This is a genomic window from Pseudomonas sp. SP16.1 (assembly GCF_052682975.1).
On record NZ_JBQYFZ010000001.1, the window covers coordinates 1,336,113 to 1,393,110 of the forward strand.

The 56,998-nt window shown below is 67.9% G+C and carries 46 protein-coding genes and 2 pseudogenes (2 of these 48 only partly in view); 28 read left to right on the top strand and 20 right to left on the bottom strand.

Annotated features, from left to right (window positions below):
* From ACUTAF_RS06530 to ACUTAF_RS06575, 10 genes are all read right to left on the bottom strand, one after another.
* Positions 1-655: the start of a BatD family protein gene (locus ACUTAF_RS06530; RefSeq protein ID WP_445579209.1), read on the bottom strand. The gene continues 986 nt to the left of window position 1, outside the view; only the first 655 of its 1,641 coding nucleotides appear in the window; the start codon lies at positions 653-655; the stop codon falls past the left edge of the window.
* On the bottom strand, positions 652-2,403 hold the full coding sequence (locus ACUTAF_RS06535; RefSeq protein ID WP_445579210.1) for a VWA domain-containing protein: 1,752 nt from the start codon (positions 2,401-2,403) through the stop codon (positions 652-654). The genes ACUTAF_RS06530 and ACUTAF_RS06535 overlap by 4 nt, the downstream gene beginning before the upstream one ends.
* On the bottom strand, positions 2,400-3,407 hold the full coding sequence (locus ACUTAF_RS06540; protein WP_445579211.1) for a vWA domain-containing protein: 1,008 nt from the start codon (positions 3,405-3,407) through the stop codon (positions 2,400-2,402). The genes ACUTAF_RS06535 and ACUTAF_RS06540 overlap by 4 nt, the downstream gene beginning before the upstream one ends.
* Positions 3,400-3,894 (bottom strand): DUF4381 domain-containing protein, encoded by a 495-nt coding sequence (locus tag ACUTAF_RS06545; RefSeq protein WP_445579212.1) that lies wholly within the window; start codon positions 3,892-3,894, stop codon positions 3,400-3,402. The genes ACUTAF_RS06540 and ACUTAF_RS06545 overlap by 8 nt, the downstream gene beginning before the upstream one ends.
* Positions 3,891-4,838 carry a DUF58 domain-containing protein gene (locus ACUTAF_RS06550; protein WP_445579213.1) on the bottom strand — a complete coding sequence of 316 codons (948 nt, stop codon included), beginning with the start codon at positions 4,836-4,838 and terminating at the stop codon, positions 3,891-3,893. The genes ACUTAF_RS06545 and ACUTAF_RS06550 overlap by 4 nt, the downstream gene beginning before the upstream one ends.
* A 60-nt stretch (positions 4,839-4,898) precedes the next feature.
* Positions 4,899-5,858, bottom strand: a complete 960-nt coding sequence (locus tag ACUTAF_RS06555) for an AAA family ATPase (protein WP_445579214.1) — start codon at positions 5,856-5,858, stop codon at positions 4,899-4,901.
* A 205-nt stretch (positions 5,859-6,063) separates the two neighbouring features.
* Positions 6,064-7,401 (bottom strand): MFS transporter, encoded by a 1,338-nt coding sequence (locus ACUTAF_RS06560; RefSeq protein ID WP_445579215.1) that lies wholly within the window; start codon positions 7,399-7,401, stop codon positions 6,064-6,066.
* Positions 7,402-7,566: 165 nt separating this feature from the next.
* Positions 7,567-8,502 carry a 5-oxoprolinase subunit C family protein gene (locus ACUTAF_RS06565; RefSeq protein WP_445579216.1) on the bottom strand — a complete coding sequence of 312 codons (936 nt, stop codon included), beginning with the start codon at positions 8,500-8,502 and terminating at the stop codon, positions 7,567-7,569.
* Positions 8,499-9,212, bottom strand: coding sequence for a 5-oxoprolinase subunit PxpB (pxpB, locus tag ACUTAF_RS06570; protein ID WP_445579217.1), 714 nt, complete (start codon positions 9,210-9,212; stop codon positions 8,499-8,501). The genes ACUTAF_RS06565 and pxpB overlap by 4 nt, the downstream gene beginning before the upstream one ends.
* A complete protein-coding gene (locus tag ACUTAF_RS06575) occupies positions 9,209-9,961 on the bottom strand; it encodes a 5-oxoprolinase subunit PxpA (RefSeq protein WP_445579218.1) in 753 nt (250 codons plus the stop codon). Before ACUTAF_RS06575 ends, pxpB begins: the two co-directional genes overlap by 4 nt.
* Positions 9,962-10,288: 327 nt before the next feature.
* On the opposite strand from ACUTAF_RS06575, the gene ACUTAF_RS06580 reads away from it, so the two are divergent.
* Positions 10,289-11,284 (top strand): TRAP transporter substrate-binding protein, encoded by a 996-nt coding sequence (locus ACUTAF_RS06580; protein WP_445579219.1) that lies wholly within the window; start codon positions 10,289-10,291, stop codon positions 11,282-11,284.
* Positions 11,285-11,330: 46 nt separating this feature from the next.
* Here the strand turns inward: ACUTAF_RS06580 and ACUTAF_RS06585 are convergent, their stop codons facing one another.
* Both ACUTAF_RS06585 and ACUTAF_RS06590 read right to left on the bottom strand, forming a co-directional pair.
* The gene (locus ACUTAF_RS06585) at positions 11,331-13,214 is read right to left on the bottom strand and encodes a methyl-accepting chemotaxis protein (protein WP_445579220.1); all 1,884 of its coding nucleotides are present in this window, start codon (positions 13,212-13,214) and stop codon (positions 11,331-11,333) included.
* Between the two features lie 137 nt (positions 13,215-13,351).
* On the bottom strand, positions 13,352-14,575 hold the full coding sequence (locus ACUTAF_RS06590) for an OprD family porin (protein ID WP_445579221.1): 1,224 nt from the start codon (positions 14,573-14,575) through the stop codon (positions 13,352-13,354).
* 271 nt (positions 14,576-14,846) lie between these two features.
* On the opposite strand from ACUTAF_RS06590, the gene ACUTAF_RS06595 reads away from it, so the two are divergent.
* The 6 genes from ACUTAF_RS06595 (at position 14,847) to ACUTAF_RS06620 (ending at position 24,674) form a co-directional block, all read left to right on the top strand.
* Entirely contained in the window at positions 14,847-15,791 is a 945-nt protein-coding gene (locus tag ACUTAF_RS06595; RefSeq protein ID WP_445579222.1) for a LysR family transcriptional regulator, read from the top strand.
* A 208-nt stretch (positions 15,792-15,999) separates the two neighbouring features.
* Positions 16,000-16,977 (top strand): TRAP transporter substrate-binding protein, encoded by a 978-nt coding sequence (locus tag ACUTAF_RS06600; RefSeq protein WP_445579223.1) that lies wholly within the window; start codon positions 16,000-16,002, stop codon positions 16,975-16,977.
* 67 nt (positions 16,978-17,044) lie between these two features.
* On the top strand, positions 17,045-17,551 hold the full coding sequence (locus ACUTAF_RS06605) for a TRAP transporter small permease (RefSeq protein ID WP_445579224.1): 507 nt from the start codon (positions 17,045-17,047) through the stop codon (positions 17,549-17,551).
* Between the two features lie 58 nt (positions 17,552-17,609).
* Entirely contained in the window at positions 17,610-18,914 is a 1,305-nt protein-coding gene (locus ACUTAF_RS06610) for a TRAP transporter large permease (RefSeq protein WP_445582411.1), read from the top strand.
* A 271-nt stretch (positions 18,915-19,185) separates the two neighbouring features.
* Positions 19,186-24,027 (top strand): NAD-glutamate dehydrogenase, encoded by a 4,842-nt coding sequence (locus ACUTAF_RS06615; protein ID WP_445579225.1) that lies wholly within the window; start codon positions 19,186-19,188, stop codon positions 24,025-24,027.
* A 323-nt stretch (positions 24,028-24,350) separates the two neighbouring features.
* Positions 24,351-24,674, top strand: a complete 324-nt coding sequence (locus tag ACUTAF_RS06620) for a ComEA family DNA-binding protein (protein ID WP_445579226.1) — start codon at positions 24,351-24,353, stop codon at positions 24,672-24,674.
* A gap of 382 nt (positions 24,675-25,056) precedes the next feature.
* Here the strand turns inward: ACUTAF_RS06620 and ACUTAF_RS06625 are convergent, their stop codons facing one another.
* The gene (locus ACUTAF_RS06625) at positions 25,057-26,190 is read right to left on the bottom strand and encodes an aminotransferase class V-fold PLP-dependent enzyme (protein ID WP_445579227.1); all 1,134 of its coding nucleotides are present in this window, start codon (positions 26,188-26,190) and stop codon (positions 25,057-25,059) included.
* A 75-nt stretch (positions 26,191-26,265) separates the two neighbouring features.
* On the opposite strand from ACUTAF_RS06625, the gene ACUTAF_RS06630 reads away from it, so the two are divergent.
* The 6 genes from ACUTAF_RS06630 to ACUTAF_RS06655 all read left to right on the top strand — a co-directional run bounded on the left by ACUTAF_RS06630 (position 26,266) and on the right by ACUTAF_RS06655 (position 31,138).
* The gene (locus ACUTAF_RS06630) at positions 26,266-26,886 is read left to right on the top strand and encodes a TetR/AcrR family transcriptional regulator (RefSeq protein WP_445579228.1); all 621 of its coding nucleotides are present in this window, start codon (positions 26,266-26,268) and stop codon (positions 26,884-26,886) included.
* 131 nt (positions 26,887-27,017) lie between these two features.
* A complete protein-coding gene (locus ACUTAF_RS06635) occupies positions 27,018-27,986 on the top strand; it encodes a GTP 3',8-cyclase MoaA (RefSeq protein WP_445579229.1) in 969 nt (322 codons plus the stop codon).
* Positions 27,987-28,190: 204 nt separating this feature from the next.
* The gene (locus ACUTAF_RS06640) at positions 28,191-29,084 is read left to right on the top strand and encodes a radical SAM protein (RefSeq protein ID WP_445579230.1); all 894 of its coding nucleotides are present in this window, start codon (positions 28,191-28,193) and stop codon (positions 29,082-29,084) included.
* A 124-nt stretch (positions 29,085-29,208) separates the two neighbouring features.
* Positions 29,209-29,811, top strand: a complete 603-nt coding sequence (locus tag ACUTAF_RS06645; protein ID WP_445579231.1) for a DUF4823 domain-containing protein — start codon at positions 29,209-29,211, stop codon at positions 29,809-29,811.
* Between the two features lie 207 nt (positions 29,812-30,018).
* Positions 30,019-30,588 carry a DUF1285 domain-containing protein gene (locus ACUTAF_RS06650; RefSeq protein ID WP_445579232.1) on the top strand — a complete coding sequence of 190 codons (570 nt, stop codon included), beginning with the start codon at positions 30,019-30,021 and terminating at the stop codon, positions 30,586-30,588.
* Between the two features lie 19 nt (positions 30,589-30,607).
* The gene (locus ACUTAF_RS06655) at positions 30,608-31,138 is read left to right on the top strand and encodes a GNAT family N-acetyltransferase (RefSeq protein ID WP_445579233.1); all 531 of its coding nucleotides are present in this window, start codon (positions 30,608-30,610) and stop codon (positions 31,136-31,138) included.
* A gap of 43 nt (positions 31,139-31,181) precedes the next feature.
* On the opposite strand, the pseudogene ACUTAF_RS06660 reads toward ACUTAF_RS06655, so the two are convergent.
* Positions 31,182-31,442, bottom strand: a pseudogene (locus ACUTAF_RS06660) (peptidase S8 and S53 subtilisin kexin sedolisin); the annotation flags it as partial.
* A gap of 286 nt (positions 31,443-31,728) precedes the next feature.
* Between ACUTAF_RS06660 and ACUTAF_RS06665 the strand changes: the two are divergent.
* Entirely contained in the window at positions 31,729-32,436 is a 708-nt protein-coding gene (locus ACUTAF_RS06665) for a type 1 glutamine amidotransferase (protein WP_445579234.1), read from the top strand.
* A gap of 202 nt (positions 32,437-32,638) precedes the next feature.
* On the opposite strand, the gene ACUTAF_RS06670 is transcribed toward ACUTAF_RS06665, so the two are convergent.
* Both ACUTAF_RS06670 and ACUTAF_RS06675 read right to left on the bottom strand, forming a co-directional pair.
* The gene (locus ACUTAF_RS06670; RefSeq protein WP_445579235.1) at positions 32,639-33,178 is read right to left on the bottom strand and encodes a DinB family protein; all 540 of its coding nucleotides are present in this window, start codon (positions 33,176-33,178) and stop codon (positions 32,639-32,641) included.
* 171 nt (positions 33,179-33,349) lie between these two features.
* Positions 33,350-33,664, bottom strand: a complete 315-nt coding sequence (locus ACUTAF_RS06675) for a chorismate mutase (protein WP_445579236.1) — start codon at positions 33,662-33,664, stop codon at positions 33,350-33,352.
* Between the two features lie 426 nt (positions 33,665-34,090).
* Here ACUTAF_RS06675 and ACUTAF_RS06680 point away from each other — a divergent pair, with 426 nt between their 5' ends.
* Positions 34,091-34,642, top strand: coding sequence for a VOC family protein (locus tag ACUTAF_RS06680; RefSeq protein WP_445579237.1), 552 nt, complete (start codon positions 34,091-34,093; stop codon positions 34,640-34,642).
* Between the two features lie 45 nt (positions 34,643-34,687).
* On the opposite strand, the gene ACUTAF_RS06685 is transcribed toward ACUTAF_RS06680, so the two are convergent.
* Entirely contained in the window at positions 34,688-36,637 is a 1,950-nt protein-coding gene (locus tag ACUTAF_RS06685) for a sigma-54-dependent Fis family transcriptional regulator (protein ID WP_445579238.1), read from the bottom strand.
* Positions 36,638-36,969: 332 nt separating this feature from the next.
* Here ACUTAF_RS06685 and ACUTAF_RS06690 point away from each other — a divergent pair, with 332 nt between their 5' ends.
* From ACUTAF_RS06690 to ACUTAF_RS06730, 9 genes are all read left to right on the top strand, one after another.
* Positions 36,970-37,893 (top strand): transporter, encoded by a 924-nt coding sequence (locus ACUTAF_RS06690; protein ID WP_445579239.1) that lies wholly within the window; start codon positions 36,970-36,972, stop codon positions 37,891-37,893.
* Between the two features lie 303 nt (positions 37,894-38,196).
* Positions 38,197-38,715 (top strand): gluconate 2-dehydrogenase subunit 3 family protein, encoded by a 519-nt coding sequence (locus ACUTAF_RS06695; protein WP_445579240.1) that lies wholly within the window; start codon positions 38,197-38,199, stop codon positions 38,713-38,715.
* A 40-nt stretch (positions 38,716-38,755) separates the two neighbouring features.
* Complete coding sequence (locus ACUTAF_RS06700; RefSeq protein ID WP_445579241.1) at positions 38,756-40,336, top strand: GMC family oxidoreductase; 1,581 nt, start codon at positions 38,756-38,758, stop codon at positions 40,334-40,336.
* 12 nt (positions 40,337-40,348) lie between these two features.
* Positions 40,349-41,338 (top strand): thiamine pyrophosphate-dependent dehydrogenase E1 component subunit alpha, encoded by a 990-nt coding sequence (locus tag ACUTAF_RS06705; protein ID WP_445579242.1) that lies wholly within the window; start codon positions 40,349-40,351, stop codon positions 41,336-41,338.
* A gap of 41 nt (positions 41,339-41,379) precedes the next feature.
* Positions 41,380-42,459, top strand: a complete 1,080-nt coding sequence (locus tag ACUTAF_RS06710; protein ID WP_445582412.1) for a 2,3-butanediol dehydrogenase — start codon at positions 41,380-41,382, stop codon at positions 42,457-42,459.
* A 22-nt stretch (positions 42,460-42,481) separates the two neighbouring features.
* Positions 42,482-43,507, top strand: coding sequence for an alpha-ketoacid dehydrogenase subunit beta (locus ACUTAF_RS06715; protein WP_445579243.1), 1,026 nt, complete (start codon positions 42,482-42,484; stop codon positions 43,505-43,507).
* 4 nt (positions 43,508-43,511) lie between these two features.
* Complete coding sequence (locus ACUTAF_RS06720) at positions 43,512-43,745, top strand: biotin/lipoyl-containing protein (RefSeq protein ID WP_445579244.1); 234 nt, start codon at positions 43,512-43,514, stop codon at positions 43,743-43,745.
* Positions 43,746-43,749: 4 nt separating this feature from the next.
* The gene (locus ACUTAF_RS06725) at positions 43,750-44,454 is read left to right on the top strand and encodes a 2-oxo acid dehydrogenase subunit E2 (protein WP_445579245.1); all 705 of its coding nucleotides are present in this window, start codon (positions 43,750-43,752) and stop codon (positions 44,452-44,454) included.
* On the top strand, positions 44,451-45,191 hold the full coding sequence (locus ACUTAF_RS06730) for a lipoate--protein ligase family protein (RefSeq protein ID WP_445579246.1): 741 nt from the start codon (positions 44,451-44,453) through the stop codon (positions 45,189-45,191). The genes ACUTAF_RS06725 and ACUTAF_RS06730 overlap by 4 nt, the downstream gene beginning before the upstream one ends.
* Here ACUTAF_RS06730 and ACUTAF_RS06735 read toward each other — a convergent pair.
* Genes ACUTAF_RS06735 through imuA form a run of 3 tightly spaced genes read right to left on the bottom strand, consistent with a single transcriptional unit; the run spans position 45,185 to position 50,305 of the window.
* Positions 45,185-48,268 (bottom strand): error-prone DNA polymerase, encoded by a 3,084-nt coding sequence (locus ACUTAF_RS06735; RefSeq protein ID WP_445579247.1) that lies wholly within the window; start codon positions 48,266-48,268, stop codon positions 45,185-45,187. The two genes, ACUTAF_RS06730 and ACUTAF_RS06735, sit on opposite strands and share 7 nt — an antisense overlap.
* On the bottom strand, positions 48,265-49,680 hold the full coding sequence (locus tag ACUTAF_RS06740) for a Y-family DNA polymerase (RefSeq protein WP_445582413.1): 1,416 nt from the start codon (positions 49,678-49,680) through the stop codon (positions 48,265-48,267). Before ACUTAF_RS06740 ends, ACUTAF_RS06735 begins: the two co-directional genes overlap by 4 nt.
* A gap of 7 nt (positions 49,681-49,687) precedes the next feature.
* On the bottom strand, positions 49,688-50,305 hold the full coding sequence (gene imuA, locus ACUTAF_RS06745) for a translesion DNA synthesis-associated protein ImuA (protein WP_445579248.1): 618 nt from the start codon (positions 50,303-50,305) through the stop codon (positions 49,688-49,690).
* Between the two features lie 184 nt (positions 50,306-50,489).
* On the opposite strand from imuA, the gene pqqF reads away from it, so the two are divergent.
* From pqqF to nosP, 4 genes and pseudogenes are all read left to right on the top strand, one after another.
* Positions 50,490-52,880, top strand: a complete 2,391-nt coding sequence (pqqF, locus tag ACUTAF_RS06750) for a pyrroloquinoline quinone biosynthesis protein PqqF (RefSeq protein ID WP_445579249.1) — start codon at positions 50,490-50,492, stop codon at positions 52,878-52,880.
* 511 nt (positions 52,881-53,391) lie between these two features.
* Positions 53,392-54,576: a porin gene (locus ACUTAF_RS06755; protein WP_445579250.1), complete on the top strand. Its 1,185-nt coding sequence runs from the start codon at positions 53,392-53,394 to the stop codon at positions 54,574-54,576.
* Positions 54,577-54,847: 271 nt separating this feature from the next.
* Positions 54,848-56,045 (top strand): annotated as a pseudogene (locus tag ACUTAF_RS06760) (IS481 family transposase).
* A gap of 148 nt (positions 56,046-56,193) precedes the next feature.
* Positions 56,194-56,998: the 5' portion of a nitric oxide-sensing protein NosP gene (gene nosP / locus ACUTAF_RS06765; protein WP_445579251.1), read on the top strand. Its footprint extends 350 nt past the window's final position; the window shows 805 of its 1,155 coding nt (coding positions 1-805); its start codon is at positions 56,194-56,196; its stop codon lies beyond the right edge, outside the window.

Consider the following 56,998-nt stretch of genomic DNA (forward strand, 5'->3'; position numbering starts at 1 on the left):
CGCTGAACACCTGGCCGGGAATGCGCAGCTCGCCGCTGCGCTGCGGGTAGATCGCATATTGCAGCTCGATCACGCCGTGGCGCACGCCGCCGATGTTTCTCTCGTAGGTGCGTGGCTCGCCCAGTTGTTCGACGCGCGCGTCGTCCATCTGCAGCGGGGTCAGACTGCTGTCGTCGTACATCGACACCGAATGGTAGATGCGCAGGGTCAGCACGACCTGAGCCTGCACGTAGACGCTGTCCTGATCCAGGCTGGCATCGATGAACACCGGCGCCAGCCTCTCGCCGTTGCCGCGGTCGCCGGCCGCTTCCACCTGCAGGGTGATCGGCAGGGTCTCGGCGTCTTCCAGGCGGATCGGCGGGATCACCACCTCGCCGCTGCGCCTGGGCTGCAGGGTGAGTATCCAGCGCGTGGTGGCGCGTGGCGTGTCGCCGAGGCTGGTCAGGCGGTTGACCTGGCGACTGCCGAGAACCTCGAACTGCGCGTCCAACGGGCTGAAATCCGGCCGGCCGAAGCGGGTCGGATCGGTAGACTCGAGCGTCAGCACCACGGTTTCGCCTTCGTTCAGGCGAGTGCGGTCGACGCTGGCAAAGAAGGCGTCGGCGCTGGCCTGTCCGGCCAGCAGGAGAAATAGCAGCGCGACTAGACGCTTCATCGGGACGGTTCCTGACGCTGTTGCTGTTCGTACCAGAATTTGCGCCGCAGCAGCTCGGCCGGGTCGTCCGGGATCTGCCGCAGCCACTGTTCCAGGGCCTGGCGACGCTCGCCGGCCTCGCCCAGTTCTTCCTCGGTCAGCGGGCCCTGACCGGCGCCGGTCTGCTGACTCGGCTCGCCGACCTCGGCCTGTGCGCCACCGTCCTGCTCGTCTTTGGCGGGCTGCGCTTGGCCGTCGTCGCCGGTTTCGCTCGGTCGCGTCGCTTGTTCGCCAGGCTTCGGCGACGTTTCGGCGGCCTGGCCGGCTGGGGCTTCGTTAGGTTCGCCGGCGCCGGCTTCCTGGCTCGGTTGCTGCTGGTCCTGTTCGCCCGACTCTTGCTGCTCCTGACGCTGGCGCAGCGCCTGCTCGACCAGTGCCTTGTTGTGCTGCGCCGCAGCCAGTTCGGGTTGTCGTTCCAGCGCCTGCTCGTAGGCATCCAGCGCCGCCTCCAGCTCGCCACCCTTGGCCAGGGCGTTGCCACGATTGTAATGATCGGCGGCGCTGTCGCCCTGGGCGAAGCGATCGGCGGCTGCGGCATAGTCGCCGGCTTCATACAGCGCCATGCCCTGCCACTGGCGATCGGCGAAGCGCTGCGCCGCCTCAGCCGGGCGCTGCGCCTCGAGCAGGCGCTGGCCCTGCTGGTCGGCGCGCAGCCAGAGATCGTCGAATTCGAGGGCGAAGCCCTGCTGCGGCGCCAGGCTCAACAGCAGCGGCAGGCTCAGCAGCCAGCCGCGTCGTCCGGCGCAGGCGGCCAAGAGCAGCAGCGGCAGCAGCAGCCAGTAGCCCTGGTCCACGCGTGCATCGAGGTGGGTCGGCTCGCCCGCCGAGCGCAGGGCCTGTGGGCTGTCGAACAGGCCGAGGCGGCGCAGGTCGTCATCGTCGAGGCGGGCCTGGGCGTAGCGCCCGTCGTGCGCCGCGGCGGCCTCGCGCAGGCCGCGCGCATCCAGACGGGGGATAAGGATGGCGCCGCGCTCGTCCTTGAGGAAGCTGCCGTCTTCCTGCACCACCGGTGCGCCATCGCGGCTGCCGATGCCGAGAATCAGCAGCGGTGTGGCACGGCGTTCCAGCGCCTGGTCGATGCCGCTACGCTCCTGCTCGTCCAGTGCGCTGGTGATCAGCAGCAGGCGCCCCTGGCCCAGTTGCGCCTGTTCCAGCAGCTGCAGGGCGCGGGCCACGGCCAGGTCGGCGCGCCGGCCTGGTTCGGGCATCAGCGAGGGCTTGAGCGCTTCGAGCAGGTTGCGGCTGGTGGCCAGGTCGTCGGACAGTGGCACCAGGCTGTGCGCGCTGCCGGCGTAGACGATGATCGCGGTCTGCGCGTCGCGGCGCGCCTCGAGTAGGTCGAGCAGCTTGCGTCGGGCCTGTTCCAGGCGATTCGGCGCGGCGTCGGTGGCGAGCATCTGCGGCGTCAGCTCGAGCAGTACCACCAGCGTATCGGCGGGCTTCTGGCTGCTTTGCTCCACGCGCTGCCAACTCGGTCCGAGCAACGCCAGCATGGCCAGCAGCCAGGCCAGGCCGAGGGCCAGCCAGGGCAGCTTGCTGGTGCGGCCACTACCGCCTTCGAGCAGCGCCTGATGGAAGGCGGCCGGCAGCAGCAACTGCCAGCGGCCGCTCTGCCGCTCGCGATGCCACAGGCGCCACAGCAGCCAGGCCAGCAGCGGCGCCAGGAGCAACCACAGCGGCCGCAGCCACTCCGGCCAGAGCGGGGTCATGGGCGCCTCCGCAGGACTTGCGGCAGATCCGGCCAGAGCGTGCGGCCGACCAGCAGCAGGCTGCCGAGCAGGGCCAGGGCCAGTGGCCAGGCGTACAGCGCCTGGGCCGGGCGGGCCAGGGTGGGCTGCTGGGCGACCGGCTCGAGTCGGTCCAGGCTGTGCTCGATCTGCTCCAGCTCGGCCTGGCTGCGCGCGCGGAAATACTCGCCGCCGGTGGCCTCGGCGATGGCGCGCAGGGTCGGCTCGTCCAGATCGAGGCTGGCGCTGAAACCCAGGGCGCCGAGCACGCCGCTGTCCTGCGGGTCGGCGCCGATGCCGATGGGGTAGATGCGCACGCCTTCCTCGGCGGCCAGACGCGCTGCGGTCAGCGGCTCGATCTCGCCGCCGTTGTTGGCGCCGTCGGTGACCAGCACCAGCACGCGGCTCTGCGCCGGGCGCTGGCGCAGGCGTTTGACGGCCAGGCCGATGGCGTCGCCGATGGCGGTGTTCTTGCCGGCGATGCCGATCAGTGCCTCGTCCAGCCAGGTACGTACCGTGCGCCGGTCGAAGGTCAGCGGCGCCTGCAGGTAGGCCTGACTGCCGAACAGGATCAGGCCGACGCGATCGCCCTGGCGGCCTTCGATGAAATCGCCGAGCAGGCGCTTGACCAGCTCCAGGCGGCTGATCGGCTCGTCGTCCCAGTGCATGTCGGCGTAGTCCATGGAGCCGGAGACGTCCACCGCCAGCAGCAGATCGCGGCCGCTGGCCGGCAGCGGCAGCGGCTCGCCGACCCACTGCGGACGGGCCGCGGCGCACAGCAGCAGGAGCCAGAGCAGGGCCAGCGGCGCCTGCTGGCGCCAGCTCGGCAGGGCGGTGCGGGCGCGGCGGCCGCTGAGCGCCTGCAGTTCGTCGAGGAAGGCGACGCGCAGCGCCGCGTCGCCGCTGTCGGCGGCCGGCAGCAGCCGGCGCAGCAGCCAGGGCAGCGGGGCGAGGGCGAAAACCCAGGGCCAGGCGAACTCAAACATGCTTGCGAATCCAGGTGGCCACGGCCTGGTCGAGCTCGCCGATGGCCTTGTCGCTGAGCGTGCACTGCGGCTTGTAGGCGCCTTCGACCAACACCATCCAGCGCGTCAGGCCGGCGGCCGGGCAGCGGTTGTCGAGAAAGGCCAGCCAGGCGCGGCTGCTCAGCACGTGGCTGTGGCTGTCGGGGTAGCGTTCGCGGCACAGGCGCTTGAGCAGGGCGTTGAGCTGCTGCAGCCAGGGCCCGGCCGGGGCGCCGTCGTAGGGCTTGCGCAGGGCGGCGAGCTCGGCCAGCGCCGCCAGGCGCAGCGGATCCAGCGGCACCTCGGCGGGCGCCTGGCGCCGCCTGCTGCGCCAGTGGCGCAGCAGGCGCCACAGGCCCCAGCCGAGCAGTGGCAGGAGCGCGGCCAGCAGCCACCAGCCGGGCGCCGGCGGCCACCAGGGCACCGGCGGCGGATCGATCGGCGGCAGGAGCTGGTCGATGGGGTTCATACCACCTTCCTCGGACGCAGCGCGCTGAGCTGTTCCTGCAGCTGCTCGATCAGCTCGGCCTGGGTGCTCAGCGGCAGCAGCGGCACGCCGAGCTTCTGCGCCAGGCGCTGCCAGCGCGCCTCGCGTGCCTGTGCCTGGGCGCGATAGGCCTGGCGCAGGTCGCCGTTGTGGCTGTCGAGTTCCAGCCGTGCGCCGCCCTGGGTGAAGCGCAGCAGGCCGGCGGCCGGCAGGGCATGGTCGAGCGGATCGGACAGCGGCAGCAGCAGCAGGTCGGTATGGCGGGCGAGCAGGGACAGCTGTTGCTCGGCGTTGTCGTTCAGCGCGCGTTCGTCGCACAGCACGATCACCAGGCTGCCGGGGCGCAGCACCTCGCGGGCGCGGCGCAGGGCCAGGCCGAAGGTGTCGCGCGAGCCATTGGCAGGGGTATCGGCAGTCAGCGACTGGTTGGCGCGGGCCAGCAGGTTGAGCAGCTGCAGCAGGCTCTGCTTGCTGCGCCGCGGCTTGACTTCATGATGCTCGTGGTCGGCGAACACCAGGCCGCCGATGCGGTCGTTGTGCGCCAGCGCGGCCCAGCCGACCAGCGCCGCGGCACGGGCGGCGAGCACTGACTTGAAGCACTGGCCGGAGCCGAAGAACAGCCGCTGGCTCTGCTCGGCGATGATGAAGATTGGCCGCTCGCGCTCCTCGTGGAACAGCTTGGTATGCGGCTCCTGGGTGCGCGCGGTGACGCGCCAGTCGATGTTGCGCACGTCGTCGCCGGCCTGGTAGACGCGCACCTGGTCGAAGTCGACCCCACGTCCGCGCAGCTTGGAGTGGTGCAGGCCGATCAGCGGGCTGCGCCGCGCCGGGGTGGAGAACAGCGGCACCTCATGCACGCGGTGGCGCATCTCGATCAGCTCGGCGAGATCGAGGTAAATGCCGTTGGCGCTGGCGGGGCTGGACATGGTCTAGGGGGCGTTCCCTGATGGCATCCGGGCTACGGCACTGCGGCCAGGCGTGCGCATTCAGGCCACCGCCACCACGTCGAGGATGCGCTGGATCACCCGGTCCTGGTCGATGCCCGAGGCCTCGGCCTCGAATGACAGGATGATGCGGTGGCGCAGCACGTCGAACAGCACCGCCTGGATGTCCTCGGGGCTGACGAAATCGCGCCCGGCCAGCCAGGCGTGTGCGCGCGCGCAGCGATCCAGGGCGATGGAGCCGCGCGGGCTGGCGCCGTAGGCGATCCACTCGGCCAGCTCGGCGTCGAACTTGCCCGGGGTGCGGCTGGCCATCACCAGCTGCACCAGGTATTCCTCCACCGCATCGGCCATGTACAGGCCGAGGATTTCCTTGCGTGCGGCGAATACCGCCTGCTGGCTGACCCGGTGCTCCGGTTTGGCCTCGCCATTGAGCGCCTCGCCGCGTGCCTGGGCGAGGATCTTGCGTTCCACCGCGGCGTCGGGAAAGCCGATCTTCACGTGCATCAGGAAGCGGTCGAGCTGCGCCTCCGGCAGCGGGTAGGTGCCTTCCTGCTCGATCGGGTTCTGCGTCGCCATCACCAGAAACAGCGGCGACAGGTCGTAGGTCGAGCGGCCCACCGAGACCTGGCGCTCGGCCATGGCCTCGAGCAGCGCCGACTGCACCTTGGCCGGGGCGCGGTTGATCTCGTCGGCCAGCAGCAGGTTGTGGAAGATCGGCCCCTGCTGGAACACGAAGCTGCCGGTCTCGGGGCGATAGATCTCGGTACCGGTGATGTCCGCCGGCAGCAGGTCGGGGGTGAACTGGATGCGATGGAACTCGCCCTCGACGCCCTCGGCCAGCTCCTTGATCGCCTTGGTCTTGGCCAGCCCTGGAGCCCCCTCGACCAGCAGGTGGCCGTCGGCGAGCAGGGCGATCAGCAGGCGTTCGATGAGTTTTTCCTGGCCGAGGATCTGGGTGGAAAGAAATTGTCGCAGCGCGACCAGCGCTTCACGGTGTTCCATCGTTGGGCTCTTTCTACAGGCTATGTGCGTCGTGCCGGGCGCGACGACGGCCGGGTTTGGCATGCACGGAAACCGCGCAAGGTGCGCGGCGCATGCCGAACCGAGACTTTAAAGCATTTGCCGAGGTGTCGGCTATGCGCGACTCGGCATCTTAGCCACTGCGGCATTTCGGCCGTGGCGGCTGGCCCTGCCCTGACCGTGCGGCCTAGCCGCGATCGATTCGCTTGCCGAACGAATCGGGCTGCAGTGCCGTCGTACCGGCTCTCCTCAGGCCGCCATCCTCAGGCTTGCAGGTAGCGCTTTCCCTCAGCAGGGCCGAGGCAACGAGAGTGATGCCGCTGAGTGCGAGCAAGGCGATGAACAATTGCGTGTAGCGTTGCTGCAGGCTCTCGCTGCTGTCGCCCTCTAGCAGCAGGCCGGTGGCCGCTTGCAGGACCGCCACCCCCAGCCAGGCAAAGACGTTCACCAGGCCCAAGGCCGTGCCTGACAACTGCAACGGAAAGCTTTCCTTGGTCAGGGTGAAGCCGATTGCGACTATACCGTTGCCAAATATGCCCAGTAGCAGATAGACCGCGTAGAGCGCCGGCAAGGGCAGGGACGTGGCGAACACCTGTAGCGTTGCGAACAGTGCCAGGATGAGCAGCGCGGCGAAGGTCATGAGCGGTTTTCTCCTGGCGCCGAAGAGGCGGTTCGACAGGGTGCTCAGGAGTACGCCGCCGAGCATGATGCCAACCGCGATCATCGCCAGCACGCTGCCGGCTTCCGCCTTGCGCAGCTGATGGACTTCTTCCAGATAGGGGCCGCCCCACAAGCCGGCAAAGGTGAAGAACAGGCCGTTGCCGAAGAAGAACCAGGCGGCGAGGGGCCAGATTGCCGGCTGCTGTAAGAGGAACCGAAGGCTGTGCCAGGCAGTACCGGCCTGCAGCGCGTTCGGCGCTGGCGCTTCGGTAGCGGTTGGCGCCGACGGTTTTTCGACGATCAGCGCGACCGCCAGGGTCGCGATGATCAGCGTGAGGATACCCGCGTAAACGAAGGAGGCGCGCCAGCCCAGCCATTCGGTGACGACCGCCAGCGGGGTTGTCGCCAACAGCGCCCCCAGGCCGCCGGACGAGATGAACAGCCCGGTTACCAGCGCAAAGTCCTTGCCTTGGAACCACAGCGAGAACAGCTTCATCGCCGGCACGAACAGCATCGCCATGCCGGCACCGACGAGAAACCGGCCGAGCGACGCGGCAAGCATCGAATCCGCCATGCCAAACAGAACGGAGCCGAACGCGGCAATGACAAAGAAGGTGCCGATGGTGCGTTTAGCGCCCCATTTATCGGCAAGCACGCCCGCCGGCATCTGCATCAGCGCATGTGGGTAAAAGTACGCCGCGCTGAGCACCCCCATCATCGCTTCCCTGGTCTGCAGGTCGTTCATCAGATCGGTTGCCACCGCCGCCAGCGCCATGCGTTGAAAGAAGGCCATGATGTAAGCCGCGACCAGGATGGCGAACATCACCCAGCGCAGCCGATCGGGAGTGAGACGAAGCGTCTGCATTTCGTGGATTCCATTCAGGTTGTTTGCAAGAGGTAGGGAGCGGGGCCGGTACTGGCGGACCTGAGGCCAGTTGCGCGGCGGTATTGCGCAGTCCGCTGCGCCCGGGTGTGCGGTTTGCGCCCAGCACTGCGCTGGGCGCCGACGGCAGCAGGCGCTATGCCTTCGCTAGCGGTGTTGCCATTGCCCGAGCAGCCGCAGGTGGCTGTCCTGCGCGGTTTCCTGCAGTACCGGGGCCAGTTGCAGTTCCTCGCCGGGCAGGCATTGCGCCAGACGGGCCACGGCTTGCGGGGTGAGGGCGCCGAGGCGCGGGTAGCCGCCGATGGTCTGGCGGTCGTTGAGCAGGACGATCGGCTGGCCATCGGCTGGCACCTGTACGGCGCCCAGCGGGATGCCCTCGGAGATCATGGTCGCGCGCCGGCAGTGCAGGCGCGGGCCGAGCAGGCGCATGCCCATGCGGTCGGCGCGGGTATCGATCTTCCAGGCGCTGTTGAACGCATCGAACAGGCTCTGCCCGCTGAAGTCGCCGATCTGCGCGCCCATCACCAGCTCCAGGCGCGGCGCGGGCGCGAACTGCGGAATCAGGCGGGTATCCATGGTCCGTGGTGTAGCCATGCACGCAGACCACTGCAGGCGGTCGCCCACCGCTACGGGCTTGCCGTCGCCGTGCAGGCCGCCCAGCTGCTCGCGGGCCATGCTCGAACAACTGCCGAGCACCGCCGTCGCGCTGAAGCCGCCTGGCGCGGCCAGATAGGCGCGGGCGCCCCGGCGCGGCTGGGCGAAACGCACCTGCTGACCGCGGCGCACGGCGAACGTGCGCCAGGGCAGCAGGGGTTCGCCGTCCAGGGTGGCGCCCAGGTCGGCGCCGGCCAGGGCCAGGCAGCCGTCCTGTTCGCAGCGCAGGTCGAAATTGCCCAGGGTGATTTCCACCACCACGGCATCCAGGGCGTTGCCCAGCAGCCAGTTGGCCCAGTACATGGAAATCCAGTCCAGCGCGCCGCTCTGGCTGACGCCCAGGTGGCGTACGCCGAAACGGCCGGCATCCTGCAACTGGATAAAGGGGCTGCTTCGCTCGACCCGCAGCCCGCCAGCGTCGCGGTTCATAGGGGCGTCTCCAGGGGGCTGTCGTCGCCGCCGAGGCGGATGAATTCGGCGTGCTCGATGGCCACGAAGCGCACCCGGTCGCCCGGTTGCAACAGGCTGTAGCCGTCGATGGAGCGGTCGAACAGGGTCACCGGGCTGCGCCCCAGCAGGTTCCAACCGCCCGGCGAAACCACCGGGTAGATCGCGGTCTGGCGCTCGGCGATGCCCACGCTACCGGCCGCGACCCGTTTGCGCGGGGTGCTCAGGCGCGGCGTGGCCAAAGCCTCCTCGACCAGGCCCATGAAGGCGAAGCCGGGGGCGAAACCGATGGCGAACACTTGGTATTCATGACGGCTGTGGCGCTCGATCACCTGGGCTTCGCTGAGCCCGCTGCGTTGCGCCAGCAGCGGCAGCTCGGGGCCGACGCTGCGGTCGTACCAGGTCGGCAGTTCATGGCTGCGGCCGCCCTCGGCGCTGGCCGGCTGCAGGTCGGCGAACGCCTCGGCGATCAGTTCGCGCACGCGCATCCCGGCCATGCGCTTGAGGTCGTAGTGCAGCAACAGGGTGGTATAGGACGGCACCAGGTCGATCAGCGCGTCGCCGAAGCTGGCGCGCAGGCGTTGGCTGGCGGCCAGCATCCAGGGCATGTTGCTTTCGTCGATGCGCTCGAACAGGCGCAGGATCAGGCTGTCGATCCCGGCGACTTCGAGTTTCGGGACGGGTGCGCTCATGCCAGCCTCAGGCTGTCGAAGGTTTCGCGGATGCGCTTGACCGCCGCCACCGAGCCGGCGTTGTCGCCGTGCACGCACAGGATCTGCGCGGCCAGGTGCAGTGCGCTGCCGTCGCTGGCCTGGAGCGCCTCGCCACGGGCCAGGGCCACGGCCTGGCCGACTATCACCTCGCTGTCGTGGTGCACCGCACCCGGCAGGCTGCGGCTGAGCAGGTAGCCGGCGGCATCGTAGGCGCGGTCGGCGAAGGCCTCGAACCACAGGGTCAGGCCGAACTCCTCGCCCAGCGCCTGCGCTGCACCATTGTCGCGGGTGCACATCAGCATCAGTGGCAGCTGGCGGTCGTACTTGGCCACCGCGCCCATCACCGCGCGCAGGGTGGCGGGCTTGCGCATCATGTCCTGGTACAGCGCGCCGTGCGGCTTGACGTATCCGACGCGGGTGCCCTGGCTGCGGCAGATGCCCTCCAGCGCGCCGATCTGGTAGAGCATCAGGTCTTCGATCTCCTGCGGCGTGCAGTCCATCGAGCGGCGGCCGAAGCCGACCAGGTCCTGATAGGCGGTGTGCGCGCCGATGCGTACGCCATGGGCCACGGCCAGGGCCACGGTCTTGCGCATGGTGCCGGGATCGGCGGCATGGAAGCCGCAGGCGATATTGGCACAGTCGATATAGGGCATGACCTCGGCGTCCAGGCCCATGGTCCAGGCGCCGAAGCTTTCGCCGATGTCGCAGTTCAGAAGCAGGCTGTTCACGTGAGCATCCTAGTCATGGCGTGCATGGATGTTATGTCGGATCGGCTGGTCCCGGGACCGTGCCGAGTGCTGAGGGTCATTCTTCAGGCGGCGACCGGCAGCGTCCAACTAATAAAAATATCCGCCGGGGATAGGAAAAGCTGATGGCGGCGGGCATCGGATTTTCCGATCGGTGGGCGCCGGTTTTTCCCGTTGGACAGGGCTGCCACCGGGCTCGACAGTGGGCCGGGTGAACGCTCCTTGGCGCCGTTCTGGCGCACCCCCGGCGCGTCCCGTAGCCGGGGGCTTTTGCGTTCCTTACCCATCGCACCTGCCCGAGGGGGAACCATGAAGACCGCACATCGCCTGTCCGCGCTCTGCGCGCTGGCCGTCGCTCTATCCCTGCAGACGCCGGCGCAAGGCGCCGAACGCTGGTCGATGTCGGTCGAGCAGCCGGCCGGCAACTTCATCAGCCGCGTGGCCGTGGAGTTCGCCCGCAACGTCCGTCAGGCCACCAGGGGCCAGCTGGATATCCGCGTGCATCCCGGTTCATCTCTTTACCGCCGCCTCGAGGTCAAACCGGCGGTAGGCCGCGGCGATATCCAGCTCGGCGACCTGTTCATGTCTTCGCTCGGCAACGAAGATCCGATCTACGAGCTGGACAGCCTGCCTTTTCTCGCCACCGATTACGAGCAGGCGCGCAGGCTCTGGGCGGTCAGCCGCACGGCGGTGGAACGGCGGCTGCTGCGTGACGGCGTGCGCCTGCTCTACGCGGTGCCCTGGCCGGCGCAGAGTCTGTTCAGCAATCGTCCGTTGCGCCACATCGGCGATGTACGCGACCTGCGCTTTCGCAGCTACAACCCGACCATCTCGCGCCTGGCCCGCCTGCTCCATGCCCGGCCGGCCACCATCGATACCGAAGACGTACCGCAGGCCTTTCGCCAAGGGCGGGTCGACATCATGCTCACCTCCAGCGCCACCGGCATGGATCTGCGCGCCTGGGATTTCGTCTCGCATTTCTATGACGTGCGGGCCTTCATCCCGAAGAACATCGTGATCGTCAACGAGCGCGCCTTCCAGCGCTTACCCGAGGCGCAGCGCCGTGCGCTGCTGCAGGCCGCCGAGCTGGCCGAGGGGGCGGGCTGGGAGCTGTCCTGGGCATTGACCGGCTACCAGACGCGCATGCTCGCCAGGCGCGGCATGACCGTGGTCCAGGACATCGAGCCGCGACTGCTCAGGGGCCTGGCCGACGTAGGCCGGCAGCTCACCGAGGAGTGGCTGGCGCGTGCCAGTGACGAGCATGCGCGGATCATCGAGACCTATCTCGAAGGGCGCGAACGCTAGCCTACGAGACCGGGTCGCCGGCACGGCGACCCGGTCGCTGCCGCGCTCAGGCCAGGCGGAACTGGCCGGCGCTGCGTCCCAGCGCGTCGACCCGCGACGACAGGCCCTCGGTGTGGCCGTCCAGGGCATGGCGCAGATCCTTGCTCTGGCCGGTGTGCAGGTGGATGGTCTCGATCTTGCCAGCGATGTCGTCGGTGGTGGTGGAGACCTCCTCGATGGCCACCACGACCTGATTCATCTCGCCGCTCAGGCGTTCCATCGCCGAGGTGATCGAGTCGATGGCCCCGGCCACTTGCGCCGCGTGGCGCTCGCTGTCGGCCGCCAGGTTCAGGCCGTTGCTCATCAGCTGATGCATATGCCGGGTCTGCTGCTGGAACTCGCCGACGATGGCGCTGATGTCGGTGGTCGCCGCCACCGTCTTCTGCGCCAGCGAGCGCACCTCGTCCGCCACCACCGAGAAGCCGCGCCCGGCTTCGCCCGCCCGCGCCGCCTCGATGGCCGCGTTGAGAGCGAGCAGATTGGTCTGGTCGGCCAGGGAATTGATTACGTCGACGATGCCGTTGACCCTCGCGCTACTCTGGCCGAGGGCATCGACCTGGCCGTGGGTGTCCTGGATCAGCTGCGCCAGGCGGCTCATGCTGTCGACGCTGGCGGCGATCACCTCACCGCCGTTGCGTGCGGCCTCGTAGGCGCTGGTGGTGGCGCTGCCCACCTCGGCCGTGCGCTGCGCCATGTCACCCAGGGTGGCGCTGATCTGCTGCGAGGCGGAGGCGGCCTGTTCGGTTTGCATCTCCACCTGGGTGCTGTTGTCGCCCAGCTGGCGCATGGCATCGCCGAGGTGATGATGCAGGCGGCTCAGCTCGGCGTTGGTCCGCAGGACTTCGCCGACGATTCCACCGATGCCCTGGATCATGCGGTTGGCGGCGTCGGCCAACTGGTTGAACTCGTCGCGCCGGTTGCGGCCCACGGGTAGCTGACCGGTGAGATCGCCGGCAGCCACCCGGCTGAGCAACTGGATGACGTTGTGCAGGCGCGTGACCAGGGTGCGCGAGGCCTGCAGCAGGGTGAAGCCGAGCAGGGCGGCGACGGCGAGGAAGCTCAGACCCATCAGCCACAGCGCGGACCGGCGCGCCTGTTCCGCCTGCTGGGCGCGGCGCTGCAACAGGCCGCTTTGCAGATCGCGGGCCTGTTCGTCGACCTGCGCCTGCAACTGCTCGCCGAGCTGGCCGAGGCGCTGGTTGGCCGTGTTGATCCCTTCGATGCTGGCATGGGCGTCGTCGAAGGCCTGGGCGAAGGCCTGCACGTTGCTGCCGATCGGGGTGTCCTGCCAGTCGAGATCGGCGATCTGCGCCTGCAGCTTGCCGATGGCCGTCAGGGCGATCTGGGCGAAGGCCGGATCGAAGGTCGCCAGATAGTCGCGCTGGCCGCTCAGGGCACTGGCGATGAAGGGTTTGATCAGGTCGAAGCTGATCGCTTCCAGCGCCTTGCCTTTCTCGCTCAGGGCCTTGCGCTGGCCCTCGAAGGGGGTCAGGCCGAGGGCCTGGTTGAGGCTCAGCCACTGACGCTGCTGGGTCATCTCCTCCAGCAGCACGGCCTCGATCTGCCGGGCATGCTGCAATGTATCGCTGTCGTTCAGGGATTGGGCTTGCGTCAACAGTTGTCCGACAAGTTCTTGCAGGTCTGCGAGACCCGCAGTGAAGGCCTGCTGCTGCGCGGGACTCAGCTGTTGACGCAGGGCGTTCTGCCGCCACCAGTGGTTCATCAGTTCGGTGCTGGCGCTGGCATAGGCCGCCGCCCGCTCGCGCGCCTCCAGTGAGACGCTTAGGCGGTGGCTGGCCCACAGCGAGGCGGCCGCCATCAGCGTCAGGCCGATCAGGGTGAGCGCGACAAGGGCGCGGAATTTTTGTTGCCAGGACAGTAGAAAGCTCACGTTAACGCCTCGCCATCTTCTTCGGGATGATTCACAGGATTCGGCAAGTTGTCATACAACTTGATGAAAAGTCTATGGCCGTCTCGTTCGCCGGAAACGCAAACGGGGCCGCGAGGGCCCCGTCGTCGAATGGCTGCTTACCAGAGCGGCAGGCTGTAGCTGAGAATCAGGCGGTTCTCGTCGAGATCGTTGGCGAAGTTGGAGCGTACGCTGGCGTTGCGCCATTTCAGCCCGAGGTTCTTCAGCGGGCCGTCTTGCACCACGTAGGCGATGTCGGTGTTGCGCTCCCACTCCTTGCCCTCGCCGCTGCGGCCGGCGACCTCGACGTTGTCGCCGGAGATATAGCGGGTCATGAAGCTCAGGCCGGGGATGCCGAGGCTGGCGAAGTTGTAGTCGTAGCGCACTTGCCAGGAGCGCTCCTCGACGTTGGCAAAGTCGTTGATCTGCACGAAGTTGACCAGGAACGGATCGCTGCTGGCGATGTACGGGAACGGATCGTCGCCGCTCATGCGCTGGTAACCGGCAGCGAGGGCGTGGCCGCCCAGGCTGTAGGTGAACATGGCGCCGAAGGCCCGGTTGTCGAGGTCGCGGAAGTTGCCGTCCTCGCGGCTCTGCGCGTAACGCAGGTCGGTCTTCAGCGACTGTCCTTCGCCCAGTGGCAGCACGTGCAGCAGGGTGCCGTAGTACTGCTGGTAGACATCCTCGAGGGTGCCGTAATGCAGGCCGGCGGTGAGCTGCGGAGTGAGCCTGTACTCGCCGCCGCCGAACACGAAGGAGTCGCTGTTGCCGCCGATGCGGTTGCCGGTCATCTCGGTGTAGTCGGTGGAGCTGTTGGCCTTGATCCGATTGATCTTGCCGCCCTGCAAAGTCAGGTTGTCGATTTCCTGTACGTTGAACAGCGCGCCCTGGAAGGTCTGCGGCAGCAGGCGCGAGTCGTTGGCCGAGACGATCGGGCTGCGAAAGTGCAGGGCGCCGACCTTCAGCGTGCTGTTGGAGACCTTCACCTTGCCGGTCAGGCCGAGCTTGGCATACTCGTCCTGCGAGCCGCCGGAGCGGTCGGCCGGGAGCAGGCCGCTGCCGGCGGTGCCGTCGCCGGAGTCGAGCTTGACCCCGAGCATCCCCAACGCGTCGATGCCGAAGCCGACGCTGCCGTCGGTATAGCCCGACTCCATGCGCAGCAGAAAGCCTTGCGCCCATTCTTCGGCCTTGTCGCGGGCGCCGCTCTGGCGAAAATCGCGGTTGAAATAGAAGTTGCGCAGCTCGAGGCTGGCCTTGCTGTCATCGATGAAGTCGGCGTGGGCGAGCGTCGGCAGGCCGCTGCCGAGCAGCAGCGCGGAAGCCAGGGGGTAAAGGGGGTTCATGGTGCGGTGTCTCCTGTCGGGAGCGCGCAGCGGCGAGAGCGGCTGCTTGGCAGAGCGCGTTCTTGGATGATGTTGTTGTGGTCTGCGCGGAGCGCGGCGCCATTCTTCAAAGCGTCGTTCGGCTGCGTCCAACGAGAAAAAACCGGGGACTGGCGATAGAAAAATTCATCCGCCGGGCAAAATTCGCCTGGCATGCAACCTGCTACGCCTGAGGTAGCACGGGCCCGGCAGAGCGGGCCCCGATGACGGCATTGCGAAGAGGCGTTGCGGCATGAACCTGAGATTTCTCGAGACCTTCGTATGGGTGGCGCGGCTGAAGAGTTTCCGCCTCACGGCCGAGAAGCTGTTCAGTACCCAGGCGTCGATTTCCAGCCGCATCGCCGCGCTCGAGGACGAGCTCGGCACCCGCCTGTTCCTGCGCGACTCCAAGGGCGTTTCGCTGACGCCCGAGGGACAGAAGGTGCTCGAATATGCCGAACGCATGATCGACACCATGCAGGCGATGAAGCAGTCGATCAGCGATACCGGCAACATCCAGGGGCGCATCCGCGTCGGGGCGATGGATACCGTCATTCACACCTGGTTGAGTCCGTTCGTAACACGGGTGATGGAGCGCTACCCGGCCGTGGAGATCGAGCTGACCGCCGACACCGCGCGCAACCTCAACGAGCAGTTGCTCAAGGGCTACCTGGACATCGTGTTCCAGACCGACATGGTCAACGGCGACAGCGTGCGCAACCTGGAGCTGGCCGCCTTCCCGGTGCGCTGGATAGTGCCGACCGGCTCGCTCTATCACCGCCGCTACGCCTCGATGGAGGAGCTGGCGCGCGAGCGCATCATCACCTTCTCGAAGAACTCGCGACCGCACCAGGACATCCTCAACCTGCTGCATGCCGGCAACGTCGGCGCGCCGCGGATCAACTGCGTCAACTCCATCGCCGCGATGACCCGCCTGGTACGTGACGGCTTCGGTATCGCCGCCTTGCCGCCGGCGCTGGTGCGCGACGAGCTCAAGCTGGGACTGCTGAGCATCCTCGAGAATGTGCCAGAGCCGCCACCCTTGCCGGCGGTGGCCACCTGGCGCACCGGCGTCGGGCTGGAGCTGAGCGAGGACATCATCGCCCTGGCCTGCGAGGCCCTGGACGTCTATGCCGAGGAAATGGGCGAGGCCTGCATGATGCGGGCGGCACCGGCGGCGGAACAGCAGAGCGCCTGAGCGTCTTCCTCCGCGCCGCCGCGGGCCAGCCTACGGCTGCCCGTTGCTGGTGCATTCGCCACAAAGCTGCTTCCTTTCATGCCATAACGAATTTCGATCATGCGCCCCCGGTTTTTCTAGTTGGACAGGTCGCGGCGATGCGCTGAGACTCGAAATCGTCTTCCAGCCGCGCCCTGCGGCGCAAAAAAACAATGAACAGGAGAGCAGCATGAAAAGCATCGCATCGCGTTTCGCCGTCACCGCCCTGGCCTGCGCGCTGGGCTTCAGTGCCCAGGCCGCCGAGCGCTGGAACATGAGCGCCGAGAACCCCGACGGCAACTTCATCACCGCCGTGGCCAAGGAATTCGCCCAGGACGTGGAGAAGGCCAGCGGCGGCGAGTTGCAGATTCGCGTGCACGCCAACTCGGTGCTGTTCAAGCGCCCCGAGGTCAAGCGGGCGGTGCAGACCGGCCAGGTGCAGGTCGGCGACGTGCTGATGTCGGTGCTGGGCAACGAAGACCCGATCTTCGAGATCGACAGCGTGCCGTTCCTGGTGCGCAACTACGAACAGGCCCAGGCCTTGTGGCAAGCCAGCCGCCCAGCGGTGGAGGAGCGCCTGGCCAAGCAGGGCATCAAGCTGCTGTACGCCATGCCCTGGTCGCCACAGAGCCTGTACAGCAAGACGCCGGTGACCAGCATGGACGACTTCAAGGGCATGAAGTTTCGCGCCTACAATCCGGCCACCTCGCGCATGACCGAGCTGATGGGCGCGGTGCCGACCGTGATCCAGGCCGGCGAGATCCCCCAGGCGTTCAGCACCGGCATGATCAACGGCATGCTCACCTCGCCGACCACCGGGGTGGACTCCCAGGCCTGGGACTTCGTCTCCTACTACTATGACGTCAAGGCCTTCATTCCGAAGAACTTCGTCATCGTCAACGCCCGAGCCTTCGCCCGTCTGCCGGAGCAGACCCAGGCCGCCGTGCTGGCCGCCGCCGAGCGTGCTGAGCAGCGTGGCTGGGCGATCGCCCAGGAGAAGACCGGCGAACTGGTCAAGACCCTGGCCGACAAGGGCATGCAGGTGTCCGAGCAGGCGCCGGCTGCGGTGGAGAGCGGCTTCGAGCAGATCGGCCGGACCATGACCGAGGAATGGCTCGAGCGCGCCGGGGCCGATGGCCAGGCGATTCTCGATACCTACCAGCGCTGATTCCGTTGCCCGTCGCCCGCCGCGGCGTCGGGCTGTCTCTCCAGGCTTGCCAGGGAGCCCGTCGTTCATGACCCCACTGCACAAGCTCTACACCCTGTCCGGATGGTTGTCCGGGGTGTTTCTCGTCCTGATCTGCCTGCTGGTGGTAGCGCAGATCCTGGCCCGTCAACTCGGCACCATGGTGCCCGCGGCCGACGAATTCGCCGCCTACGCGATGGCCGCGTCCGGCTTTCTCGCCTTGCCCTACGCGCTGCAGCGCGGCGCGCATATCCGCGTCGAGCTGATGCTGCGCCTGCTGCCGCAAGGCGCCCGGCGCGCCGCCGACGTGCTGGCCACCCTGGTCGGTCTGGGCATCGCCGCCTACCTGGCCTGGTACTGCGCGCTGTTCGTGATGGAGTCCTATGAGTTCAAGGAGGTGTCGTCCGGCCTGCTGCCGATCCCCATGTGGTTGCCGCAGCTGCCGATGCTGCTCGGCACCCTGATCCTGGTGGTGGCGATGGCCGAGCGCCTGGTGCTGGTGTGCCTGGGCAAGCGCTTCGAGGCGGCCGATGCCGGCGCGGCGATGAGCGAGTGAGCCGCCTGGCTCGACCTTCCATAGCGGCCATCGCCGCACTGCATTCGTGAGTGAACCCGTGGACTACACCATCATCACCGTAACCCTGTTGCTGGCGCTGTTCGTGCTGCTCGGCGGCGGCGTCTGGGTCGCCCTGTCGCTGCTCGGCGTCGGCATCCTCGGCATGGAGCTGTTCGGCGGCGCGCCGGCCGGCTCGATCCTGGCCTCGACCAGCTGGGCGTCGAGCGCCAGCTGGACGCTGACGGCGCTGCCGCTGTTCATCTGGATGGGCGAGATCCTCTACCGCACGCGCCTGTCCGAAGACATGTTCAGCGGCCTGGCGCCCTGGATGCGCGGCCTGCCGGGGCGCCTGCTGCACGTCAACGTGTTCGGCTGCGGGCTGTTCGCCGCGGTCAGCGGCTCGTCCGCCGCCACCGCCGCCACCATCGGCCGCATCTCCCTGCCCGAGCTGAAATCGCGTGGCTACCCGGAGTCCATCGCCATGGGCTCGCTGGCCGGCGCCGGCACCCTGGGCCTGCTGATTCCGCCATCGATCATGATGATCGTCTACGGCGTGGCGGCGCAGGTGTCGATCTCGCGCCTGTTTATCGCCGGCATCCTGCCGGGCCTGCTGCTGCTGGCGATCTTCAGCGGCTACCTGATGCTCTGGTCGGCCTGCAACCGCAGCCGGCTGCCGGAGGAGGGCGAGCGCCTGCCGTTCATGGTCAAGCTGCGCCGGGCCAGGCTGCTGTTTCCGGTGCTGGGCCTGATCGTCGCGGTGATCGGCTCGATCTACGGCGGTATCGCCACCGCCACCGAGGCGGCTGCGGTCGGCGTGGTCGGCGCGCTGCTGATCGCCCTGTGCTCCGGTGCGCTGACCCGCGAGACCTTCATGGCCAGCCTGATGGGCGCGGTTTCCACCTCCTGCATGATCTTCTTCATCCTGCTCGGCGCCGCCTACCTGACCTCGGCGATGAGCTTCACCGGCCTGCCCGCCGCTCTGGCCGACTGGATCATCGCCAGGCAACTGTCGCCCTACGTGCTGCTGCTGGCGCTGACGCTGTTCTTCATCGCCCTGGGCTGCTTTCTCGACGGCATCTCGATCATCCTGCTGACCACCGCGGTGATCCTGCCGGCCGTGCAGGCGGCCGGCATCGATCTGCTGTGGTTCGGCATCTTCGTCATCCTGGTGGTGGAAATGGCGCAGATCACCCCGCCGGTGGGCTTCAACCTGTTCGTCATCCAGAACCTCACCGGGCGCAACCTCGGTGCGGTGGCGCGCGCCAGCCTGCCGTTCTTCGGCCTGCTGGTCCTGGCGGCGGTGCTGATCACCCTGTTCCCGCAGATCGTCCTGGCGCTGCCCGAGGCCATGCGCGGCGCCTGAGGCGTCGAACGGCCCGTCGGAGCGCTGCGTCGACGGGCCGGTTGCACTCTATCGGTGCGCTGTTGAAAGAAAATGTCGCAGCGCCGCAAGCGGTTGCCGGGCCTCCCTCGTTAAGCTCACCGGCCATATGTGACTAGTCGGTCGCGTCCTTCACGCCGGTCCGCATGCGACTCGCAACTGTCATTGTCGCTTCATGGACTAACGTTGAACTGACACCGAGCGACAGCGATCCAGACTTCCTGTCGACCCACCAGCCCAATGGAGCAAAACCATGGCGTTCTTTACGGCGGCCAGCAAAGCCGACTTTCAGCACCAACTGCAAGCGGCCCTGGCGCAGCACGTGAGCGAGCAAGCACTGCCACAAGTGTCCCTGTTCGCCGAACAATTCTTCGGCATCATCGCCCTCGAGGAGCTGACCCAGCGGCGCCTGTCCGACCTGGTCGGCTGCACCCTGTCGGCCTGGCGCATGCTGGAGCGCTTCGACCACGCCAACCCGCAGGTACGCGCCTTCAACCCCGACTACGAGAAGCACGGCTGGCAGTCGACCCATACCGCGGTAGAGATTCTCCACGGCGACATTCCGTTTTTGGTCGACTCGGTGCGCATGGAGCTCAACCGCCGCGGCTACAGCATCCACACCCTGCAGAACAGCGTGTTCAGCGTGCGCCGCGACAAGAACGGCGAGCTGCTAGAGATCCTGCCCAAGGGCTCCCAGGGCGAGGGCGTGCGGCAGGAAGCGCTGATGTTCCTGGAGATCGACCGCTGCGCCAACACCGGCGAGCTGAAGACCCTGGAAAAGGCCATCCACGAGGTGTTCGGCGACGTGCGCATGAGCGTCGCCGACTTCCAGCCGATGAAGGCCAAGGCGCGTGAGCTGCTGGCCTGGCTCGACCGCGCCAAGCTCAAGGTGGACAAGGCCGAGCTGGACGAGATCAAGGTCTACCTCAACTGGTTGCTGGACAACCACTTCACCTTCCTCGGCTATGAGGAATTCACCGTCGCGCCGAGCGCCGACGGCGGCACCATGGTCTACGACGAGGCGTCGCTGCTCGGCCTGTCCAGGCGCCTGCGCACCGGGCTCAAGGCCGAGGAGCTGCATATCGAGCCGGAGGCGGTGGCCTACCTGCGCGAGCCGCAGCTGCTGTCCTTCGCCAAGGCCGCCGTGCCCAGCCGCGTGCATCGTCCGGCCTACCCGGACTTCGTCTCGATCCGCGAACTGGACGCCAAGGGCAACCTGGTCAAGGAATGCCGCTTCATGGGGCTGTATACCTCGGCGGTGTATGCCGAGAGCGTATGGAACATCCCCTACATCCGCCGCAAGGTGGCGGTGATCGAACAGCGCTCCGGTTTCGACAGCAGCGCGCACCTGGGCAAGGAACTGGCCCAAGTGCTGGAGGTGCTGCCGCGAGACGACCTGTTCCAGACCCCGGTCGACGACCTGTTCAACACCGCCCTGGCCATCGTGCAGATCCAGGAGCGCAACAAGATCCGCGTGTTCCTGCGCCGCGATCCCTATGGCCGCTTCTGCTACTGCCTGGCCTATGTGCCGCGTGACGTCTATTCCACCGAGACCCGCATCAAGATCCAGCAGGTGCTGATGGAGCGCCTGCAGGCCACCGACTGCGAGTTCTGGACCTTCTTCTCCGAATCGGTGCTGGCGCGCGTGCAGTTCATCCTGCGCGTCGACCCGAAGAACAAGGTGCAGATCGACCCCGTGCGTCTGGAGAAGGAAGTGATCCAGGCCTGCCGCTCGTGGAAGGACGACTACGTCGGCCTGATGGTGGAGAGCCTTGGCGAGGCGCAGGGTACCAACGTGCTGGCCGACTTCCCCGGCGGTTTTCCGGCCGGCTACCGCGAGCGTTTCGCCCCGCACTCGGCAGTGGTGGACATGCAGCACCTGCTCAGCCTGAGCGCCGAGCGACCGCTGGTGATGAGCTTCTACCAGCCGCTGGCGCAGGGTGACCAGCAGCTGCACTGCAAGCTGTACCACGCCGATACGCCGCTACCGCTGTCGGACGTGTTGCCGATCCTGGAGAACCTCGGCCTGCGCGTGCTCGGCGAGTTCCCCTACAAGCTGCGCCGCGCCGACGGCCGCGAGTTCTGGATCCACGACTTCGCCTTCACCTACGCCGAAGGCCTCAACGTCGACATCCAGCAACTCAACGACACCCTGCAGGACGCCTTCATCCACATCGTCGGTGGCGATGCCGAGAACGACGCCTTCAACCGCCTGGTGCTGACCGCCGCCATGCCCTGGCGCGAAGTGGCGCTGCTGCGTGCCTACGCCCGCTACCTCAAGCAGATCCGCCTGGGCTTCTCGCTGAGCTATATCGCCGCCACCCTGGTCAACCATGCCGACATCGCCAAGGAACTGGTGCGTCTGTTCCGCACCCGCTTCTACCTGGCGCGCAAGCTCACGGCCGAGGACCTCGACGACAAGCAGCAGAAGCTCGAGCAGGCCATCCTCGCCGCGCTGGACGACGTCGCGGTGCTCAACGAAGACCGCATCCTGCGGCGCTACCTGGACCTGATCAAGGCCACTCTGCGCACCAACTTCTACCAGACCGATGCCAGCGGCGCGGCCAAGCACTACTTCAGCTTCAAACTCAGCCCGCGCCTGATTCCGGAGATTCCGCGACCGGTGCCGAAGTTCGAGATCTTCGTCTACAGCCCGCGCGTCGAAGGCGTACACCTGCGCTTCGGCGACGTCGCCCGTGGCGGCCTGCGCTGGTCGGATCGCGAGGAAGACTTCCGCACCGAGGTGCTCGGCCTGGTCAAGGCGCAGCAGGTGAAGAACGCGGTGATCGTGCCGATGGGCGCCAAGGGCGGCTTCGTGCCGCGGCGGATGCCGCTCGGCGGTAGCCGCGACGAGGTGATGGCCGAGGGCATCGCCTGCTACCGCATCTTCATCAGCGGCCTGCTGGATATCACCGACAACCTCAAGGACGGCGCCGTGGTGCCGCCGGCCAACGTGGTGCGCCACGACGCCGACGACCCCTATCTGGTGGTGGCGGCGGACAAGGGCACCGCGACCTTCTCCGACATTGCCAACGGCATCGCCGCCGAGTACGGCTTCTGGCTCGGCGACGCCTTCGCCTCCGGCGGCTCGGCCGGCTACGACCACAAGGGCATGGGCATCACCGCCAAGGGCGGCTGGGTCAGCGTGCAGCGCCACTTCCGCGAGCGCGGCATCGACGTGCAGAAAGACAGCGTCACGGTGATCGGCATCGGCGACATGGCCGGCGACGTGTTCGGCAACGGCATGCTGCTGTCGGACAAGCTGCAGCTGGTGGCGGCGTTCAACCACCTGCACATCTTCATCGACCCCAATCCGGATGCGGAAAAGAGCTTCGCCGAACGCAAGCGCCTGTTCGACCTGCCGCGTTCGAGCTGGGCCGACTACGACACCGGGCTGATCTCCGAGGGCGGCGGCATCTTCCTGCGCAGCGCCAAGAGCATCGCCATCAGCCCGCAGATGAAGGCGCGCTTCGATATCGCCGCCGACAAGCTGGCGCCCACCGAGCTGCTCAACGCGCTGCTCAAGGCGCCGGTCGACCTGCTGTGGAACGGCGGCATCGGTACCTACGTGAAATCCAGCAAGGAAAGCCACGCCGACGTCGGCGACAAGGCCAACGACGCCTTGCGCGTGGACGGCTGCGAGCTGCGTGCCAAGGTGGTGGGCGAGGGCGGCAACCTGGGCATGACCCAGCTCGGTCGCGTCGAGTTCGGCCTGCATGGCGGTGCTAGCAACACCGACTTCATCGACAACGCCGGCGGCGTCGACTGCTCCGACCACGAGGTCAATATCAAGATCCTGCTCGGCGAGATCGTCGGCGGCGGCGACATGACCGAGAAGCAGCGCAACAAGCTGCTGGTCGAGATGACCGACGACGTCTCCGAACTGGTGCTGGGCAACAACTACAAGCAGACCCAGGCGCTGTCGCTGGCCGAACGCCGCGCGCGCGAGCGGGTCGGCGAGTACAAGCGTCTGATGAACGCCCTGGAAGGCGCCGGCAAGCTGGACCGGGCGCTGGAGTTCCTGCCCAGCGACGAAACGCTCAACGAGCGTGCCGCCAACGGCCAGGGCCTGACCCGGCCGGAGCTGTCGGTGCTGATCTCCTACAGCAAGATCGACCTCAAGGAATCGCTGCTCAAGTCCCTGGTGCCGGACGACGAGTACCTGGCGCGCGAGATGGAAACCGCCTTCCCGGCCGTGCTCACCGAGAAGTTCGGCGATGCCATGCGCCGTCACCGCCTCAAGCGCGAGATCGTCAGCACGCAGATCGCCAACGACCTGGTCAACCACATGGGCATCACCTTCGTGCAGCGCCTGAAGGAGTCCACCGGCATGAGCGCGGCCAACGTCGCCGGCGCCTATGTGATCGTGCGCGACCTGTTCCGCCTGCCGCATTGGTGGGCGCAGATCGAGGCGCTGGACTACCGGGTGCCGGCCGAGCTGCAGTTGCAGCTGATGGACGAGCTGATGCGCCTGGGCCGCCGCGCCACCCGCTGGTTCCTGCGCAACCGTCGCAACGAACTGGACGCCGCACGCGACGTGGCGCACTTCGCGCCGCGCATCGAGGCGCTGGTCGGGCGCCTGGACGAGCTGCTCGAAGGCCCGGCGCGCGAGCAGTGGCTGGCGCGCTACCAGAGCTTCGTCGAAGCCGGCACGCCGGAGGAACTGGCGCGCGTGGTGGCCGGCACCAGCCACCTGTACACCCTGCTGCCGATCATCGAGGCGGCCGACGTCACCGGCAAGGACGCTAGCGAGGTGGCCACCGCCTACTTCGCCGTCGGCGGTGCGCTGGAGCTGTCCTGGTACCTGCAGCAGATCACCGGCCTGCCGGTGGAGAACAACTGGCAGGCGCTGGCCCGCGAGGCTTTCCGTGACGACCTGGACTGGCAGCAGCGCGCCATCACCGTGTCGGTACTGCAGATGGCCGGCGGCCCGCAGGAGATCGAGGCGCGGGTGGCGCTGTGGCTGGAACAGCACCACCGTCTGGTCGAGCGTTGGAAGCTGATGCTGGCGGAGCTGCGTTCGGCCACCGGCACCGACTACGCCATGTACGCGGTGGCCAACCGCGAGCTGATGGACCTGGCGCAGAACGCCTGAACCGGGTAGCGCTGACCTCCCAGGCATTCGAGCCCCTACGGGGCTCGTCCGAACATCCGATGCCAGGTTCCTGGCATCGGATTTTCTTTGCCCGCACCAGCCCGGCGCGGTGCCACGGACGACTGCCGAGCACGGCATGCAGCAATGGCGGCCCTTCACGGCACGGCCTACCCGGACGCTCTGTCGAGGCGCCTATCCCTGCGGCCCGGCGATATCCTGGAGAACCTCGAGGATGGCGATTTGACAACATCCAGGCAGGGGCTAACTTTTCCTGCGTGGAGCTGAGGTGCTCCATGTCAATCGACTAACGAAAGGACTCCATCATGCGCAAAATCAAGCTTTCTGCCCTTCTGTTTGCCGCCCTTGCTTCCCTCTCGCTGGCTGTTTCCGCAGCCGAATCCCCGCAGACCGAAACCGCCAAGCCCGCGGTCGAGCAGGTTGCGATGGTCGCCAAGATCAATCTCAACACCGCCGACGCCGATACGCTCAAGCGCGAGCTGTCCGGTGTGGGGGACGCGAAGGCCAAGGCGATCGTGGCTTACCGCGAGGCCAATGGCGAGTTCGCTTCGGTGGACGAGTTGCTCGAGGTCAAGGGTATCGGGCAGGCGATTCTGGAGAAGAACCGCGACAAGCTGAGCGTGAACTGAAGCCAGGCGGCGTTGCCTTGAGGCCGGTCTCTGACCGGCCTTTTTGTTTGCCAGGCCGAGCGAGCTGACCGAAGGGGGCGAGTGCCAGCGGGCGGGTGGCCGAATGGCGACGTTCGCAGCGGCGCAAGAACGAGCAGGCAAAAAAAACCCGGGTTCTGGGGGATGAATCCGGGTCAAGACCATTAGGAGTAAATCAAGGTACGCGGTCCACGGTACCTTGGCTGGCGGGGCACTTGGGGGGAGATGCCGCGCACCAGTAAGTTCCAGTATTGGCCAGGATTGTCTCGCGTCCAGGCGAAATCGTGCGTTTTTTAAACAGATTTGGAATACCGCGGCCTCTGCTGAGTCCGCCTGATCCATTCGATGCTCTATATGCCGGCGCTCAGCCTTTCGCCAGACGGCCCAGCAGGGCCAGGGTGTCGTGGATCACCCGGGCGCTGGTATAGAAGTGCGGCGACAGGCGCACGCCCGCTCCGCGCTGCGCGCAGATCACCCCGTCCAGGCGCAGCCGCTGGTGTAGCGCCTGGTTGTCCCAGCCCGCCAGGCTGAAGGTGAGGATGCCGGCGCGCCGGGCGCTGTCGAGCGGGCTGTGCAGTGTCGCGCCCGGCAGCGCCGCGATCCCCCCGAGCAGTTCCGCGACTCGCTCGTGCAGGGCGCGGGCGACCTCGTCCATGCCCACCTCTTCGAGCAGCGACAGGCTGGCCTCCAGGGCGAAGGCGCCAAGCATGTTCGGGCTGCCGCATTCGAAGCGCCGCGCGCTGCGTGCCGGCTGCCAGTCCTGGCGGTCGTAGTCACCGGCGTGCTCGAGCATGTGCCAGCCGTACTCGTGCAGCTTGAGTTGGGCGCGCAGCGCGCTGCGGCAATAGAACACGCCCAGGCCTTCCGGACCGAGCAGCCACTTGTGGCCGTCGGCCATGGCGAAATCGCAGTCGCAGGCCTGCACGTCGAAGGGCAGGGCGCCTAGCTGCTGGATGGCATCCACGCACAGCAGTACGTCGCGCTGCCGGCAGCCCTGGCCGAGGCGCGGCAGATCCAGGCGCAGGCCGCTGGCGTACTGCACCGCGCTGATCGACAGCAGGCGCGTGCGCGGCCCGATGGCAGCGAGCAAGGCGCCTTCGGGGTCGTCACCGCGCAGATCCACCTCGAGCACCTGCACCCCCAGCGGTGCCAGGGCCAGCCAGACCACGCGATTGGAGGGGAACTCCTCGTCGCTGATGATCACCTGATCCCCTGGCCGCCAGTCGAGGCCGAAGGCGACGAAGGACAATGCCTCGGAAGTATTCTTGACCAGTGCGATGTCCCCGGTGCTCGGTGCATTCAGCAGGCGCGCCAATCGTTCGCGTAGGCTACGCTCTAGTTTCAGCCAGTCTGGATAGTCGCGTGCACCGCTGGCCACGTTCGCTTCAGCGAAGCGCCGCACCGCCTCGGCACTGCGTTTCGGCCAGGGCGAAACCGCCGCGTGGTTCAGATAGCGCAGCCCGTCTTGCTGGGGGAATTCCTCATGAAACGCGTACATGATTGGATGTTCCGTGCAATTTGGCGCCATTTAGGCATAATACGCGGCTTCGTTTTTTGACTCCGCAGTCCCTTTATGCAGAAAGAACCCCGTAAGGTCCGCGAGTTCCGTCGCCGCGAGCAGGAGATTCTCGACACCGCGCTGAAACTCTTCCTCGAACAGGGCGAAGACAGCGTGACCGTCGAGATGATCGCCGATGCGGTCGGTATCGGCAAAGGCACCATCTACAAGCACTTCAAGTCCAAGGCGGAGATCTACCTGCGCCTGATGCTCGACTACGAGCGCGATCTCAACGCCCTGCTGCACTCGGCCGACGTGGATCGCGACAAGGAGGCGCTGTCGCGTGCCTACTTCGAGTTCCGCATGCGCGACCCGCAGCGCTACCGCCTGTTCGACCGCCTGGAAGAGAAGGTGGTCAAGGGCAATCAGGTGCCGGAGATGGTCGAGCAGCTGCACAAGATCCGTGCCTCCAACTTCGAGCGCTTGACCCAGCTGATCAAGGGCCGCATCGTCGAAGGCAAGCTGGAAGACGTGCCGCCATACTTCCACTATTGCGCCGCCTGGGCGTTGGTGCACGGTGCCGTGGCGCTATACCACTCGCCGTTCTGGAGCAACGTGCTGGAGGATCAGGAAGGTTTCTTCCAGTTCCTCATGGATATCGGCGTGCGCATGGGCAACAAGCGCAAGCGCGACTGACGCCGGCGACGGCCCGCAGCAGGCGACGCCGACCCATAGCGAACGCGACCCCGCTCATTCAGCCGGCCGATGGTCCATGTGCCACGGCCGGATACGGCGATATACTCGAGCTGTCCCCCTCGGAGTCCGCCATGATCGTCGACCGCCAGGGCAGGCGCTTTCGCAACCTGCGCATCAGCCTGACCGCCGCCTGCAACTACGCCTGCACCTATTGCGTGCCCGACGGCAAGCGCCTGGTGGCGGCGCAGGACGAACTCTCCGCCGAGGCCATGGCCCGCGGCGTCGCCTACCTGATCGAGGCGGCCGGCATCGAGCGGTTGCGCATCACCGGCGGCGAGCCGCTGGTCAGTCCGCGTCTGGAGCCCTTCCTGCGCCAGGTCAGCCAGCTCGGCCTCGACGACATCAGCCTGACCAGCAACGGCCAGCTGCTGCAGCGCAAGCTGCCGCTGCTGCTCGAATGCGGCATCCGCCGCCTGAACGTCTCCCTGGACACCCTCGACGCCGAGGCCTTCGGCCGCATCGCCCGCGGCGGCGACCTGGCCACCGTGCTGGCCGGTCTGGACGCGGCGCGCGACGCCGGGATCAAGATCAAGCTGAACATGGTGCCGCTGCGCGGGCAGAACCTCGACCAGGTGCTGCCGCTGCTCGACTACTGCCTGGAGCGCGGTTTCGAGCTGCGCTTCATCGAGCTGATGCGCATGGGCCACCTGGCCCGCGACCCCAACGCCTTCAACCAGCAGTTCGTCGGCCTGCCCGAGCTGCTCGAGCTGATCGGCAGCCGCCACGATTACGTCCAGGCCGACGCCCCGGTCGATGCCACCGCGCTGCGCTATGCCATCCCCGGCGTCGGCCATTTCGGCGTGATCGCCAACGAGAGCGTGCCCTTCTGCCGCACCTGCTCGCGCCTGCGCCTGTCCTCGACCGGCTGGCTGCACGGCTGCCTGTCGTCGAGCAACCGTCACTACGTCGGCGACCTGCTGGATAAGCCGCGCCACCAGGCCCTGCCGGCGCTGCAGCGGCTGCTGGTCAAGGCCCTCGGCGACAAGCAGGAGCTGGCCTTCTCCGGCGGCGTGACGGTGATGAAGATCATCGGCGGCTGACCCCGCTGCTCTGTAGGGTGGATGTCGCTTTTCACATCCACCAGTGCCTTGCTCTGTGGGTCGGTGAAGCGTGATCCACCCTACGTTGCGCCTGCTCAACGCAGCGCAGGCACTCTTGAGCCGACTCTGGCGGGGCGTGGCTCGGCAGTCACGCCCGGTGCGGATACACTGCCGGGGCTTTCACCACGCGAGCGACCCATCCGCATGTCCGCCAGTTTCCCCATCGCCTATATCGAGCCGGTGTTCCGTCCGCCCAGCGAGGCCCAGTCGCTGATCCTGCCGGTGACCAACGGCTGCTCCTGGAACCAGTGCACCTTCTGCGAGATGTACACCGCGCCACAGAAGAAATTCCGCGCCCGCGACGAGGCCGAGGTGCTCGAGGAGATCCGCCGCGCCGGCGAGCAGCTGATCGTCAACCGCGTGTTTCTCGCCGACGGCGATGCGCTGGTACTGCCGACGCGGCGCCTGCTGAATATTCTCGAGGCGATCCGCACCTATATGCCCGAGGTGCGCCGGGTCTCCAGCTACTGCCTGCCGCGTAACCTGCGCAAGAAATCGGTAGACGAGCTCAAGGAGCTGGCCGACGCCGGGCTGAAGATGGCCTATGTCGGTTGCGAGTCCGGCGATGACGAGGTGCTGGCGCGGGTCAACAAGGGCGAGACCTACGAATCCAGCCTCAGCGCCCTGGACAAGCTCGGCCAGGCCGGCATCACCCGCTCGGTGATGATCCTCAACGGCCTCGGTGGGCAGGCGCTCAGCGAGCAGCACGCCGACAACTCGGCGCGGCTGATGAATGCCGCGCAACCGGAGTATCTGTCCACCCTGGTGGTCAGCTTCCCTCTGGGCGAGGCGCGCTTTCGTCAGCAGTTCGCGGACTACCGGCCGCTGACCCAGCTGCAGCTGTTCGGCGAGGTCGAGCGCCTGCTGCATGGCCTGGAGCTGCGGCAGACCGTGTTTCGCAGCGATCACGCCTCCAACTATCTGGTGCTCAAGGGCAACCTCGGCCGCGACAAGGCGCGCCTGCTGGCCCAGGTGCGCGGGGCCATCGAGCGGCCGCAGCAGGCGGGTCTGCGCCAGGAGTGGCAGCGCGGGCTGTAACGCGCCAAGCTGGAGGGGCGCGGCGATCCACCCTCGGTCGGCCGTTCGCGGCGCGCCTGGCGCAGAACCTGCATCCCTGCCTTATCCGCCGGTTTTCCGTCGCCGGCACGAGGAGGATCGATTCATGCGTAACCTGCTTCTACTGGTGGCGCTGTTGGGCCTGGCCGGCTGCATGAAGGTCAGCGACCTAGCCAGCGGCGCCGAGTACCACCTGCGCGATGCCGGCTTTCTCGACCACGGCCACACCGAGCGCATGGCCTCGCGGCGCCTGCAGCAGGACTCGTTCATCTATATCGCCCAGGGCCATTTCGTGCCGCCGGGCCATGGCTATCCGCGACCCAACGTGGTAGCCGAGGAGGCATTCAACGGCTTCGTCGAGTACTTCCCGCTGGTGCGCCGTGCGCGCGAGCCGCTGGGGCTGGAGGAGGCCATGGCCGAGGCGCGCGCCGCCGGTGCCCACTACCTTCTGTACAGCCGTTTCGCCTACAGCGACGACCGCATCGGCACCCAGGAGGATTGGGAGGAGCAGGAGGGGCTGGACCGCCTCGGTACCGATCGGGCTGCCATCCAGTTGATGCTGATCGAGACCAACACCCGTTACCTGGTGGACACCGCGCGCATCCGCAGCCGCGGCGGCTTTCTCACCTTCTACGACGCGCGGCCGCAGGAGCTGATCGGCCCGCCGCTGCACGACTACGCGCGCAGCCTGCTCGGCGTCGCGCGCTGAGGTTGCGTTCTGGCGAACCCCTTTGTAGGAGCTGGCTTGCCGGCGATGCTTTAAAGGCGGATCGCCGGCAAGCCGGCTCCTACGGATTTCGCCTGGCCCGGAGTCGTCCGTCGGCTCGCCGCGCCTCTGCCCCGCATGCTTCGCCCACCGCCTGGTGTATTCTCGTTCGCCTGACCCGGCGCGCCGGGCAACGGACGAGGAAAGACCATGAGCGATCCAGGCAAGGCCGGCGACCTGCTGGCGCAGATCCCCAAGGGCGAAGGCAAGGGCCTGCCGCCCGTGCACCTGTGGAACCCCGATTTCTGCGGCGATATCGACATGCGCATCGCCCGCGACGGCACCTGGTACTACCTGGGCACGCCGATCGGCCGCAAACCCATGGTGCGGCTGTTCTCCACCATCATCCGCCGCGACGGCGACGACTATTTCCTGATCACCCCGGTGGAGAAGGTCGGCATTCGCGTCGACGACGCGCCCTTTGTCGCCGTGACCCTGCAGGTCATCGGTGAGGGCGAGGCGCAGTCGCTGCGTTTCACCACCAATGTCGAGGACGAGGTAACGGCCGGCGCCGAGCACCCCATCCGCGTCGAGATCGACCCCGCGACTGGCGAACCTGCGCCTTATGTGCTGGTGCGGCGCAACCTGGAGGCGCTGATCCACCGCAACGTCTTCTACCAGTTGGTGGAGCTGGCGGTAGAACGCGAGATCGACGGCCGGCCCTGGCTCGGCGTATGGAGCGGCGGGCAGTTCTTCCCCATCGGCCCGCAACCGACCTGATAGACGCGAAGGAGTTTTCATGGACGAACCCCGCATCGCCAGCGAACGCCTGCTGCTGCGCCCGCTGTGTGCCGAGGACGCCGCGCAGGTGGCGCGGCTGGCCGGCGACTTTCGCATCGCCGAGGTGACCCGCAGCATTCCCCATCCCTATCCGCCGGAGCTGGCCCAGCGCTGGATCGAGCAGTGCGCACGGGACTGGGCCGCCGGCAGCGCGACCTGCTTCGCCATAGTCGAGCGCGCCGGCGGCGAGCTGATCGGCAGCATCGCCCTCAAGGACATCGCCCGCGGCGAGGCCGAGGTCGGCTACTGGCTCGGCGTGCCCTACTGGCGCCGCGGCTACGCCAGCGAGGCGTGCAACGCCCTGGTCGAGTTCGCCTTCGCCCACCTGCAACTGCGCCGCTTGTACGCCAGCCACCTGACGCGCAACCCGCAGTCCGGGCGGGTGCTGCGCAAGGCCGGCTTTCGCCACTTGGGGGCCGGCCACAGCGAATGCGGCTGCCGCGGCGAACTGGAGCCGGTGGAACTCTACGAACGGGTGAACGGGCAGTGATTCGCGCGCTGCTCGTCGGCAGCCGCAATCGCCTGCGCAGTCCTTAGCGCACCCGATCGCGGCTCTTGACCGCCAGATCCAGCGCCTTGTGCATGTCCAGCCGCGCCGAGCGGCCGACGTCCTCGTCGCCCAGCTTGTAGTTGCGCTCCGACGGCAGGATCGGCGCGGTCAGGTCGTCGGCGTCGGTCGGCTCGAAGTCGTAATCGGCGCCGATGGTCATCGCGCTGCGGCGCAGCAGCATGCGCACCTGCTCGGGTTCGAGCTGCGGGTTGATCGACAGCATGGCGGCGCCGATGCCGCTGACCCGCAGGCACCACTGCTGGCGCTCGCGGGCGAGCAGATCGCCGCAGCGCTGCAGGCTCTGGATGCGCAGCGGCTCTTCGGTGGTGGCGAACGGGGCGAGCAGGGCCAGGATCAGCCCCGCGAACAGGGTCGGCTGCATGGGACGGGCCTTCGTGGCGGTTGATCTGCAATTCCGACTGCCTGCGGCGCGCATCGTTCAGGCCGCGCGGCAGCGCCCGAGGTAGCCAGCCGTCAGAGCGCCTCGACTTGCAGTGGGCCATCGCGCAGACTGCGCCGCGGAGGTGACCATGTCCGATGTACTGATCCTGACGCATATCCATTACTGCCCGCCCGCCCACTTGGCGCGGGTGCTGCAGGCGCGCGGCTGCGCCTTCGAGGTGCTGCGCGTCGATCTCGGCGAACTGCAGGGCTACGATCTGCAACGACCGAAGGCGGTCGCGGTGATGGGCGGGCCGATGAGCGTCAACGACCCGCTGCCGTGGATCGCCGACGAGGTCGCGGCGCTGCAGCGTTTCATCGCCCGCGACATTCCTATCATCGGCCATTGCCTGGGCGGCCAGCTGCTGGCCAAGGCCCTTGGCGCCGGCATCAGCCGCATGCCCTATACCGAAGCCGGCTGGCAGGCCATGCAGCGCCGCGGCGCAGCGGCGGGCAGCCCCTGGCTGGCGCATCTGCCCGAGCACTTCAGCATCTTCCAGTGGCACGGCGACACCTTCGCCCTGCCCGCAGGCGCGCAGCCGCTGCTGGGCAGCCGCTGGTGCGACAACCAGGCCTTCGCCTGGGGCGACAAGGTGCTGGCCCTGCAGGGGCACCCGGAGATGACCGAAGAGCTGATCGAGCTCTGGCTCGACGACTGGGCCCACCTGCTCGACGCCAGCCAGCCCAGCCAGCAGAGCATCGCCGAGATGCGCGAGAACCTGGGCGACAGGGTCGGGGCGCTGAACCAGGTGGCCGAGGGCTTCTACGCGCACTGGCTGAAGCTGGCCGGGCTCTGAGTTCGCGTCCATTCGAGGCAAGCGAGGGCAGGGGGGCTCAGCGGACCGCCAGGCGATGTTGCGATCCCGCTGTGGTAGGAGCGAATTGCTTGGTTGACGTGTTGGGCGTTGCTGCTAAAACCCGTAGGGTGGGCTTTAGCCCACCAGCACGGGTCAGCCTGGGCCAAAGCCCGGCCTGCAAGGCCCTAGCCCTGGAGCGCCGTTATTCCGGCTCATCCGCAATCAGCGCCAGCAGATCGGTCACCCCGATATCCACGCCTGCCTGCGACAGCAGCGTGCTGGCCTGGCCGCGGTGATGGGTCTGGTGGTTGAACAGGTGCATCAGCAGCGCGAAGAAGTTCTTGCGCGCTGCGACGCCCTTCATGTTGCGGTAGCTCAGCGGCCGCTCCAGCTGCTCCTCGCGAATCTCCAGCGCCAGCGCTTCGATGCAGGCATCCAGCCGCCGCCGCAGTGCCGCCAGCTCGCGGATATCCGCCGCCAGCGGCTCGTCCAGCCGTGCCGGTTGCGGCAGCGCCGCCAGCGCGTGCAGCGCCTGAAAGCCGGCCGGATGGGCGGCGAAGCGCCGCAGCCAGATCAGATCGGCCGCCGCCAGGTGGTTGAGCGTGCCGAGGATCGAGCCGAAGAACGCCCCGCGCTCGACGCCTATCGCCTCGTCCGGCAACTGGGCGGCGGCCTGGTAGAGCCGCTCGTTCATCCAGGTGTTATAGGCCGCCATCTGGCGGATATGCTCGGTACGTTGCATCTTTGCGCTCCCGTCTGCGCTGTGTTGCTCGGTAGGCGATGGAAAGGGCTCTATAGAGTCAGCTGTCGCATCCCCGCAGGTGCGAATTTATTCGCGAACGCCCTCGATAGATAAGCAGCGCCCAGATCCAGATGGCGAGCTCCAGGGCAAACGACCCATGCAGCACGAAGCTCAGCCACCAGCGGCCGGGACCTTTCCGTCAAGCAACGCGTGCTGGCGAAGCTCGGCGTCGATAAAGGCCGAGATCATGGCGCGATAGACGCTTTCCACTACCGCGGGATCGGCGCCTTGCGCGCATGCCAGTGATCGGACCTTGGCGATTACCTGCTCCACTCGATCGGGGGCTCTCACGTCGTCGGTCGTTTTCTTGAATGCGGCGGCCTGAGCCACAAAAGCTCCACGCTTCGCGAGTAGAGCCACGATTTCTCTGTCCGTTCGATCGATGTTTTCGCGGACTTCGTGCAGTGAGCGGCAGTGAACTTCCATGTGAGGGTGATCCTGATCGGGGGCGTCTGGGTGCGGGGCGGGTTCCAGCCCGTCCCGGTGCATGCGCTCCGCTTGCGCAGGACGGGGGGCGGGCTGTCGGCGCCAACTGTGCTGGCGTCGGATCATACCGGCTCAGGCCACGAAGCGCAGCGTCGCTACCTGCTGCGACCGGCTATGCCTCAGGGCGCTGCCGTCGAGCGGCCTGTGCAAGTCATCGACCGTCGGTTCGCTGGCCTCCTCGCCGACAAGGGCGGCAAACCTCGGCTGTAACGCCTTACAGCTGTAACGGCCTTTACACCGCCCTTGTCGTCGAATGTTGCAATTGCCTTATGAGTCAATGAGTTGGCGAATGGCATCGAGCCTGCACGGGGAGCGGTGGCAGCAGCGGCTGCCGAACTCCGAACAACAACAACAGGCGAGAATCCCATGACCCACACCCACGCTAGCAACGACGCCCTGCCGGGCATGCGCGGCATGCAGCATATCGGCATCACCGTACCGAACCTGGCCGAGGCGGTTGCCTTCTTCGTCGAGGTGCTCGGCTGCGAGCCGTATTTCACCTTCGGCGAGTTCCGCTTCGACGACGACTGGATGGCGCGCCACCTCAACGTGCATCCGCGCGCGGCCATCCGCGATTTCCAGATGCTGCGCTGCGGCAACGGCACCAACCTGGAAATATTCGAATACACGGCGCCGGACCAGAACCGCCGGCTGCCGCGCAACAGCGACGTCGGCGGGCATCACCTGGCGTTCTATGTGGACGACATGGACGCGGCGGTGGACTACCTGAAGTCGCGCGGCGTGCAGGTGCTGGATACCCCCTCGACCTTCAGCGACGGGCCGGCCGAGGGCCTGACCTGGGTGTACTTCCTGGCGCCCTGGGGGCTGCAGCTGGAGCTGGTGAGTTTTCCCCGGGGCATGGCCTACGAGCAGGGGCTGACGCGCCTGCTGTGGGACCCGCGCTGCCCCGAGCGCTGATCCGCCGCTGCAGGCAGGCCGGCCCCGCCGGGGCCGGCTCGGGCCTCAGAGGTCCTGCGCGTTGGGCGGGACTATCCGGTGCAGCTTCATCCAGCGGTACAGGGTTGGGCGCGACATGCCCAACTCGCGCGCCGCCGCGCTGACGTTCCAGCGCTGCCGGCGCAGGCACTCCTCGATCTCCCGGGCGTGGCCGCCGCGCTGCTCCTGCGGCGCCGGCGGGCGTTTGGCCTGCCGCGGATTGACGCTCGGCAGGCATTCCTCGGGCAGGTCGTTGACCGTGATCTCCTCGCTCTCCGCCGTGGCCAGCGCGTACTGCAGGGCGTTGCGCAGCTCGCGGATGTTGCCCGGCCAGGCGTAGCCGAGCAGCGCGCTCATGGCGTCGCCCCTGATCCGTGCCGGGCGCTGACGCTGTTCGCACAGCTCGCCGAAGATGCGCTCGATCAGGTAGTTCTTGTCGGCCCGCTCGCGCAGCGGCGGCAGGCGCAGGATGGCGCCGTTGAGGCGGTAGTAGAGGTCCTCGCGGAAGGCGCCGGCCTCGATCAGCTGGCGCAGGTCGCGGTGGCTGGCGGCGATCACGCGGATATCGACCTTGATCGGCTTGTCGCCGCCCAGCGGCATGACCTCCTGTTCCGCCAGCACGCGCAGCAGCCGGGTCTGCAGGTGCAGCGGCATGTCGCCGATCTCGTCGAGGAACAGGGTGCCGCCGTCGGCCTGCTGGATCAGCCCGCGCATGCCCTTGCTGCGCGCGCCGGTGAAGGTGCCGGGCTGGTAGCCGAACAGTTCGCTCTCGATCAGCGACTCGGGCATCGCCGCGCAGTTGATGGCGACGAAGGGCGCCTTGCGCCGGTTGCCGCTGTCGTGCAGGGCACGGGCGAGGCGTTCCTTGCCGGTGCCGGTCTCGCCGTTGAGCAGCAGGTTCAGCGGTTCGCTGCACAGCCGCTTGGCCCGCGCGAGCATCTTGCGCATGGCCGGGTCGTCCGCGGCCAGCTCGTCCAGCGGGCAGCGCGGCTGGTCCGGGCTCTGGGCTGGCGCGGCGGCGGGCGCCCGGCTGGGCTCCATCAGCGCGGCGAAGAACAGGGCGTTCTGCCGGTGGGTGCGGAAGGCGCGTACCTGGTCGGGGCTGGCGTGGGGGATGCTGAAGATGTCCTCGGCTTCGCAGTCGAACAGCTCGCCGATGCCGATGCGCCTGGCCCGTGGCGAGGGCCGCTCGGGCAGCTCCAGACCGCACTCGGCGAGCAGGGTGCGGGCCGCGGTGTTGGCCGCCAGCAGGCTGCCGTCCTCGGCCAGCGCCAGCAGGTACTGGCGATTGATCAGGACGAACTCGCGGGAGCGGTCGAAGCAGAGGATAGGCGCCCCGCGGTAGCGGCGCAGGAAGTAGGCGTCCTCGATCATCCGCGCGTACTGCTTGACCAGCTGCAGGGCGAACTGCTGCGAGTCCTTCGACGGCGGCGAGTTCAGCGCCGAGATGTCCAGCACCGCCAGCAGTTGCCCCTGCGGATTGAAGATGGGCACCGCGGTGCAGGTCAGGGCGATGTGGTGGGCGCTGAAGTGGTCGTGGTGGTGGCAGGTCAGCGGCTGCCGTTCCTTGATGCAGGTGCCTACCGCGCAGGTGCCGGCGTGATCCTCGCTCCAGTCGGCGCCCAGGTACAGGCCGGTCTTGCGGTGCGCCGCCTCGTCCAGCGGGTCGCCGAGGAACTGCACGGTGATCCCGCGATTGTCGGTGAGCAGGATCACGTAGCCCAGCTCGGCGATGTGCCGATAGAGCTGCTCGACGCCGGCGCGCGCCACGTTGATCAGCTCGTCTGCCTGGTCCTGGTGTTCGCGCAGCACCTGGCGCGGCACGAAGCGCGGCGGTGCCGGCTTGGCCGGGTCCAGGCCGTAGTCCTGAATGCAGCGCTGCCAGGAGCGGGTGATGATGGTCTCGTGCCCGGCCCCCTGGTTGGCGTAGGACAGCACGGTGTCGATATGCAGGCTGGGGGTGGCGATGGTGCTCATGCGGCCTCCGGGCGCCGGGATGGGGCACCGGCGCTGCGTGACGATCTTGTTCTTGTGCGGCGGCAGCGCGCTGGGCGGGCTGGCACGGTTGCAGTCACCTTACGAGTTTAGCGCCGCGCCGTCATCTGCCCTTTGGTCGCGGTCGAACGGCGCTCGCGGCCTTACAACTGTAAGCCTGCGGCCAGCCGGCATGGGCTCGCCGATCGTCCTTCCCTTCGTAGAAAGTCCTTTGCATTCAGATGCTTGCCTGCCTGCGGCGGTGCCTGGCACGCATCCTGCGCCGCGCTGCCGCGGCCCCATCGGGGAACTACAACAAGAAACGAGGACGATCGATGCTGCCTTCAATCCAACGGCGCAAGCCGCTTGCTCCGCTCTCGCTCGACAACCGCACCTGGATCACCGCCTGGAGTCTGGTGCTGCTGATCGGTGGTGCGTCCGCCACGTCGCCCGCCGCCGCGCTGGACCTGGATGCCGGCGATTACGTCGCCGCGCCCGCGGGCACCACCCTGGGCCTGCTCTATCTGCAGGCGGCAGAGCGCGACCGCCTGTACCGCGCCGGCCAGCGCCAGGCGGACTCGCCGGGGCTCGACTCGCAGATCGGCATCCTGCGCCTGGTGCATTACACCGAGCTGGCCGGCTACCGGGTCGCGCCGCAGGTGCTGCTGCCCTTCGGCCGTCTCGACGGGCGGCGGGGGCTGGAGGACACCGGCGGCCTGGCGGACCCGATCCTGGCCATGCCGCTGTGGCTGATCGATGAGCCCGAGCGCGGCCGCTACCTGGGCGTCACGCCCTACCTGTTCCTGCCGCTCGGCGAGTACGACGCCGACGAGCCGCTCAACCTCGGCGAGAACCGCTGGAAGCTGAACCTGCAGCTCGGCTATGTCGAGCCGCTGAGCGAGCGGCTGTCCCTGGACCTGGCCGCCGACGTGATGTTCTACGGCCGCAACAACCAGCATGGCAGCGCCCGCTGGACCCAGCGGCAGAAGCCCAGCTACCAGTACCAGGGCTTCCTGCGCTATCAGCTGACGCAGGCGCTGGACCTGCGCGCCGGGGTTTCCTGGCTCGACGGCGGCGAGAACCGGGTCGACAAGCTGTGGCTGGACGACCGCCAGGAGACCGGCAAGTGGTCGCTGGGGTTCTCCTGGTTCTTCCTGCCCAAGACCCAGATGGCCGCCACCTACGGGCGGGATTTCGCGGTGGAGAACGGCTTTCGCGAGGAACACCGCCTGAACGTCCGCCTGCTGCAGGTGTTCTGAGCGGGGCCGGCACGCCACATCTCAGGGAAGGGGCCTTCGGGCCCCTTTTTCGTTGGCGCGGCTTACGGCTGTAAACCCGCGGACGGATGCTTACAGCTGTAAAGCCCTCGGGCTTTACAGGAAAAGGCCTGCCGTAGAAATAAAAGACTTTTAAATCAGTTAGTTATGAATTTTTACGGCGTTGGCACGCCGACTGCTCCATGGCTATCGAGGGGGCCGAAAGGCGCCCGGACCAATAACAACAACAGCGGTCACGCCCGTTCCCGTCTCGCGGGCGTGCCGGCCAAAGCCTGGAGCTCTGCCATGCATGACTCTTCCCCGCGCACCGGCTCGCTGAGCCGCCGACGCTTCCTCAACCTGTCGGGGCAGTCCGCGCTGCTGATCGGCGCCGCCGCCGTCGGCGGCCAGCTGATCCCCGTCACCGCCATCGCCGACGACCTGCTGCCGCAGCTGCCGGCCGGTCTGCTGCGCATGGGCCGCGACATCTATCCGCATGACCGTCTCGGCGACGCGCCCTATGCCAAGGCGCTGCTCGAACTGCTGAACAAGCAGCCGCAGCTGGTCCGCGACGGCCTGCAGGCCCTCCAGGCCAGCGCGCGCAGCCGCCACGCCCGGCCGTTCGAGGAGATCGCCAGCGAGGACGACCGTGTCGCCCTGCTGCGCGAGATCGAGACCACGGCGTTCTTCCGCGAGACCCGCAGCGCGCTGATGTTCGGCCTCTACGACAACAAGACGCTGTTCCCGCTGTTCGGCTACGAGGGCTCGTCGGTGGAGAAGGGCGGCTACCTCGCCCGCGGCTTCAACGACCTCGACTGGCTCTGAACACCCGGCGCCATCCATTCCAACAATGAGGGTTAACCCCATGGCAGCGAAATTCTCCCAGGACGACAGCGACGTGGTCGTCATCATCGGCTCGGGCGCCGGCGGCGGCACGCTGGCCCATGCCCTGGCCAAGCAAGGCATCCGCAGCGTGGTGCTGGAGGCGGGCAAGCGTTACGAGATGGCCGACCTCGAGAACGACGAGTGGGCCATGTTCAACAAGATCTCCTGGCTCGACAAACGCATCGCCAGCGGCGGCTGGGACGTGGCGCGCAACCACCCGAACCTGCCGGCCTGGATCGTCAAGGCGGTGGGCGGCAGCTCGGTGCACTGGGCCGGCGTGGCCCTGCGCTTTCGCGACTTCGAGTTCCGCATGCGCAGCGAGAACGGCGACATCAAGGGCGCCAACCTGCTCGACTGGCCGCTCAGCTACGAGGAGCTGGAGCCCTGGTACGTCAAGGCCGAGCAGCATATGGGGGTGACCGGGCCGAGCACCGGCATGCCCTATCACCAGTGGCACAACTCGTTCAAGGTGCTGGCTGCCGGCGCCCAGCGCATCGGCTACCAGGAGATCCAGTCCGGGCCGATGGCGATCAACACCCAGCCCTACGACGGTCGGCCCGGCTGCATGCAGATCGGCTTCTGCATGCAGGGCTGCCGTATCGGCGCCAAGTGGTCGACCCTCTACACCGACATTCCCCGCGCCGAGGCCACCGGCCACTGCGAGGTGCGCCCGCAGAGCATGGCCCTGCGCATCGAGCACGATGCCCGCGGGCGGGTCACCGGGGTGGTCTACGCCGACGCCGAGGGCCGCCAGCAGCGGCAGAAGGCCCGGGTGGTGTGCGTGGCCGGCAACTCCATCGAGTCGCCGCGCCTGCTGCTCAACTCCGAGTCCTCGCTGTTCAGGGACGGCCTGGCCAACTCCTCCGGCCAGGTCGGGCGCAACTACATGACCCACACCACCGCCGGCATCTACGCGGTGCTGCCCAAGCCGGTGCACATGTACCGCGGCACCACCTGTGCCGGGATCATCTCCGACGAGTCCTACAACGACACCTCGCGCGGCTTCGTCGGCGGCTACCGGCTGGAGATCCTCTCCCTCGGCCTGCCGTTCATGTCCGCCTTCCTCGACCCGACGCCGCAGGGCTGGGGCCGCGCCTTCGCCTCGCGCATGGAGCGCTACGACCACATGTCCGGGGTCTGGCTGTGCGGCGAGGACCTGCCCATGGAGAGCAACCGCATCACCCTGCACGGCAGCGAGAAGGACCAGTACGGCCTGCCGATTCCGGTGGTGCACAAGGACGACCACCCCTTCGACAACGCCATGCGCGACCACGGCGTGGAGCAGACCCGCAAGTGCTACGAGGCGGTCGGCGCCACCGAGGTGATCCGCCTGCCGTCCTACCCGGCCAGCCACAACATGGGCACCAACCGCATGAGCGCCAAGGCCGCCGACGGCGTGGTGAACAAGTGGGGGCAGAGCCACGACATCCCCAATCTGTTCATCTCCGATGGCAGCCAGTTCACCACCAGCGGCGGGCAGAACCCGACCCTGACCATAGTCGCCCTGGCCCTGCGCCAGGCCGAACACATTGGCACGCTGCTCAGCCAGCGCGCCCTCTGAGGAGCCGATCCCATGACTACACCCAGCAATGCCCAGCGCCTCTGGATGTTCGAGCAGATGCTCGTCAGCCGTTACCTGGAGGAGTCCATCGAACGCATCTACATGGAGGGCAAGACGCCGGTCTTCAACATGGCCAACGGTCCGATTCCCGGCGAGATGCACCTTTCCAACGGCCAGGAGCCCTGCGCGGTCGGCGTCTGCGCCCATCTCGGCGCCGAGGACATCGTCACCGCCACCCACCGCCCGCACCATATCGCCGTGGCCAAGGGGGTGGACCTCGACGAGATGGTCGCCGAGATCTTCGGCAAGGCCACCGGCCTGTCCGGCGGCCGCGGCGGCCATATGCACCTGTTCGATGCACGGGTGAACTTCTCCTGCTCCGGGATCATCGCCCAGGGTATGGGCCCGGCGGTCGGTGCGGCGCTGTCGCGCCAGCTGCAGGGCAAGTCCGGTGTGGCGGTGGCCTTCCTCGGCGAAGGCGCGGCGAACCAGGGCGCCTTCCACGAGACCCTCAACCTGGCCGCGCTGTGGAAGCTGCCGGTGGTGTTCGTGATCGAGGACAACGCCTGGGGCATCTCGGTGGCCAAGGCCGCCTCGACCGCCATCGAGCGCAACTACCTGCGCGCCGCCGCCTACGGCATGCCCGGCGTGTTCGTGCCGGGCAACGACGCCGACGCGATCTTCGCCGCCGCCGCTGAAGCCATCGGCCGTGCCCGCGCCGGCGAGGGGCCGAGCCTGATCGAGATCGAGACCCACCGCCTAGCCGGTCACTTCATGGGGGACGGCGAGACCTACCGCCCGGCCGGCGAGAAGGAGGCGCTGCTGGCCAAGGACCCGATACCGGCCTACCGCCAGCGCCTGCTGACGCTGGGCGTGGCCGACGAGCCGACCCTGGCTGGCCTGGAGGAAGTCGCCCGCGGCCGGGTCGACGCCGCGGTGCAGTTTGCCCGCGACAGTGCCTACCCGGCGCCGGAAGAGGCCCTGGAAAAGGTGTTCGTGTGATGAGCCGCAGCGAGGAGAAGAACATGAGCCAATCCCTGACCATGCAGGCCGCCGTCTGGCACGGCCGCCGCGATATCCGCCTGGAACAAGTGGCGCTGCCGCCGCAGCCGGCTGCCGGCTGGGTGCAGATCCGCGTGCACTGGTGCGGCATCTGCGGCTCCGACCTGCACGAATACCTGGCCGGGCCGGTGTTCATACCCAGCGACGCGCCGCATCCGCTGACCGGCATCCAGGGGCAGTGCATCCTCGGCCACGAGTTCTGCGGCGAGATCGCCGCCCTGGGCGAGGGCGTCGAGGGGTTCGCCATCGGCCAGCGCGTCGCCGCCGATGCCTGCCAGCATTGCGGCAGCTGCGCCTTCTGCCGCCAGGGCCAGTACAACCTGTGCGAGAACCTGGCCTTCACCGGACTGATGAACAACGGCGCCTTCGCCGAACTGGTCAACGTGCCGGCCAATCTGCTGTACCCCCTGCCGGACGGTTTCCCCAGCGAGGCCGGCGCGCTGATCGAGCCGCTGGCGGTGGGCATGCACGCGGTGAAGAAGGCCGGCAGCCTGCTCGGCCAGACCGTGGTGGTGGTCGGCGCCGGCACCATCGGCCTGTGCACCATCATGTGCGCCCGGGCCGCGGGCGCCGCGCGGATCATCGCCCTGGAAATGTCCACGGCGCGCAAGGCCAAGGCGCTGGAAGTGGGCGCCACAGCGGTGATCGACCCCAGCCAGGGCGATGCCCAGGCCGCCGTGCGCGAGCTGACCGAAGGCCTCGGCGCGGCGGTTTCCTTCGAGTGCATCGGCCACAAGAACACCGCCAAGCTGGCCATCGACCTGATCCGCAAGGGCGGGCGCTGCGTGATGGTCGGCATCTTCGAGGAGGCCAGCGAGTTCAACTTCTTCGACATCGTCGCCACCGAGAAGCAGGTGATCGGTGCGCTGGCCTACAACGGCGAGTTCGCCGACGTCATCGCCCTGATCGCCGACGGCCGCCTGGACGTCACGCCGCTGATCACCGGGCGCATCGAGCTCGAACACATCCTCGAGCGGGGCTTCGAGGAACTGGTGAACAACAAGGATCAGAACGTGAAGATCATCGTCAGGCCTGCCGCCTCGACCCTGAGCTGCGCCTGAGCCATCGACGAGGAGTACAGAGATGTCCGCAGTGATCAAAGAACGCAAACTCACCATCGCCCGCGCCATGGCCGAGGCGGTGGCCCAGGAAATGCGCCTCGACCCCCGGGTGTTCGTGATGGGCGAGGATATCGGCCAGCTCGGCGGGGTATTCGGCAATACCCGCGGCCTGCATGAGGAGTTCGGCGGCGCGCGAGTGCGCGACACGCCGATCTCCGAGACCGCCTTTATCGGCGCCGCCGTCGGCGCGGCCTCCGACGGCATGCGACCGATCGTCGAGCTGATGTTCGTCGACTTCTTCGGCGTGTGCATGGACGCCATCTACAACCTGATGGCGAAGAACACCTACTTCTCCGGCGGCAAGGTCGGCGTGCCCATGGTGCTGATGGCCTCCACCGGCGCCGGCTACTCCGACGCCGGCCAGCATTCGCAGTGCCTGTACGGCACCTTCGCCCACCTGCCGGGGATGAAGGTGGTGGTGCCGAGCAACGCCTACGACGCCAAGGGCCTGATGACCGCGGCGATTCGCGACGACAATCCGGTGGTCTACCTGTTCCACAAGGCGCTGCAGGGCATGGGCTGGCTCGGCACCGAGAAGGGCGCCACGGTGGCGGTGCCGGAAGCGCCGTACCTGGTGGAGATCGGCAAGGCCAGGACGGTGCGCGAGGGCACGGACGTGAGCATCGTCAGCCTCGGCGCCGGCGTGCATCACGCCCTGCGCGCGGCGCAGCAGCTGGCGCAGCAGGGTGTCAGCGCCGAGGTCGTCGACCTGCGCAGCCTGGTGCCGCTGGACCGCGAGCACGTCATCGCCTCGGTGCGCAAGACCGGGCGGTTGATCGTGGTCGACGAGGACTACCACAGCTTCGGGGTCAGCGGCGAGATCATCGCCAGCGTGGTCGAGCACGACGTCGGCATGCTCAAGGCCAGCCCGCAGCGGGTCGCCTTCCCGGATATCCCGATTCCCTTCACCCCGCCCATGGAGCAGTGGGCGCTGCCATCCGCCGCGAAGATCGTCGCGGCCTACCACCAGTTCAAGCACGAGGAGTAAACGCATGTCCAAGCCAATTCTGATTCCCCACGACCTCTGGGAAGGCGATGCCGAGGCGGTGATCACCGCCTGGCTGGTCGGCGATGGCGCCGAAGTCGGCCAGGGCGACCTGGTGGCCGAGATCATGTCGGAGAAGGCCCAGTTCGAGATCGAGGCGCCGGCTGCCGGCGTGCTGAAGATCCTCGAAGATGAAGACGCCGTGGTCGCCAAGGGCGCGACCATCGGCGCGGTGGAGTGAGCCCATGGGCCAGATGCACACGCCGGCCGCGGCCGGCACCCGGACTCTGCCGCTCAAGGGCATGCGCAAGATGATCGCGGCGAAGATGAGCGAGAGCCTGCAGACCGCCGCGCAGCTCACCCACCACGCCGAGTGCGAGCTGAGCGCCCTGCAGGCGCGGCGCGCGCAGCTGAAGGCGGCGGGCAGCCAGGTGTCGCTGCAGGATCTGCTGCTGCTGACGATCGTCCGCACCCTCCAGGATCACCCGGCGCTCAACGCCACCCTGGAGGACAACCTGATCACCCAGCATGGCCCGGTGCACCTGGGCCTGGCGATCCCGTTGCCCGGCGATCTGCTGGTGGCGCCTGCGCTGTTCGATGCCGAGCAGCTCGATGCCGAGGCCCTGGCGCTGGCGCGTCGGGCCCTGGTGGACAAGGCGCTGGCCGGCAAGCTTTCGGTCAGGGAGCTGACCGGCGCGACGGTGACGGTGACCAACCTGGGGCTGTCGCGGGTGCGCTTCTTCACCCCCATCCTCAACGTGCCGCAGGTTGCCATCATCGGCCTCGGCGGGGTGCAGCGGCGCCTGCAGCGCGGCGCCGACGGCAGCCTGCTGGAGCGCGACTTCATGGGGCTGTCGCTGACCTTCGACCACCGCGCGGTGAACGGCGCGCCCGCCGCGGATTTCCTCGACGATCTGTGCCGGCGCATCGAGCAGGGCGAGCCGTCATGAAAGGGATCTGGCGGGTCAGCGTCGAGGCCGGGCTGGAGGCCGAGCGCCAGCTGCTGGCGCGGGTGCAGGCCGGAGAAGAGGAGTGGGGGCTGCTGCTCTGGCGCCCCAGCGACTCGGCCCTGGTGATGCCGCGCCGGCTCAGCCGGCTGCCGGGCTTCACCGCGGCGGCTATCGGCTGCGCCGCCGCGGGCTGGCCTATCGCCCTGCGCGACACCGGCGGCGAGCCGGTGCCGCAATCGCCGGCGGTGCTCAACGTGGCCCTGGCCTATGTGGTGCCGACGCAGGAGGACGAACGCGCGCGCATCGAGACCGCCTACCTGCGCCTGTGCGAGCCGATCCGCCAGTGGCTGCGCGGCTGCGGCCTGCTGCCGGGCCTCGGCGAGGTGGCCGGGGCATTCTGCGACGGGCGCTTCAACGTCACCCTGGCGCGGCGCAAGCTGGTGGGCACGGCCCAGCGCTGGCGCCGGCGCAGCCTGGACGGCCGTCTGGTGGTGCTGGTGCATGGCGCCATGCTCATCGACGATGAGCGCGCGGCCATGGTCGAGGCGGTCAATCGCTTCTACCAGGCCTGCGGCCAGCCGCAACGTTGCCGGGCGGCCAGCCATGTCGCGCTGGAGGAGTGGCTGAGCGGGCCATGGGAGGACGTGCAAGACCTCGCCCACTGGTTCGAGGCGCCCTGGGCGCTAGGCCGTGGAGTGTTGGAGGCCTGTCGTGCCGGGCAGGCGCCGGCTTATTGAAAATCCCGGCTGCGCACGTCGAGCCCGGTTAGCAGCGGAGTCAGGTCGACCAGGCGCCCGGCGATCACGTGGCGCACGCCGTCGGCGCTTTCCAGGTGGCCGTCGACGCGCAGCAGGCGTGACTGCAGCAGCACCCGGCGCTGGCGCTCGGCCAGGTCATGCCAGACCACCACGTTGATCATGCCGAACTCGTCTTCCAGGGTGACGAAGATCACCCCGCTGGCGGTTTGCGGGCGCTGGCGGCCGATCACCAGGCCGGCGACGCTGACCGGGCGGCCGTGCTCGACTGCGCCCAGCTCGCGCGAGCTGCGGCAGCGTTTGGCCCTCAGGCGTTCACGCAGCAGCGTCAGCGGATGCGGGCCGAGAGTGGTGCCGAGGGTGGCGTAGTCCGTCAGCAGGTCTTCGCCGACCGTGGGTTGCGGCAGCGCCACGGGCGCTTCGCGGCTCGCCGGCTGGTCGGCGAACAGCGGCAGCTGCGGCTGGACCCCGGCCACCGCCCAGCGCGCGCGGTAACGGTCGCCGGCCAGGCCGTGCAGGGCGCCGGCGTCGGCCAGGCATTCGCGGGCGCGGCCATCCAGGGCGGCGCGCCGGCACAGGTCGACCACATCAGTGAAGGGCGCCGCCTGCCGCGCCGCCTCGATGCGCAGGGCATCCTCCTCGCGAAAACCGCGCAGCAGGCGCAGCCCCAGGCGGATTGCCGGCTGCTCGCTGCCGCTTGGCTCCAGGCTGCAGTCCCAGGCGCTGTGGCGCACGTCCGCCGGGCGCACTTCGATGCCGTGGCGGCGGGCGTCCTGCAGCACCTGGTCGGGGCTGTAGAAACCCATCGGCCAGCTGTTGACCAGGGCGCAGGCGTAGGCGGCCGGCTCGTGGCATTTCAGCCAGCAGCTGGCGTAGGTGAGCAGGGCGAAGCTGGCGGCGTGGGATTCGGGGAAGCCGTAGCTGCCGAAGCCCTCGATCTGGCGGAAGATGCGCGCGGTGTATTCGGCCGTGTAGCCTTTTTCCAGCATGCGCGAGGTCAGCCGCTGGCGATGCGGCTCCAGCCCGCCGTGGCGCTTCCAGGCGGCCATCGAGCGGCGCAGTTCGTCGGCCTCGCCGGGGCTGTAGTCGGCGGCGACCATGGCCAGCTCCATCACCTGTTCCTGGAACAGCGGCACGCCGAGGGTGCGCTCGAACACCGGGCGCAATTCGTCTGAAGGATATTCCACCGGCTCCTCTTTATTACGCCGGCGCAGGTAGGGATGCACCATATCGCCCTGGATCGGCCCGGGGCGGACGATGGCCACCTGGATCACCAGGTCGTAGAAGGTCTTTGGGCGCAGGCGCGGTAGCATGGCCATCTGCGCCCGCGACTCGATCTGGAATACGCCGACGGTATCGGCGCGGCTGATCATGGCGTAGGTCGGCGCATCCTCCTGCGGCAGGCTGGCCAGGGTCCAGCGCGTGCCGCGGTAGCGTTCGATCAGGGCGAAGCAGCGGCGCAGCGCGCTGAGCATGCCGAGGGCGAGGATATCGACCTTGAGCAGACCGACCAGGTCGAGGTCGTCTTTATCCCACTGGATCACGGTGCGCTCGGCCATGCTGGCGTTCTCCACCGGCACCAGGGTCTGCAGCGGCTGCTCGGAGATGACGAAGCCGCCCGGGTGCTGCGACAGGTGGCGGGGAAAGCCGATCAGCTCGCCGCTCAGGGTCAGGATGCGGTGCAGCGACGGGCTGTCCGGGTCGAAGCCGGCCTCGCGCAGGCGTTCGGCGTCCGGTATGCGGTTGCTCCAGCGTCCGCAGCAATCGGCCAGGGCGCCGACCTGATCGGGCGGCAGGCCGAGCGCCTTGGCCACGTCACGCAGCGCGCCGGCGCCGTGGTAGGTGCTGGCCACCGCGGTCAGCGCCGCGCGCTGGCGGCCATAGCGGCGAAACACGTACTGGATGACTTCCTCGCGGCGCTCGTGCTCGAAGTCGACGTCGATATCCGGCGGCTCGTTGCGCTCGCGCGAGAGAAAGCGTTCGAACAGCAGTCGGCTGCCCGAGTTGTCCGGGTTCAGTTCGGTGATGCCGAGGGCGAAGCACACGGTCGAGTTGGCCGCCGAGCCGCGACCCTGGCAGAGGATCTGCTGCTCGCGGGCCCAGCTGACGATGTCGTGCACGGTAAGAAAGTAGCTTTCGTATTCCAGTTCGACGATCAGCTGCAGTTCGTGCTCGACCTGCGCCCGCACCTTGGCGCTGGCGCCGTCGGGCCAGCGCCAGCGCAGGCCTTCTTCGACCCGATGACGCAGCCAGGAGGCGGCATTGTGGCCGGCCGGCACCAGTTCGTGCGGGTACTGATATTTCAGCTGGTCGAGCTCGAAGCGGCAGCGCTCGGCCACCCGTAGCGTCTCGTCGAGCAATTCCTGCGGATACAGCTCGGCCAGCTCCTCGCGGCGGCGCAGGTGGCGCTCGCCATTGGGAAACAGCCAGGCGCCGGCCTCGGCCACCGGCAGGTGCTGACGGATGGCGGTCATGCAGTCTTGCAGCGCGCGGCGGCCGCGGGCGTGCATGTGCACGTCGCCGCAGGCCAGCGCGGGTATGTCCAGGCGCGCGGCCAGTGCCTGCAGCTGACGCAGGCGGGCGGCATCGTCGGCGCCGCGGTGCAGTTCGATGCCCAGCCACAGGCGGTCGGCGAAGCGTTGGCGCAGCCAGCTAGCGTCGCCATCGTTCGCCTGCGGCTCGGCTAGCCAGATCGCCAGCAGGCCGTCCAGCGGCGTGTCGAAGTCCTCGCGCAGCAGACGGTAGCGGCCTTTCTCGGCGCGGCGCCGGGCGGCGGTGATCAGCCGGCACAGCGCCTGGTAACCGGCCAGGTCTTCGGCCAGCAGCACCAGCCTGGGGCCGCCTTCGATGGGCATCTCGCTACCGACGATCAGCGCCAGGCCGGTCTCCCTGGCCGCCTGCCAGGCGCGCACGATGCCGGCGAGCGTGCATTCGTCGGTGATCGCCAGGGCCCGGTAGCCGAGGCGCGCGGCGCGCTCGAACAGCTCGCGGGCGCTGGAGGCGCCGCGTTGAAAGCTGAAATTGGACAGGCAGTGCAGCTCGGCGTAGTCGGGCGTCATGCGAACCAGCCATGCAGCTGCAGCGGCCCGGCGTTGCCGAGCGGACGGAAGGCCCAGGCGCGCTGGCCGCAGCGGGTTTGCACCAGGTAGTAGTCGCGGCGCAGGTCGCCGCCGTCCCACCAGCCCGATTCGATGCGCTCGGGGCCGGCGAGGATCAGCAGGCCGACGTTATCGAGCGGCTGCGGCTCGCCCAGCAGCCAGGCGGGGCGCGGCCCGACGCTGGGCAGCGGCGGCGTGCTCCTGGCGCTTTCGGCTTGCCAGCTCATCTCCGGGCGATAATCGGCGCGGGCGCCGAGGCCCTGTACCGCCGCGTCGCCGAGGCGGGCGCGCAGGCGTTCGCGCAACTGCTCCCAGGGCAGCGACTGCTGCGGCCGCTCGTCGAACAGTTGCCGATGCTGCGGGGCGAAGGCCGGCAGCTCGCAGGCCTCCAGGCGCAGCGCCAGCACCGGTGCCGGCAATTGCAGCTGCTCCAGGCGGCCGCGGGTCAGCTCCAGCAGCATGGCCGGATCGCGCTCGGCGCTGAGCAGGCCCACCACCAGCTGGCTGGCCGGGCGATTGCGGTGTTCCAAGTGCAGGGTGAAGCGCTGCACGCCGCTGTCGCGCCCGGCCAGGTAGGCGGCCAGATCGGCGGTCAGGCGGCGCAGCGGAAACAGCAGCGCCTGGTGCGACTCGACCTCGAAGTTGAGCTCGATGCGTGCATCGAAGCGATCCGGCGGGCGGTAGAACTCCAGGGCCAGCGCCCGTTCGCCGAGCAGGCTGTCGAGGTGGCGCAGCAGCTCGGCCGGAAAGCGCCGCGCCAGGCCGTCGCGTGGCAGAGCGAGCAACTGCTGCAGGCTGCGCAGGCCCATGCGGGCGAGGGCGGAGGCGGTCTCGCGGGGCAGGCCGATGCGCTCGATCGGCAGGCGCTCGAGCGCCGCGCGCAGCTCGGCCGCGTCGCCGATCGCCAGGCCGTCGTGGACGTTGGCCAGCATGCGCGCGGCGACCGGGTTGGGCGCGAGGGTGATGCGCTGCTGGAAACCCAGCTCGTCCAGCTCCCGGCGCAGGCGCGCCTCGAAACGCGGCCAGGGGCCGAACAGGCCGAGGCTGGAACCCACCTCCAGCAGCAGGCAGCGCGGGTAGTGCAGGCTGACCTGGGCGCTGAAACCATAGGCCCAGGCGGCGAGGAACTGCTGCCAGCGTTCGATGGCGGCGAGGTCGTAGTCGGCGCTGGCGAAGCCGCGGGTCAGTGCCTGCGCCGCGCTGAGCAACTGCCCGGGCTTGAGGCCCAGCGCCCGCGCCGCCGGGTTGACCGCCTGCAGCACGCGCCGCTGCGGCGGGCCGCCGAGCAGCACCAGCGGCTCGGTCGGTTCGGCACGCTGGCGCATGACGCCATCGAGCGCCAGCTGCGGCAGCAGGATGCAGGCCCAGAGCATGTTCATCTCAGGACCAGGCCGCGGCCGGCAGCGGCTGCGCCGGAGCCAGGCCGCCGCGGCACTTGAGCACGCGCAGCTGTGCCGGCCGGGCCTCGATGGCCAGGCGCAGGGCCGCCGGCGACGGGTTGACCGCCTCGCCCAGCGGGCGGTAGGCGAAGGCCAGGGTCTGGCCGCTCTCGGCCGCCACTTGCAGGCGGCGCAGGGCGCGATCGTCGGCCCGCTGCGGCCAGCACAGCACCGCGCCGCAACTGCCCGAGCGCAGGCATTGTTCGGCCGCCCACAGCGCATCGCGGCTCTGGGCGTGGACGATGTTCAGCTGGCGCAGATCGATTTGCGCCGCCAGCCAGGCCTGGGGGTAGGGCAGATGAGGCGGAGCGACCAGTACCACACGCTCGCCGGCCTGGCTCAGACGTGCCAGGGTCGGCCAGAGCAGGCGCAGCTCGCCGATGCCGGGGGCGGCGACCAGCAGCTCGCTGAGTGCCGAATCGGGCCAGCCGCCGCCGGGCAGCAGGGCGTCCAGCGCGGCGTGCCCGGTCGCTTGGCGGCTGGGCGCGCGGGCAATGTCCTGGCCGCGCCAGAGGCGGCGGCTGTCGAAGAGGGGGGCGAGGGCGACCACGGCAGACATGGCGGTGAAAACTCCAAATACTGTCTATGCGTACAGTATTTGGTCTGCCTGGTTGGCGGTCAAGCCGCCGGTCGTCGCGTCGCGCACAAGCCGATGGCCGCCACTGCTGATCTCGTTCCAAAGCAGCATTGTCAGAGGTAGTCGATTAGGCTGAAGTTGCTGGCCTGTCGTCCGAGAATGAACGATGTCTTACCTATCTACCGTCCCTTCGCAGCGGCTGCGCTTGGCCAATGGTGTCGAGCTGTGCGTGGCGCAGCAGTCCTGGGCCGAGCGGGTGGGTATCTGTCTGCGGGTGGCGGCGGGCAGTCACGACGAGCCGGCCGCGTATCCGGGGCTGGCGCACTTTCTCGAGCATCTGCTGTTTCTCGGCAGCCGCGACTATGACGTCGAGCAGGGGCTGATGGCCTATGCCCAGGGCTGTGGCGGCCAGGTCAACGCCTCGACCCAGGCGCACCATACCGATTTCGTCTGCGAGCTGCCGGCCGAGCGCCTGCAGCCGGCTTTGGCGCGTCTGCTCGACATGCTGCGCCGGCCGCTGCTGGACGGCGCCGCGCAGCTGCGCGAGCGCGAGGTGCTGGATGCCGAATACCAGGCGCGCAGCCAGGATGCCGACAGCCGCATCGACCACGCCCTCGGCCAGGCGCTGGCCGCGGGGCATCGCTGCGGCGACTTCCTGGCCGGCGATCGCGCCAGCCTGGCGCTGGAGCAGGCCGCGTTCCAGCAGGCGCTGCAGGGCTATCACCGGCGCCATTACCAGGCCGGATGCATGCGTTTGGTGCTGGTCGGGCCGCAGTCGCTGGCTGAGCTGCTGGACATCGGCCGGTCCCTGCTGGAGGAGTTGCCGGCGGGCGAGGTGGTGGTGCGCCAAGCACCGCCGCCCATGCTGCCGCTACGGGCGCCCCGCCTGGCGCTGCAGCACGTCGATGCAGGCCTGTACCTGGGCTATGCCGTGCAGCTGGACGAACCCGGCCTGGCGGCGGCGCTGGAGCTGCTGCTGGAGGTGCTGCAGGACCCGGCCCCCGGCGGGCTGCTCGCCGGTCTGCGCGCGGCGCGGCTGTGCAGTCAGCTGCAGGCGCGGCTGCTGTACCGGCATGCCGGCCAGTGTCTGCTGCGCCTGGATTTTCCCGGTGCAGGGGCGGAGCAGGGCGGCCAACTGATCGCCGAGCTGCAGGGCTGGCTGCGCCGGGTGCAGGTAGAACCGGGCTGGCCGGCACGCCTGGCCGACTGGCGCCAGGCCAGGGCGCTGCGCCAGTTCGGCATGGCGCTGCTGGCATTGGCGCGCAGCCTGCAGGACGCCGAAACGGAAGTGGACGACGCCCGCCTGCTAAAGACCCTCGGCGCCTTGCTCGCGCAGCTGGCCGGTGGCGCCGGGCTGATCGAGCTCGCCTGCGATAACCAGGCGCGGCCGCCGTGGCCGGCCACCGGCCTGGCGCTGCCGCTGGCCGCATTGCCGGCACGCGAACTGCCCGCAGCGTTGCTGACCGCGAGGCTGGCGCCGGTCGAGTCGTTGCAGGCGCTGCCCGAGGTGGCGCCGCCCATCCTGCCGCTCGCGCGCTTGCGCCACTATCCCGGTGCGGCCGATGACGGGCCGGCGGCGCTGCACTGGTTCGGCGAGATTGCCGGGCAGCATTCGCTACCCCAGTTGCAGGCGATGCTGCAGGCGCGTATCGCCGATGTGCAACGCGCATGCGAACGCCTGGGCATCACCCTGCATCTCGCCGTGCAGCCGGGTGGCTGGAGCCTGGAGTTGCAGGGCGCCGCGGCCCTGCTGCCGGCCTGCAGCGCGCGACTGTTGCCGCTGCTGCTGGCGCCACCGAGCGATGCGGCCGTGCCGGCCAGCGCAGGCCTGCTGCTGCGCCAGTTGCTGCAGCGCTTGCCGGAGCTGGGCGGCGCCGAGAGCGGTTGCGGTTTGCAGGGGCTCAGCGTCGGTCTGGGGCAGGACGAGTGGGCGCGGCTCGACGCCCTGTTTGTAGCGGTCGAACCCTTGCCCGCGGGGCAGCCGCCAGCAGCGCCGAACCGCGAGCTGCTCTGGCGCAAAGTGCGGCAGCCGGGCCGCGATGCGGCGCTGGTGCTGCTGTGCCCGCTGGCGGACGTCGATGCGCGCAGCGAGGCGGCCTGGCGCATGCTCGGACACCTACTGCAGGGGCCGTTCTATCGTCGCCTGCGTGGTGAGCTGCAGCTGGGCTATGCGTTGTTCGCCGGCTACCGCCAGGTGCAGGGCGAGCGCGGCCTGCTGTTCGCCCTGCAGTCTCCGGTGTGCGATGCGACCGGCATCTTCGAGCATATCCGCAGCTTTCTCGACCAGCAGCGCCAGCGTCTTGACGAGCTGCCGGAGGTGGAGTTCGATCGCTGCCGCGAGGAACTGGCGCAGGCGCTGCGGCCGCCCAGGGGCAATGTGGCGCGCGCCGAACAGCTGTGGCAACTACAGTTGGCTGGACTGCATGAAGAGCACCCGCAACGGGTGCGCCGGGCGCTGGCCGAGCTGACGCCGGGCGAATTGCAGGTCGCGTATGCGCAGCTGATGCAATCCAGCCGGTGGCGCGTGCTGGCCAGCGGGCCGCGTTCCAACGCCTGAGGATATTCTGCAAAGACCATTACCGTCACTCCCGCGAAGGCGGGAGCCCAGGTACTACGGAGGTTGTGGATTATTCCCCTTCGGGCCAGCGCAAGGGCTGTTCAGCCTTGTAGGGTGGGCCGGGCGGCGATCCGCTTTAGCCCATGCCAACCACCGTTGGTGGGCTAAAGCCCACCCTACGGTCTTTGCACCCACTCCCAACATTTAACGCAGACATAGCCTTTTTCTTTCCTCTTCTTTTCGACGGTCTTCGCTGCGCACGGCGCGGGACTGGGCATACCGCTGGTAATCGGTGCGCCATGCGCTTCTACGCCCAAGGATTACCCGGTACTACGACCTTTCGCCTGCTACCGGTAGCAGCCCGGTCGCGGGTCGCCCGGGGCAAGCCGGGCAGGGCGCGCCAAAGCAGCAGGCAAACGCTGCCAAGGCAGCGTATGGCCGGCCCCGGTGCCTTTCGATAATCGCCTCCGACACGACTGCCCTGGCGGTCGCCACTCAAGCGGAGAGCGTTATGCACAACAAGAAGATCGCCAACCCCCGGTTTCTGCCCCTTGCCCTGACTGCGGCCGTCGCCCTGGCCGGCGCCCAGCAGGCCGCCGCCGAGATCGTCCTGTACGACAAGGACGACACCACCTTCTCCACCGACGGCTATATCAATGCCTTCTACGTCAACAGCGACGTCGATCGCGAAGGCGAGCAGTTCGACCGCCGCCAGTCGCGGGTGAAGATGGGCTTTCTGCCCAACTGGATCGGCTTCAACTTCGGCAAGCAGATCGACGATCTCAAGCTCGGCGGGCGCTCCTCGTTCTGGGTGACCATCAACGACAGCGAACAGAACGGCACCGACACCGCCATCGACGTGCGCCAGTTCTACGGCACCGTGGCCAACCCGGAGTGGGGCGAAGTGCTGGTGGGCAAGGACTTCGGCCTGTTCTCGCGCTCCAACATCTTCCTCGACGAGCTGCTGGCCGGCTACGGCAACGTCTCCGACACCCTCGGTCTGGTCGACGGCACCGGCGTGTCCTTCGGCAATATCGGCACCGGCTATCCCTATCCGTTCCCGACCTCGCAGATCACCTACCGCAACAACCACCTGGCCGAGGGCCTGCGCGTGGCGGTCGGCATCATGGACCCGGTGGACACCAACGACGACAGCGCCGTGGGCAAGGCCTACCAGGAAGAGCCGCGTTTCGAGTCGGAAGTCAGCTACCAGTTCGACCTCGGTGGCTCGACCATCTACACCTGGGTCAACGGCGCCTACCAGACCTCGGAGAACACCGACGACAGCGTCGATACCGTGACCTCCAAGGGCCTCGGCTATGGGGTGCAGGCCAAGTTCGGCGGCCTGTCGCTGACCGGCTCGGGCTTCCAGGCCAAGGGCATCAACCCCTTCTTCACCAACAACCTGGGCGAGCCGACCCTGCGCGACATCGACAGCGACGGCTACCTGCTGCAGGGCTCCTACACCTGGGGCAAGAACCGCGTGGCGCTGTCCTACGGCAAGACCGAGGACGACGGCAACGGCCTGGGCGTGGCGGCCGACTACGAGACCCGCGGCCTCGCCTACTTCCGCACCATCAACGACAACCTCAAGCTGGTTGCCGAGTACAACCAGTACGAGATCGATGCCGCCGAGGGCAGCGGTTTGAACGAGGACACCGACACCTTCGCGGTGGGTGCCGTGCTCAGCTGGTAAACGCCGTTGCACAGGGCCGGGCAGGGGGCGACCCCTGCCCGGTCTTTTTTCGTCTGTGATCAGCCCGTGGGGTGTCGCGGGGCCGCCCAGGCCGTGCGCGCCGACGCATGACGCCCGGTGCGCGCGATCTGGGCGGTTGCAAAGGCCCGAGCCAGTTCCCGGTTACCGATGGTGCGCACGGTGTTCAGCCGGGGGACATAGGTAACGGGTGTCGGGAGACATAGGTAACGCATTTAGGCTTACGGCGTTCATCGAATCGGGAGATCGAGTGATGCCGTGGCCGGAGCGCAGCACTATGTCGATAAAACGTGAGTTTGTTCTGCTGGCGGGGCAGCCCGAAAGTAATGTGCGGGAGCTTTGTCGGCGCTATGGCATCAGTCCCAGGACGGGGTACAAATGGCTGGCTCGGTACCGTGAGCACGGCGATGCCGGTTTGCAGGATCGCTCCCGACGTCCCTTGAGCAGCCCAGGGCGCAGCGATCCGACGTTGGAGCAAACGGTGGTGCAATTGCATCACCGCTACCCCTACTGGGGGGCTCGCAAGCTGCGAAGCTTGTTGCTGGCTGCGGATATTGCTCCGCCCCATCACAGCACGATCGATGCGATCCTCAAGCGCCACGATTGTCGCGTCCTCTACCACAACGAACAGACGCAACCGCCGGCTAGCCACCGTTTCGAGCATCCAAACCCGAACGACCTCTGGCAGATCGACTTCAAGGGTCACCTTCCCCTCAACGATCGCCGTTCGTCTCGCTGTCATCCCCTGACACTGTTGGACGACCACTCGCGCTTTTCTCTCTGCCTGCAAGCCTGCGAGGGAGAGCGGCTGGAGCTGGTCAAACCGCATCTGATCGATGTCTTTCGCCAATACGGCTTGCCGCTGCGCATAACCGCCGACAACGGACCGCCCTGGGGCTCCAATATCGCCAGTGGACTATCCACGCTGGAGGTTTGGCTGATGCGCTTGGGGATCGAGGTCAGCCATAGCCGGCCTCATCACCCGCAGACTCAGGGCAAGCTGGAGCGCTTCCACCAGACACTGAAACGTGAAGTGCTGCATCGCTCGTTCAGCGACTTGCAGCACTGTCAGCGGGCGATGAACCGGTGGCGAGACGAATACAACCACTACCGTCCGCACGAAGCGCTGGACCAACGGCCGCCCATAGAACGCTATCGGCCCAGCCCACGTAGCTACCCGGAACAACTGCCAACAATCGAGTACGAACCGGGAGATCACGTGGTGAAAGTACGTCGGACCGGGCAGGTGTATTTCAAAGGACTCAACGTCTTCGTCAGCGGCGGTTTGTACGGGGAGAGGGTCGCCATCCGCCCCACCGCCGAAGATGGCGTCTACGATGTGGTTTTCATCCGCAAAGCGCTACGTCAGATAGACCTGAGGCAACGGGCAACATGATCATCAACCTGTTACCCATGTCTCCCGACAGGTGTTTACCATGTCCCCCGGCTGAACACACGGCGCACCCTACAGAGGCCTGCCGCCCTCGCGCACGGCGCACCCTACCTAGGAAGGCCAGACCCAGTACTCAAGTAGCATGGGGCGCGGGCCGCCTGCTTCGTAGAATTTCCCCATATCCAGCAGGTGTATTGGGGCGTCTTATGGCCTTGGAACAGTCGGAAGGCGTGCTCAGCGCCGTTTCCAGCACGAAGGATGTGGAGCTGGCGGCCCAGGAGCTGGCGCGCCAGTTGATCCATCCCTACCTCGGCTTCGTGCTGTTCTTCTGCTCGGCCGAGTACGACCTCGAAGCCCTCGGCCAGACCCTGGAGCAGCATTTCGGCGGCGTCAGCCTGGTCGGCTGCACCAGCGCCGGCGAGATCACTCCGCAGGGCTACGGTCGCGGTTGCGTGGTGGCGCTGGGCTTCGACCACCGCTGCTTCTCCATCGCCAGCGCGCTGATCGACGAGATGGAGCGCTTCAACCTGCTCGATGCGCAGCAACTGGTGGACGGCCTGGTGCGCGACTGCCGCAGCAACGAGCTGGCCTCGATCAAGGGCCACAGCTTCGCCCTGACCCTGCTCGACGGCCTGTCCAGCCGCGAGGAACTGGTGCTCGGCGCGCTCAGCGCGGCGCTGGGCAGCATCCCGCATTTCGGCGGCTCGGCCGGCGACGACAACCACCTGACCCACACCCACGTCTACCACGGCGGACGCTTCCACAGCGGCGCGGCGGTGGTGGTGCTGTTCAACACCTGGCTGGACTTCGAGGTGTTCAGCACCCACCACATCCAGCCCAGCGCCGAGAAATTGGTGGTCACCCGCGCCGACAGCACCAGCCGGCGGGTCTTTGAGCTCAACGCCGCGCCGGCCGCGCAGGAGTACGCCGAGCTGATCGGCGTGCCGCTGGATGCGCTGGATCACCGGGTATTCGCCGCCTATCCGCTGGCGGTGCGCATCAGCGATCACT

Coding starts and splice junctions, on each gene's coding strand:
- ACUTAF_RS06700 (WP_445579241.1), top strand. CDS start 38,756: ATGGCAGCGAAATTCTCCCAGGACGACAGCGACGTGGTCGTCATCATC.
- ACUTAF_RS06665 (WP_445579234.1), top strand. CDS start 31,729: ATGTCCGATGTACTGATCCTGACGCATATCCATTACTGCCCGCCCGCC.
- ACUTAF_RS06590 (WP_445579221.1), bottom strand. CDS start 14,575: ATGAACCCCCTTTACCCCCTGGCTTCCGCGCTGCTGCTCGGCAGCGGC.
- ACUTAF_RS06650 (WP_445579232.1), top strand. CDS start 30,019: ATGAGCGATCCAGGCAAGGCCGGCGACCTGCTGGCGCAGATCCCCAAG.
- ACUTAF_RS06690 (WP_445579239.1), top strand. CDS start 36,970: ATGCTGCCTTCAATCCAACGGCGCAAGCCGCTTGCTCCGCTCTCGCTC.
- ACUTAF_RS06595 (WP_445579222.1), top strand. CDS start 14,847: ATGAACCTGAGATTTCTCGAGACCTTCGTATGGGTGGCGCGGCTGAAG.
- ACUTAF_RS06725 (WP_445579245.1), top strand. CDS start 43,750: ATGGGCCAGATGCACACGCCGGCCGCGGCCGGCACCCGGACTCTGCCG.
- ACUTAF_RS06655 (WP_445579233.1), top strand. CDS start 30,608: ATGGACGAACCCCGCATCGCCAGCGAACGCCTGCTGCTGCGCCCGCTG.
- ACUTAF_RS06640 (WP_445579230.1), top strand. CDS start 28,191: ATGTCCGCCAGTTTCCCCATCGCCTATATCGAGCCGGTGTTCCGTCCG.
- ACUTAF_RS06565 (WP_445579216.1), bottom strand. CDS start 8,502: ATGAACCGCGACGCTGGCGGGCTGCGGGTCGAGCGAAGCAGCCCCTTT.
- pqqF (WP_445579249.1), top strand. CDS start 50,490: ATGTCTTACCTATCTACCGTCCCTTCGCAGCGGCTGCGCTTGGCCAAT.
- ACUTAF_RS06645 (WP_445579231.1), top strand. CDS start 29,209: ATGCGTAACCTGCTTCTACTGGTGGCGCTGTTGGGCCTGGCCGGCTGC.
- ACUTAF_RS06560 (WP_445579215.1), bottom strand. CDS start 7,401: ATGCAGACGCTTCGTCTCACTCCCGATCGGCTGCGCTGGGTGATGTTC.
- pxpB (WP_445579217.1), bottom strand. CDS start 9,212: ATGAGCGCACCCGTCCCGAAACTCGAAGTCGCCGGGATCGACAGCCTG.
- ACUTAF_RS06580 (WP_445579219.1), top strand. CDS start 10,289: ATGAAGACCGCACATCGCCTGTCCGCGCTCTGCGCGCTGGCCGTCGCT.
- ACUTAF_RS06630 (WP_445579228.1), top strand. CDS start 26,266: ATGCAGAAAGAACCCCGTAAGGTCCGCGAGTTCCGTCGCCGCGAGCAG.
- ACUTAF_RS06550 (WP_445579213.1), bottom strand. CDS start 4,838: ATGTCCAGCCCCGCCAGCGCCAACGGCATTTACCTCGATCTCGCCGAG.
- ACUTAF_RS06715 (WP_445579243.1), top strand. CDS start 42,482: ATGTCCGCAGTGATCAAAGAACGCAAACTCACCATCGCCCGCGCCATG.
- ACUTAF_RS06755 (WP_445579250.1), top strand. CDS start 53,392: ATGCACAACAAGAAGATCGCCAACCCCCGGTTTCTGCCCCTTGCCCTG.
- ACUTAF_RS06735 (WP_445579247.1), bottom strand. CDS start 48,268: ATGACGCCCGACTACGCCGAGCTGCACTGCCTGTCCAATTTCAGCTTT.
- ACUTAF_RS06635 (WP_445579229.1), top strand. CDS start 27,018: ATGATCGTCGACCGCCAGGGCAGGCGCTTTCGCAACCTGCGCATCAGC.
- ACUTAF_RS06730 (WP_445579246.1), top strand. CDS start 44,451: ATGAAAGGGATCTGGCGGGTCAGCGTCGAGGCCGGGCTGGAGGCCGAG.
- ACUTAF_RS06615 (WP_445579225.1), top strand. CDS start 19,186: ATGGCGTTCTTTACGGCGGCCAGCAAAGCCGACTTTCAGCACCAACTG.
- ACUTAF_RS06605 (WP_445579224.1), top strand. CDS start 17,045: ATGACCCCACTGCACAAGCTCTACACCCTGTCCGGATGGTTGTCCGGG.
- ACUTAF_RS06710 (WP_445582412.1), top strand. CDS start 41,380: ATGCAGGCCGCCGTCTGGCACGGCCGCCGCGATATCCGCCTGGAACAA.
- ACUTAF_RS06675 (WP_445579236.1), bottom strand. CDS start 33,664: ATGGAAGTTCACTGCCGCTCACTGCACGAAGTCCGCGAAAACATCGAT.
- ACUTAF_RS06555 (WP_445579214.1), bottom strand. CDS start 5,858: ATGGAACACCGTGAAGCGCTGGTCGCGCTGCGACAATTTCTTTCCACC.
- ACUTAF_RS06540 (WP_445579211.1), bottom strand. CDS start 3,407: ATGTTTGAGTTCGCCTGGCCCTGGGTTTTCGCCCTCGCCCCGCTGCCC.
- ACUTAF_RS06685 (WP_445579238.1), bottom strand. CDS start 36,637: ATGAGCACCATCGCCACCCCCAGCCTGCATATCGACACCGTGCTGTCC.
- ACUTAF_RS06740 (WP_445582413.1), bottom strand. CDS start 49,680: ATGCTCTGGGCCTGCATCCTGCTGCCGCAGCTGGCGCTCGATGGCGTC.
- ACUTAF_RS06545 (WP_445579212.1), bottom strand. CDS start 3,894: ATGAACCCCATCGACCAGCTCCTGCCGCCGATCGATCCGCCGCCGGTG.
- ACUTAF_RS06680 (WP_445579237.1), top strand. CDS start 34,091: ATGACCCACACCCACGCTAGCAACGACGCCCTGCCGGGCATGCGCGGC.
- ACUTAF_RS06535 (WP_445579210.1), bottom strand. CDS start 2,403: ATGACCCCGCTCTGGCCGGAGTGGCTGCGGCCGCTGTGGTTGCTCCTG.
- ACUTAF_RS06670 (WP_445579235.1), bottom strand. CDS start 33,178: ATGCAACGTACCGAGCATATCCGCCAGATGGCGGCCTATAACACCTGG.
- imuA (WP_445579248.1), bottom strand. CDS start 50,305: ATGTCTGCCGTGGTCGCCCTCGCCCCCCTCTTCGACAGCCGCCGCCTC.
- ACUTAF_RS06705 (WP_445579242.1), top strand. CDS start 40,349: ATGACTACACCCAGCAATGCCCAGCGCCTCTGGATGTTCGAGCAGATG.
- ACUTAF_RS06600 (WP_445579223.1), top strand. CDS start 16,000: ATGAAAAGCATCGCATCGCGTTTCGCCGTCACCGCCCTGGCCTGCGCG.
- ACUTAF_RS06720 (WP_445579244.1), top strand. CDS start 43,512: ATGTCCAAGCCAATTCTGATTCCCCACGACCTCTGGGAAGGCGATGCC.
- ACUTAF_RS06625 (WP_445579227.1), bottom strand. CDS start 26,190: ATGTACGCGTTTCATGAGGAATTCCCCCAGCAAGACGGGCTGCGCTAT.
- ACUTAF_RS06620 (WP_445579226.1), top strand. CDS start 24,351: ATGCGCAAAATCAAGCTTTCTGCCCTTCTGTTTGCCGCCCTTGCTTCC.
- ACUTAF_RS06695 (WP_445579240.1), top strand. CDS start 38,197: ATGCATGACTCTTCCCCGCGCACCGGCTCGCTGAGCCGCCGACGCTTC.